Below are 56970 nucleotides of genomic sequence, written 5' to 3'. Positions count from 1 at the left end.
CCCTGGCGATGGTCCTGCCGGGCGGCAGTGACGGCGCGGCCTCCAAGGCCCCGCTGGCCCAGCAGCAGAGCGGGCAGGTCCAGGGCGAGCAGCCGGCCGAGAGCGGCAGCACCACGCTGAACGTCGCCCCGGTCGCCGCCGTCCAGCTGCTGACCCAGGCCGCCGACACCGCGGCCGGCAAGCCCGACCCGAAGCCCGGCAAGAACCAGTTCGCCTACATCGACAGCCTGGTGTCCTTCGCGGGTTCCAACGCGAACGGCGAGACGAAGATCGACGCGCCGCACCGCCGCCAGATCTGGCTGTCGGTGGACGGCAGCCAGTGGGGCGTCCTGAAGGAGGAGGGCAAGTTCGGCAAGGGCGAGGCCGCTGCGAAGGAAGGGGACAAGCGCCCCGCACCGCGCCCCGACGGCGGGCTGTGGCTCGACCCGACCAAGAAGCCGAGCATCGGCGCGCCGACCTACAACTACCTGGCCGGTCTGCCGACCGACCCGGACGCGCTGCTGAAGAAGATCTACGCCGAGACCAAGGGCCAGGGCCGCACCCCTGACCAGCAGGCGTTCGGGACCATCGGGGACCTGCTGCGCGAGCAGATCGCCCCGCCGGCCGTCAGCGCCGCCCTCTACCGCGCCGCCGCCAAGATCCCCGGCGTCACCGCGGTCGCGGACTCGGCGGACGCCTCGGGCCGCCACGGTGTCGCCGTGGCGCACGTGGACAGCGGCGTGCGGACCGAGTGGATCTTCGACCCGAAGAGCCACGAGTTCCTCGGCGAGCGCGAGGTCGTCGTCACCGACGGCGACTTCGGCAAGGCCGGCACGGTGATCGGCCACACGGCGGTGCTGAGCCGCTCGATCACCGACAAGCCGGGCGACGAGCCGAAGCAGAACAACGCCTGATCACGTCCTGAACGAAGCTGTGGGGCCCGGTGGAAGCGGGCCCCACAGCCGTTTCGGGGCCGCAGCAAGGATATAACTTGCAACGAATATAACTTGAGGCGCATAGTTGGCCCGTGGCATGGGAAGTCTCGTTACATGAAGAGGTCGTTGCCTGGTTCGTTCGGCTCGTGGAGGATGAGCCGGAGGTCGCGGACCAAGTCTCGGCGGCCATCGACAAGCTCGAAGCCGACGGACCCACGTTGGGCCGACCACTTGTCGACCGGATCAAGAAGTCGAGGCATCACAACATGAAGGAGCTCCGGCCTCGCGCCGGTGGTGCGGTCGAGATCCGCATCCTCTTCGCGTTCGATCCCGACCGTGAAGCAATCCTCTTGGTGGCGGGCGACAAGACGGGCGCCTGGAACCAGTGGTACGACGAGAACATCCCTGTCGCGGATGCCAGGTTCGACGAGCATCTCCGAGCGCTCAAGGAAGGCGAGAAGTAGATGGCCAGGTCCTGGAAAGAGGTCCGGCCCGAGGTTGTCACCGACGAAGCCCGGGTCGCGGCGCACCGCGCCAAACTCGATGCCGAAGTGCGGGCCTACCGTCTCGCGGAGATCCGCAAGGAGCAGGCGCTGACGCAGGTCGAGGTGGCCGAGATCATCGGCGTGACCCAGCCGAATGTGTCCCGGCTGGAGAAGGGCGACCTCGACGGCGCAGCTCTGGCGACGATTCGCGCCTACGTGGAGGCGCTCGGAGGCAGGCTCCGCCTGGTCGCCGATTTCGGCGACCGCCAGCTCGTCATTCAGTAATGCGGAGGTATGTGACGGTCCCGCCCGGCTTGCCGGTGCGAGCCCTGTCCGGACCTCGTGGCTCTTCGACCCGAAGAGCCACGAGCTCCTCGGCAAGGCCGGCACGGTGGTCGGCCACACGGCGGTGCTGAGCCGCTCGATCACCGACAAGCCGGGTGACGAGCCGAAGCAGACCAATGCCTGATCACGTCACGATGAAAGCCGTGGGGCCCGGTGGAAGCGGGCCCCACGGCCGTTTCGGGGCAGTGCTGTCGCGAAGTCCGGCTCCATCGCACCTGCCTGCCGTTCGCACTCTTGCCGAGGGCACATGGCCCGTCAAGGGGGTGCCGTGGCCCGGATCTCCTCCTCGGTGGAGGGCGGCGCGGGCGAGGGTGGCGCCAACGGCGGCGGTGACCGGGGCGCTCGGGACGACCGCGGTGCATGAGCGGCAGGGCCCGGGGCGGCGGACCGGGTCGTGGCAGTGGGGGCACTCGGAGTACGTGGCAGGCGCGGCCCCGGCGCGCGGCGGCGGGAGTTTGCGCCGGAGCCGGTCGCGGAGGAGTGCGACCGGCGAGTGCAGCTGGGTGGGCAGGCCGGGCAGCAGGGCGTGGGCCAGGTCGGTAGCCGTACTGCCGTGTTCGAGCCATTGGCGGACGAGAGGTGCGAGCGCCTGCGCCTCGGCGAGCCCGAGGCGCAGGCGCGGTTCGGGTCTGATGGCGCGGAAGAGTGCTGCTACGGCTGCCCGGGTCTGCTCGTCGGGCAACTCGGCCGGGAGGGTGGGTACTTCTTCCGGGTTCTTTACAGGAGGGGCGTCAGGGCGGCCGGTGCCCCGTACACCGGCGACCGGACGGGCGACACCCGGTGGCACGAGCTGGGGGAGGTCGAAGACGTGGGCCTCGGAGCGGATGGTCCCGTCGGGGCGCCGGACGCGGACGACCCAGTAGTACCCGGCGTCGGTGAGTTCCTTGAGCGCCCGGCGGACGGTGCCGCGCCCCTGGGGGCTGGTGTCCGCCATGTGTCTGCCGTCCTCGCGCCACCCGTCGGGGCGCGAGAGGAGATCGGCGAGGAGTCCGCGGGCGGTGAAGCTGAGCCGCCGGTCCTGCAACAGGCCGTTGGGAAGCACGGTGAATGAGCGCGTGTGGGCGCTACGATGAATCTGCATCTGGAGTTGTCGCTCCTGGTGCCGGACCCCGGGGTGTTGCTGCACCGCCGGGGTCTTCTATGTTCTGTTGATAATGCGGAACGTAGCACATTCGCCACGGAGCGTGTGAAGCGATCGAACTGCGAAGGGTGGGGTCGGGGGTGCTGCCCCCGGCCCCACCCCTGGGTATCGGGGTCATGTGGCGGCCCCGATCGGGTAGGGCCCGCACTCGCACCGGACGACCTTGCCCGGCCCCTCGGTGCGGGCGGAGTGCCCCCACTTGAGGGCGAGGGCTTCGACGAGGAGCAGGCCGCGGCCGCACCCGTCGGTCGCGGCCGGCTGCCGGGGGACGGGCGGGTACTCGCTCGCGTCGTGGACCTCGATGCGGAGGCGGGTGTCGTCGACGTCGAAGAAGACCCGGATCAGCCGCCCGGGCATCCCCGAGTGCAGCACGGCATTGCCGACCAGCTCCGAGGTGAGCAATTCGCCGACCTCCAGGAAGTCCTGGCCGCCCGGCACGGTGTCGAGCAGCTCGCGCAGCATCCGCCGCGCGAGCTGCGGCGATCTGCGGGAGCGGGGGAGCCAGGCGTTGCGCGCGGAATTCGGGTCGGTGGGCCTGTCGGTTCCGGGCATGGGGGAGCCGCCTCCGGTGGGTTGGGGGGTGTCCGGGCGAACTGGCAGCCCGGTGGAGGGTGATGGGCACAGGAATGCCCGAGTGGTCATCACTCAGCGTGGACAGGTGAGCCACTTTGGGTAGCATGCGCCCGGAGTCGGAATCTTCGCAACTGTTCTTCGAAGAACAATTTCCGATCTTGGTAAATAGGTACCCTGAGGCCATTCCACCTGTGGAGTCGGGGAGTTGATCACTTGTCCCAGTTACGCCCATCAGTTCGACGCCGTCGCGTGGCGAGCCTGCTCATTCGTCATCGGGAAGCGGCAGACCGAACGCCCGACGAGGCGGCGAAGCGGATCGACTGCCATCGTTCGAAGATCAGCCGTATGGAGAATGCCTGGCTGCCGATCTCCAGCAGCGAGTTGCGTGATCTGCTGACGTTCTACGGCGTGGACGACCCCGTGTATGTGGAGGAGGTCGTCGCGCTCAACCGGAAGGGCTCGGAGCGAGGTTGGGCGCAGCAGTTCGACATCTCCCCACCCTCGTATGTCGACTACATCGACTACGAGGAGAGCGCCAGCCACATCCGCTCGTTCCAACCGATGATGGTGGCGGGCCTGTTGCAGACGGCGGACTATGCGCGCGCGATCTACGAGGCTTCACCATTTGACATCCCGCCGCAGCGGATCGATGAGCTGGTGGCGGTGCGCCTGCAACGGCAGAGGTTTCTGGATCACGCTGAGTCGTCCAGGCTCAGCGTGATCCTGGGAGAGGCCGCACTTCGTGGACAAGTAGGCGGAGTGGGGGTCATGCGGTCACAGTTGGAGCACCTGCGGCAGGTGAGTGACCGCCCGAACATCGAGTTGCAGGTGCTTCCGTTCAGCGCGGGTGCTCATGCGGGAATCATGGGCTCGTTCGTGCTCTTCAGCTTCCCGACTTCGGCCTTCTCCGATGTCGTGTGTCTGGAGCATCGGGCAGGCATGCTCTATCTGGAGACGCAGGAGGAGACGTCTGCCTATACGCTCACGTTCGACTCGCTGCGGTCGAGTGCGTTGAGCGTCTCCGAGAGCCTCGACCTACTGGCCCGGGTCGGAGGAGAGTTGTAGCTCGGTATCAAGCGGAGGTGCTGAAGGTGTCTGTTCCCGATCTCAGTCGCGTGAACTGGAGGAAGAGCACGTTCAGTGGAGAGACCGGGGACTGCGTCGAGGTTGCCGATGGGGCTCCCGGGGTGCTGCCCGTGCGTGACTCCAAGGATCCGCTGGGGCCTTCTCTCGTCTTCACCTATGAGGCATGGGGAGCGTTTGTCACCGCTGTGCGTGCGGGGGAGTTCGGCGTCGGAGGCTGAACGTTCTTTCTCGGTCGGCCCGCGTCCTAGGACGCGGGCCGACTTTCCTTCGACTTCGTCCAGAGTCAGCGCGCCGCGGCGCGCTGGAGGGCGCTGGCGAGGAGGGCGAGGTCGGTGGGGCCGTTGCCCAACTCACGAACCGGGCGCCGCGCCGGTGGGGCGCCGAGCTGGAGCGGGTCTACGGCGACGACGGTGGGTCGCAGGGTGGCGGTGCGCGGGATGCGGCCGCTGATACGGGCGGTCTGGAACGCGGTGACGCCGCCGTCTGGCAGTCGCAGGTAGCCGCGGCCCGGAGTCGAATCCGGCAGGGCCGCGGCGTCGCCGAGGTGGATCAGCAGATCGGAGTCGGCCGGATCGTCCGTCCGCAGCGCGATCCGCAGCAGCGCGGCGTCGTCGACCTCGGTGCCGGTGGTCTCCTCCGGGCGCCCGGTGGTCACCGCGAGGTGGATGCCGAGCGGCCCGCCGCGGCGGGCGACGGCGGCCAGGGCCCGGGCGAGCGGCCGGCCGGCCGGGGAGGTCGGGGCGAGGAGGGCGTCGTAGTCGTCGACGACGACGACCAGCCGGGGCGGGCAGGGCCCGGCACCCCCCGCCGCCGGGGCGACCGGGGCCTCGGGGCTGCGCGGCTGGATGATGCGCGGGGTGCTCGCCGCCGACGGGGCGCCGACGGTTGCGGGGACCGGTACGGGCTCCCCGTCGAGGATGCGGGCCGCGTGCCAGGAGGCGAAGTCCAGGCCGTCGAACAGCCGCTCCCGCATCGAGAGCTCGTCCTCCAGCGCCTCGGCGGCGAGCAGTGCGCCGCGCGGGTCGTCGTCGGCGTTCACCAGGCCCGTGACGTGCGGGAGTTCGGTGCAGCCGGCGAGCCCGTCCTCGGTGGCCCGGCCCTCGACGACGGTGACGGCGAGGCGTTCGGGCCGCTCGGAGACGGCGAGCGAGGCGATCAGGGTGCGCAGCAGCTCGGTCTTGCCGGAGCCGCGCGCGCCGCCGATCAGCAGGTGCGGGCCGCCCGGGTCGGGGGAGGGGAGGGTGAGCTCGGGGTCGGCGAGGTCGAGCACGCACAGCTCGTCGCGGGTGGTGCCGAGCAGCGCGGTGGCGGCGCCGATGCCGCCGGCGTGGGCGTCCCAGCGGGCGGAGAGCTTGGCCGGGGTGACGGTGTCCAGCTGGAGCAGGTCGAGCAGGCGCAGCGCGTCCGGCAGCGGCCCCCGGTTGGCCGGGGTGGCCTCTCGCAGTGGCGCGAGGACCCGGGCGAGGCGCTCGGCCCAGGCGTCGGAGACGGCGTCCAGGGAGATCTCGTGCAGGGTCTCCCGGCCGCGGGCGACCGGGCCCGGGCGGTCGAGCGACAGCTGGGTGCCGACCTCGCCGGTGATCAGCGCGGTGGCGCCGAGGCCGCGCGGCAGCAGCTCGGGCTGCTCGGCGAGGCAGACGGGGAAGATGCCGACCGCCGGCCCCTGCCGCAGCAGCAGGTCGAGGGCCTGCCGGGCGGCCGGGGCGGCCGGGCGGCCGTCGACCACGACCACGGTGGCGGGGTGGCCGCCGAGGCCGACCGGGCCGCTGAGCCGGGTGGTGAGCTCGGTGAGCCGGGCGGCGGCCTGCTCGTCGTCGAGGCCGAGCAGCAGTCGGCAGTCCTGGCCCTCGACGGGCCGCAGGTGGGGCAGCCACAGGGCCCAGGCCCAGGTGTCGACGCGGTCCTGCGGGGTGCGCGCCGGGTCGGCGTCGACCACCACCAGGCTGAGCCCGGTCGGCGGGTGCAGGGCCGCGAGCTGGGCGACGACGGCGCGGGTCAGCGCGTCCAGCCGCTCGCGCGGGCCGCTGAGGCCGAGGCTGCCGGCGGTCTGCAGGTCGAGGGTGACCGGGACGGCGGGGAGCACGGTGCCGGGCGAGGTGCCGGGGCCGCCGGGCCGGTCGGCGGTGCCGAGCCGCAGGGTGAGCGCGTCGGGGTGGCCGGGGCCGCGCTCCCAGAGCCGGGGCCCGCGGCCGAGCGCGTTGAGCAGCAGGGTGGCGAGGTCGGGCCAGCGCTCGCGCTGGGCGGCGGCCTGCCGGGTGCGGACGGCGGCGTGGTGGCGCTCGGCGCTCTCCTCGGGCGGTTCGGCGGCGGAGCGGCCGAGCCGGAGCGAGAGCAGGCCCCGGCCGCGCCCGGTGGGCTGCTCGGGCGCGCTGGGCGGCTCGGTGACCGGCGGGGCGGGCCGGGCCGGGGCGGGGGCGGCGAGCTGGAGGTGGCCGTGGCCGTCGGGGAGCGCTGCGCGGGCGGGCGAACCGGAGCCGTCCCGGGTGTCGGGAACGGTCACCCGCAGGGTGGTCTCGCCGAGCCGCAGCAGGCCGGTGCCGTCGAGCGGGACGGCCTCCTCCGGTGCTCCCGGCGGGACGATCCGCCCGTCCACGGTGGTGCCGTTGGTGGAGCCGAGGTCGCGGACGGTGACCGTGCCGTCCTCGGCGAGGTGCAGGGCGAGGTGCAGCCGCGAGACGTCGGGGTCGTCGACCGGGACGTCGGCCTCGCCGGAGCGGCCGACCCGGATCTCCCGGCCGTGCAGCCGGTGCACGCCGCCGGCGTCGGGGCCGCCGACGACGCGGAGTTCGGCGGCGGCGGGGGTGTCGTCGGGGTCGTCGGCGGTCGGGTCCGGCTCGTTGAGGGAGAGGACGGCGCCGTCGAGCAGCGGGGGGTGGCCGAGCAGGGTGTGCTCGTCCACCCGGCGCGCCCCGGCGTAGAGGTGCACATGGGTGGCGGCCCGCGGCCCGCGCACGCCGACGGCGCCCGCGAGCGCCCCCGCGAGGGAGCCGAGCGCGGTGCCCACGGGTGCGGTGACCAGCACGTCCACGTAGGGGATGGCGGTGCCGGCGACTGCCGGGCCGCTGCGCGGTCGGAGGACGGTCAGCCGGATCTGCATCTCGCCCGCGGTCCCTTCTACTGGTGTGGCGCCGTTGTGCCGCTGCCCGGGGCCGCCGCGGGGGAGCGGGGGGTGGCCGCGACACCGGTTGGGCCACAAGAGTGGCGAGTGTCATCCTGCCATCCGTCACGGACAGTCCGCGCACGGTACCGGATTTGACGATCTTGCGATCATCGCCATGTTTGCGGGCGACGGAGAGTCAGGTCAACCGGTGCCCGGAAAGGCAGGCCCGGCGGCCCCGGTGGAACCGCCGGCGGGCCCTGCGGGTCTTCCCGTAGGGGATGTCCCCCAACCCGGGCGAACGCCCTGCCGGTCGCCCCAAAAACGTGAACGAGCCCCGTTAGAGTGGCCGGAAACACGGGCCCGGCAGGCTCACCGCACCGGCGGAGGAGCCGCCCGCGCGGGCGGCACGGCGAGGAGTGCGACAGGTGCGGCCAGTCGGGAGCAAGTATCTGCTGGAGGAGACCCTCGGACGAGGGGCCACCGGCACCGTCTGGCGCGGCCGGGTCCGCGCCGACGTCGAAGTCCCCGGTACCGCGCCCGGGCAGTTGGTGGCGATCAAGATCCTGCGCGAGGAGCTCGCCGCCGACCCCGATGTCGTGATGCGGTTCCTGCGCGAGCGCTCGCTGCTGCTGCGGCTCACCCACCCGAACATCGTCAAGGTCCGCGACCTGGTCGTCGAGGGCGAGCTGCTGGCCCTGGTGATGGACCTCGTCGACGGCCCCGACCTGTCCCGCTACCTGCGCCAGAACGGGCCGTTCAGCCCGATCGCGGGCGCCCTGCTGATGGCCCAGGTCGCCGACGCGCTGGCCGCCAGCCACGCCGACGGCATCGTCCACCGCGACCTCAAGCCGGCCAATGTGCTGCTCGCCACCGCCGTCGTCGAGGGCACCGAGCAGATGCACCCGATGCTGACCGACTTCGGCATCGCCCGGCTCGCCGACTCCCCGGGCATCACCCGCAGCCACGAGTTCGTCGGCACCCCCGCCTATGTCGCGCCGGAGTCCGCCGAGGGCCGTCCGCAGACCTCCGCGGTGGACGTCTACGGCGCCGGGATCATGCTGTACGAGCTGGTCACCGGACGCCAGCCGTTCCAGGGCGACAACCCGCTGGCGATCCTCCAGGCGCACCTCGCCCAGGAGCCGCAGCGGCCGTCCACCATGCCCGAGCCGCTCTGGACGGTGATCGAGCGCTGCCTGCGCAAGGACCCGGCGCAGCGGCCCGGCGCGGTCTCGCTCTCCAGGGCGCTGCGGGTGGTCGCGGCGGGGGTGGGCGTGCACGCCTCCCCGGCGGCGGTGGACGCGGCGCTGGCCGTGGGCGCGCTGCTCGTGCCCGACCCGCAGCCGACCGTCGTGCCGAGCAACGCGGACGCCGCGGGCCAGGGCCCGCTGGGCGGTCCGGGCGCGGCCGGTCCGCCGTTCGGCGCCGAGGACCGCACTCAGGTGCTCCCGGCCGGCCAGGCCGCCCCCGGTCAGCCCCAGGGGTACGACCCGGCGGCGGCCACCCGGGTGATGGGCACCCAGCCGCCCCCGTACGACCCCGCGGCCGCGACCCGGGTGATGCCGCCCGCCGCGGTGCCGCCGCCCCCGCCCGGTCCGCCGCAGGCCGACGCGCCGCACCCGTGGCAGTCCCAGCTGAGGGCCGCCCGGGACCGCAACCAGCAGACCGAGATCGGCTACTTCGAGCCCGAGGACTTCGAGGCCCCGCCGGTCGCCCCGCCGCCCTTCCAGGCCGGGCAGGGCCACCAGCAGCAGGGCCACCAGGGCTACCAGCAGCAGCCGGGACACCCCCAGCAGCCGGGGTACCGACCGCCGCAGGGCTACCAGCAGGGCTACCCGCAGCAGGGCCAGCAGCCCGGCCAGCAGCCCCAGGGCTACCCGCAGCAGGGCCAGCAGCCGGGCCGGCCGCCCCAGGGCGGCGGCCAGCACCAGGCCCCGCCCGGCTACGCACAGCGCCCGCCGGTCGCCCCGCCGCCGTACCGGAGCGGGCCGGGCGGGCAGCCGCCCGGCGGTGGACGCCCGCAGCCGCCCGCCGGCTACAACCAGCCTTCGCAGCAGGGCCAGGGCCAGCCGTACGGGCAGCAGCCGCCGGCCCCCGCGCCCCCGCAGCCGGCCCCGCGCCGGGCGGCCGCGGCCCCCGCCGCTCCGCAGCGCCGGGCCGAGCCGCCCGCGCCGCAGCACCGCGAGCCCCCGCAGCGCCGCGACGAGCCGCCGCGCGAGGCGCCCCGCGAGACGCCGCGCCACGAGCCGCGCCCGCGCAGCCGCAACCGGATGTACATCCCGGGTCTGGGCTGCCTCAAGGGCTGCCTGATGGTGCTGCTGGTGCTGGCGGTGGCCGCGGTGGCGCTCTGGAACTTCACCCCGCTCCCCGAGTACTGGGCCAACGTCCAGGACTGGTTCACCAGCGCGAAGGACTGGGTGACCGACGTCTTCGACTCGAAGAAATGACGGTGCCGCGGTGACGGCGGGGCGGCGCCGGGGTCCGGCACCGGCTCCGGTCGGCGGAATTGACGTTTTGTCGACAATCCCCGGGAATTCTTGCCGTTTCCCGCCCGCCGAGCGGCCCCGGGCGGCCCGCGGAGGGTGTCCGGGCGCGTAGGTTGGTCGCTGTTGTCCCGCCCCATCGAGTGCACCGGACCAGCCCGGGGCGCTCCCGCCGCCCACGGAGCAGCATTGGCACGCAAGATCGGCAGCCGCTACACCGTCCACCAGGTGATCGGCCGGGGCTCGGCCGGGACGGTCTGGCTCGGCGAGGGCCCGGACGGCCCGGTCGCGGTCAAGCTGCTCCGCGAGGACCTGGCCGCCGACCAGGTGCTGGTCGGGCGCTTCGTCCAGGAACGCGCCGCGCTGACCAGCCTCGACCACCCCCGGGTGGTCGGCGTGCGCGACATGGTGGTGGACGGCAGCGACCTCGCCCTGGTGATGGAGCTCGTCCAGGGCACCGACCTCCGCTCCCGGCTGGAGCGCGACGGTGCGGTGCCCCCGCAGGCCGCCGCCTCGATCATCGCGGACGTCGCCGACGGCCTGGCCGCCGCCCACGCGGCCGGAATCGTGCACCGCGACGTCAAGCCGGAGAACGTCCTGCTCGACCTGTCCGCCGCCCCGGGGCCCGGCGGCGCCCCGCGGGCCAAGCTGACCGACTTCGGGGTGGCCCGGCTGGTCGACGCCCCCCGCCGCACCCGGGCCACCAGGATCATCGGCACCCCCGACTACCTCGCCCCCGAGATCATCGAGGGCCTGGAGCCGCGCGCCGCCGTCGACATCTACGCCCTCGCCACCGTGCTCTACGAACTGCTGGCCGGCTTCACCCCCTTCGGCGGCGGCCACACCGGGGCGGTGCTGCGCCGGCACGTCACCGAGCAGGTGCCGCCGATCCCCGGTCTGCCCGACGGCCTGTGGCGGATCATCGCCGAGTGCCTGGCCAAGGCCCCGGCCTCGCGGCTGCGCGCCGCCGAGCTGGCGGCCCGGCTGCGCGAGCAGCTGCCCGCCCTGGCCGGACTGCCGGTGCTGGCCGTCCCGCAGCAGGGCCGGGTGCCGGCCGAGGAGCAGCTGACCCCGGGCGAGGCGGTCTACGCGGAGGTGGACGCCGCTCCCGGCACCCACAAGCGCCGCCGCGGCCCGGCCGTCCCGCTGGTGCCGGGCGCCGCCCCCGACTCCACCCGGGACACCCACACCAGCCTGCGCCGCCCCTCCGCGCACGAGCTGGCCTCCTACGCGGCCGAGTCGCGGGCCCAGCGGACCACCCCGGGCACGGCCCACCGCCGCGACCGCCAGGCGCTGCTGCGCCGCCGCCGGATGCTGGCCGTACTGCTGGCCACGATCCTGCTGCTGGCCGGGGCCGCGGCGGCCTGGACCGCCTTCGCCGCGACCGCCCCGGACACCGGTCCCGGCCCGCGCCCGGCCACCTCCGCCACGGCTCCGCGGGCTCCCTGACCGGGGCCGTCCGCGTGCCGGGCGGTCGGCCCCGGGGCGCGCTCCGGGCCTCGGAGGCCCCCGGGGTCGTCATGTGCACCCCGGGAACCATTACCCTGGGGGCGTGGCAGCCGTCGATCCTTCCGAAGAGCTCAAGAACCTCGACACGACCCTGGGGTCGATCGAGGCCGTCCTCGACCTGGACAAGATCCGGGCCGACATCGCGGTCCTGGAGGAGGAGGCAGCGGCCCCCAGCCTGTGGGACGACGTCGCGAACGCGCAGAAGGTGACCAGCAGGCTCTCCTTCCTCCAGGGCGAACTGCGCCGGGTCGAGGGCCTCCGCGGCCGCTTGGACGACCTGGGCGTCCTGTTCGAGCTGGCCGAGGCCGAGAACGACGCGGACACCCGCGCCGAGGCCGAGGTCGAGCTGACGGCCGTCGCCAAGGCGGTCGAGGAGCTGGAGGTCCGCACCCTCCTGTCGGGCGAGTACGACGCCCGCGAGGCGCTGATCAACATCCGCGCCGAGGCCGGTGGCGTGGACGCCGCCGACTTCGCCGAGCAGCTGATGCGCATGTACCTGCGCTGGGCCGAGCGGCACGGGTACCCGACCGAGGTCTACGACACCTCGTACGCGGAGGAGGCCGGCATCAAGTCCGCGACCTTCACCGTGAAGGCGCCCTACGCCTACGGCACCCTCTCGGTCGAGCAGGGCACCCACCGACTGGTCCGCATCTCGCCGTTCGACAACCAGGGCCGCCGGCAGACCTCGTTCGCCGGTGTCGAGGTGCTCCCGGTCGTCGAGCAGTCCGACCACGTCGACATCGACGAGTCGGAGCTGCGCATCGACGTCTACCGCGCCTCCGGCCCCGGCGGCCAGGGCGTCAACACCACCGACTCGGCGGTGCGCATCACGCACATCCCGACCGGTGTGGTCGTCTCCTGCCAGAACGAGCGCTCGCAGATCCAGAACAAGGCGTCCGCGATGAACGTCCTCCAGGCCAAGCTGCTGGAGCGGCGCCGTCAGGAGGAGCGCGCCGCGATGGACGCGCTCAAGGACAGCGGCAGCTCCTGGGGCAACCAGATGCGCTCCTACGTGCTGCACCCGTACCAGATGGTCAAGGACGTCCGGACCGCGTTCGAGGCCGGCAACCCGCAGGCGGTGCTGGACGGCGACATCGACGGCTTCATCGAGGCCGGCATCCGCTGGCGCAAGCAGCGCGAGACCGCCGCGCAGTAGTCGACAGCAGTGGACGTACGGGGAAGGCCCCGACCGGAGTTCCGGTCGGGGCCTTCCCCGTACGTCTGTGTACCGCCGGTACCTTCCTCAGGCCAGTGCCTGCCGCGCGAGCAGCACCACCGCGAGCAGCCCGGCCAGGACGGCCAGCAGCATCGCGGGGGAGAGCGCGGCGAACGGACCCTGCTGCTCCTGCAGCCTGGCCCGGGTGGCCCGGCAGGCAGGGCAGCGGCCGTCGCTGACGCGGCCGTTGCAGTTGGCGCACACCAGATGGTCGCAGGTCATGCGATCTCCTCCTCGCTGCTACTGCCAACGCACCGGAGCGGGCCTTGGTTCCTTGTTGTGCCCTGTGCGGCGGAGCGGTCGGGCCCGACCGCAACCTCCACTCTGCCAGGTTCCGGCCGTTCCGGCCCCCGGGCTGTGAGATGGCTCCCAATTTTCAGGGCATAACCGGGCATTCTCCCCCAGTTTTCTGCCGCTGTCACTCCCCGAACCTGCGGGCCGGGCGGGGCTTCGCGTATGGTCCCAAGCCGGGAGCGGCCGTTCCGTTCCCCTCGCCCGCCCCGGGCCGGGCATGCCGAGGGGCGGACCGACCGAGGATTGGCGCCGCCTAGGATGGCCTCCGTGATGCAGCCGTGATCAGATTCGACAACGTCTCCAAGACCTATCCCAAGCAGAACCGTCCCGCCCTGGACAACGTCTCGCTGGAGATCGAGAAGGGTGAGTTCGTCTTCCTGGTCGGCTCGTCCGGCTCGGGCAAGTCCACCTTCCTGCGGCTGTGCCTGCGCGAGGAGCGGCCCAGCACCGGCGAGGTGCACGTCCTGGGCAAGGACCTGGGCAAGCTGTCCAACTGGAAGGTGCCGCACATGCGCCGCCAGCTGGGCACCGTCTTCCAGGACTTCCGGCTGCTGCCGAACAAGACGGTCGCGCAGAACGTCGCGTTCGCCCTGGAGGTCATCGGGAAGCCGAAGAGCGCCATCGGCAAGGTGGTGCCCGAGGTGCTCGACCTGGTCGGCCTCGGCGGCAAGGAGGACCGGATGCCCGGCGAGCTGTCCGGTGGTGAGCAGCAGCGCGTCGCGATCGCCCGGGCGTTCGTCAACCGCCCGATGCTGCTGATCGCGGACGAGCCCACCGGAAACCTCGACCCGCAGAACTCGGTCGGCATCATGAAGCTGCTCGACCGCATCAACCGCACCGGCACCACGGTGCTGATGGCCACCCACGACCAGGCCATCGTCGACCAGATGCGCAAGCGCGTCATCGAGCTCGACAAGGGGCTGCTGGTCCGCGACCAGGCCCGCGGCGTCTACGGGTACCAGCACTGACCGTTCGGCGCTGAACCCGTGGGCCGTCCGCCCGCCTCCTCCGACCAGCAGTACCGACCCTGGAGTTGTTGAACGCATGCGCGCCCAGTTCGTCCTGTCGGAGATCGGTGTGGGTCTCCGCCGCAACCTGACGATGACCATCGCGGTCGTCGTCAGTGTCGCGCTCTCCCTCGCCCTCGCCGGTGCCTCCCTCCTGGTCCGCGACCAGGTCAACTCCATGAAGGGGTACTGGTACGACAAGGTCGAGGTGAGCATCTACTTCTGCACCAAGGCCGACGCCCGGAACTCGCCCCAGTGCGACAAGGGCGCGGCCACGGACCAGCAGATCGCCGACATCAAGACCCAGCTGGACAAGATGGACTCGGTGGTCCAGACCTCGACCTTCGAGAACTCCACCGAGGCGTACAAGCACTGGAAGGAGATGAACCCGGACAACCCGCTCATCTCCGTCCTCGGCCCGGACGCCATCCCGCAGTCCTGGCGGGTCAAGCTGAAGGACCCGACCAAGTACGACGTCATCCAGAGCGCCTTCGCCGGCAAGCCCGGCGTGAAGTCGGTCGAGGACCAGCGGAAGATCCTGGAGAACCTCTTCGGCCTGCTGAACGGCCTCCAGACGGCGGCCTTCGTGATCATGGTGCTGATGCTCTTCGTCGCCCTGCTGCTGATCGTCAACACCGTCCGGGTGTCGGCGTTCAGCAGGCGGCGCGAGACCGGCATCATGCGCCTGGTCGGCGCCTCCAACTTCTATGTGCAGATGCCGTTCATCGCGGAGGCCGCGTTCTCCGCGCTGCTCGGTGCGGTGATGGCCTCCGGCCTGCTGCTCGGCGGGCACTTCTTCGTCCAGAACTGGCTGGCCGAGCGGGTGCAGTTCATCCACTTCATCGGCCTCTCCTCGGTGCTCGCGGTGATACCGCTGCTGGTCGTGGTGGGTATGGGCATGGCCGGCATCGCGGCCTTCTTCACCCTCCGCAAGTACCTGAAGGTCTGACCGGACAGCGCTCCGGACGACCGGGCGGCCCCGGACGGCACTGCGCCGTCCGGGGCCGCCCGCGTTCCGTCGCCGTCGGATGAGGCCCGCCCGCTCGGATGCTGCGCCTAGACTCCGGTGCCATGCCCGTCTCTCCCCGTGCGACCCGTCAGGCGGCCACCCTCGGCCTGGTGTTCGGCGCGGTCCTGCTGGCCGGGGCCGCCACCGGCGCCTGGGGCGAGCCCGGCGCGGCGGCGCGCCCGCCGTCGGTGGACACCGCCCAGGCCGTCGCCGCGCCCGTCGGGGCCGGGCAGGACCCGGCCGGCGCGGACCTCTCCGAGCAGCAGGCCGAGCATCTGATCGGCGCCACCGGGGACCGCTGGGGCGCGTACTACAGCGCCCAGGAGTACGCCGAGTTCAGCCAGGGCCTGGACGGCCGCTACCTGGGCGTGGGCCTGTCGGTCGGCCGGGGCGAGGACGGCGTCACCACCGTCTCCCAGGTGCTGCCCGCCGGACCGGCGGCCGCCGCCGGGATCGCGGTCGGCGACCGGTTGCTGCGGATCGGCGAGGACGAGGCCGACCGGCTGCCGGTCACCGAGGTGGTCGCCCGGCTGCGCGGACGCGAGGGCGCCGAACGGCAGGCGGGCTCCGAAGTGGTGCTGGAGCTGCGGCGCGGCGAGGGCGAGGTCCGCGAGGTCCGGCTGCGCCGGGCGCTGCTGGACAGCCAGCAGGTGACCGTCGAGCACCTGGCCGGCGGTGTGGTGCGGATCGCCGTCCGGGCCTTCACCTCCGGCGTGGCCGAGCAGGTGCGCGCCGCCGTGCGCGGCGCGCGCGCCGGGGTGGTGCTCGATCTGCGCGGCAACTCCGGCGGACTGGTCGAGGAGGCCGTCGGCACCGCCGGGGTCTTCCTGGACGGCGGCCCGGTCGGCTCCTACCAGGACCGCGGCGGCACCCGCGAGCTCACCGCCCCGCCCGGCGGCGACCAGCGCACCCCGCTGGTCGTGCTGGTGGACGGCGGCACCATGAGCGCGGCCGAACTGCTCACCGGCGCCCTCCAGGACCGGGGCCGGGCCGTGGTGGCCGGCACCAGGACCTTCGGCAAGGGCACCGTGCAGCAGCCCAGCCGGCTCGCCGACGGCGCTGTGCTGGAACTCACCGTCGGCCGCTACTACACCCCGGCCGGCCGCTCCCCGGAGGGCGCCGGGCTGGCCCCGGACGTCCCGGCGGGCGCCGCGGAGGACGCGGACGCGCTCGCCCTGCGGGTGCTCGCCGGTCTCGGCAGCCGCACGTAAAGGGGCTGCTGGAAGACGGCCGGAGGTGCGAGAATGACGGCGCTATGGCAAAGGAAACCGGACACAAGCTGGTCGCGCAGAACAAGAAGGCGCGACACGAGTACACCATCCTCGACACCTACGAGTGCGGCCTCGTGCTCACCGGGACCGAGGTGAAGTCACTGCGCGAGGGGCGGGCGAACCTGGTAGACGGCTACGCCTACATCCAGAACCACGAGGCCTGGATCGACAACGTCTTCATCCCCGAGTACACCCAGGGGACGTGGACCAACCACGCGGCCCGGCGCAAGCGCAAGCTGCTGCTGCACCGGATGGAGATCCAGAAGATCGAGGCGAAGGTCCGCGACGCCGGCCACACCCTCGTCCCGCTCTCGCTGTACTTCAAGGACGGCCGGGTGAAGCTCGAACTGGCCCTCGCGGTCGGCAAGAAGCTGTACGACAAGCGGCAGACCCTGCGCGAGAAGCAGGACACCCGCGAGACGGCACGCGCCGTGGCGGCCGCCCGGCGACGCCAGAGTTAATCGGCTGGACCCCCGCTGGTCGCCTCGCGTAGGATGGCGTCAGCAACAAGGACGGTCACCGTCCGAGCTGTTTCTCAAAAAAACATGGGGATGATCGGTTTCGACAGGGGATGTTGAAACAGGGGAAGCGAGCCGAGGAACGCGGCAATGATCTCGTTAACCACGTGTCGCAAAAAAATAATCGCCAACTCTAAGCGCGATTCCCAGCAGTTCGCTCTCGCTGCCTAATTAAGCAACGATAGCGCTTGGGTGTCAGACCGGGGAGTTCCCGACCCGGACCCTGGCATAATCTAGGGAACTCAACCGTCCGCCCGGGCTGCGAGGGTGGATGGGAAATCAAACAGCAGCTGGGCCTGTTGGCGGCTTGTCCGTGTGACTGCCAGGGCCGAGAAAAACACAGCGGACTGCGCTCGGAGAAGCCCTGAATTAGCACCACTGGACCCGGGTTCGATTCCCGGCATCTCCACCACCCCATGTTCACAGTGAAGGCCGTCCTCCGCGTTGCGGAGGGCGGCCTTCACGTTTCCCCCGGCCTGGGCGTAGGATCGTTCGTCCGCTCGTATCCCGGAGCGGGATTCCGCCGCAACCACCGAGGCCATGCAGAGCAACACGGACACCACTGTCACCGACCACGAGACCCTGCGCGCGCGCGAGATCGCCGGTGAGCAAGGCCACCTCGACAACGTCTACCACCGTCTGGAGGAGAAGCTCGCCGAGGCCGAGTACATCCTCGAGGACGCCGCCAAGCGGGTGCACGTCGGTACTCCGGGCGCGCTCGCCGAGCGCGATGCCCAGGTGTACCGGGCCGGCGCGCACCTCCAGCGGCTCAACAACGAGTTCGAGGACTTCCTGTTCGGCCGGGTCGACCTCCAGCAGGCCGACGCCCCGGAGGAGCACGGGATCCCCTCGAACACCCCGCTCGACCCCGCCGATCCGGTCGTCGCCGAGACCCTGCACATCGGCCGGCTCGGCGTCCTGGACGCCGAGTTCGGCCCGCTGGTGATCGACTGGCGGGCACCGGCCGCCGCGCCGTTCTACCGGTCCACCCCGCTGGAGCCCGGCCGGGTCCTCCGGCGCCGGGTGATCCGCTCCAAGGGCCGCAAGGTGATCGGGGTGGAGGACGACCTGCTCCGCCCCGACCTCACCCCCACCCTGGACGGCGAGGAACTGCCGGTGGTCGGCGACGGCGCGCTGATGGCCTCGCTCGGACGCGCCCGCAGCCACACGATGCGCGACATCGTCTCCTCCATCCAGAAGGAGCAGGACGAGGTCATCCGCGCCCCCGCGGCCGGGGCCACCCTGGTCACCGGCGGCCCCGGCACCGGAAAGACCGCCGTCGCGCTGCACCGCGCCGCCTTCCTGCTCTACCAGGACCGCCGCCGGTACGCCGGGGGCATCCTGGTGGTCTCGCCGACCCCGCTGCTGGTCTCCTACACCGAGGGCGTGCTGCCCTCGCTCGGCGAGGAGGGCCAGGTCGCCATCCGCGCGGTCGGCTCGCTGGTCGACGGCATCGAGGCCGGGACCTACGACACCCCGCGGGCGGCCCGGATCAAGGGCTCGGCCCGGATGGTCCAGCTGCTGCGCCGGGCGGCCCGGGCCGCCCTGGAGCTGCGCGCCCCGCAGGAGCTCAAGGTGGTCGCCCGCGGCGAGGTGCTGCGGCTGGACGCGGGCCGGCTCAGGACCGTGCGCGGCAACGTCGTCGGCTCCGGCGGCACCCCGCTCAACCTGCTCCGCCCGCGCGCCCGCCGGCTGCTGCTGGACGCGCTCTGGCAGGAGGCCGTCCGCGACCTGCCCAGGCCGGCCGACCACTACGCCCGCGAGCGGCGGCAGGAGGAGAAGGAGTCCTTCGACGAGTACGTCTCGGACGAGGCGCCGTTCCTGGCCTTCCTGGACGCCTGGTGGCCCGCGGTCACCCCGCGCCGGGTGCTGGGCACCCTGAAGCAGTCCCGGCACACCAACCGGATCGCCCGGGGCGCGGTCACGCCGGAGGAGTCGAAGGTGCTGGCCGCCTCCTGGCGGCACCTGTCCGAGCACGGCGAGGGCGAGCTGTCGGCGCACGACGTGGCGCTGGTGGACGAGCTGCAGCTGCTGCTCGGCGAGCCGGCCAGGCCGAAGTACCGCGAGGTCGACGCGGCCGACCTGCTGACCGGCCTGGACGAGGTCACCACCTTCGCCGACCGCAACGCCCGGCAGCGGGAGCGGGTGCCGGTCGAGCGCACCGAGTACGCCCATGTGATCGTGGACGAGTCCCAGGACCTCACCCCGATGCAGTGGCGGATGATCGGCCGTCGGGCCCGGATGGCCACCTGGACCATCGTCGGCGACCCGGCGCAGTCCTCCTGGCCGTTCCCGCAGGAGGCCCAGGCCGCGCTGGACGAGGTGCTGTCCGGCAAGCCGCGCCGCCGCTACACGCTGACCGTGAACTACCGGAACCCGGCCGAGATCGCCGAGGTGGCGGCCAAGGTGCTGGCGCTGGCCGCGCCGGGCACCCCGTCGCCGAGCGCGGTGCGGCACGTGGGCGTCGAGCCGAGGTTCGCGGCCGTCACCGACCCCTCGCCGGAGGTCTTCGGCGCGGCCGCCCGGGCCGAGCTGGAACTGCTGCTGGGCAAGGTGGACGGCACGGTGGCCCTGGTGGTGCCGATGGACCGGCGGGCCGAGGCCGGCCGCTGGGCCGAGGGGCTGGGCGAGCGGGTGGTGACACTGGGCAGCCTGGAGGCCAAGGGCCTGGAGTACGACGCGACCGTGGTGGCCGACCCGACCGGGATCGCCGGCGAGTCGGAGGCGGGTCTGCGGGTGCTGTACGTGGCGCTCACCCGGGCGACCCAGCGGCTGACCGTGCTGTCCGGGCCGGACGACCTGCCCGACGCGGCCGGGACGCCCGCGCTGCTGCGCGGCTGAGGGCGCCGCCGTCCGCCCGCCCGGGCGTCTGACGGAGTGTGACGGCCGGCCCGCCCGGACCGGCCGTCACCGGGCCGCCGGACCCCTGCGCGGGGACGGCGGCGGAGCACCGTGACGGAGCACGAAGAAGGCCCCTCACCCGGTGGGTGAGGGGCCTTCAGAAGCTACGACACCGACCCGCCATGCTCGCCTCGCGGCAAGTGGTCCCTCGAAGGGACGAAGGTTGGGCCCGGGGGCTTGGATCGAGCCGGTGTCCCGTCCAATGTAACGCATCGGGCGCCGGAGGCAAGAAGTTGTCGGGTCCGCACACTCAATGAACGTTATTTCTGACTGTGCCCTGGTAGGTGCGACGATCGAGGTCTAGCATGCGCAGGCGAGGGAATTCAACAGTTTGTTGAACTCGCGGACGGACAGACGGAAGAAGGAACGTCGATGGCGACGGTGCCCAGTGTCTCCAACTCGATCACGGTACGGCTGGAGGTCCCGGCCACGGGCAACGCCGTCAGCGCGATCACCACGGCCGTGGAGTCCTCCGGCGGCTCGGTGACCGGCCTCGACGTCACGGCCTCCGGCCTGGAGGCGCTCCGGATCGACGTGACCGTGGCGGCCAGCTCGGTGGCGCACGGCGAGGAGATCGTCGAGAAGCTCCGGACGATCGACGGTGTCACGATCGGCAAGGTCTCGGACCGCACCTTCCTGATGCACCTCGGCGGCAAGATCGAGATGTCCTCGAAGCTGCCGATCCGCAACCGTGACGACCTCTCGATGATCTACACCCCGGGTGTCGCCCGGGTCTGCATGGCGATCGCCGAGAACCCCGAGGACGCCCGCCGCCTCACCATCAAGCGCAACAGCGTCGCCGTGGTCACCGACGGCTCCGCGGTGCTGGGCCTGGGGAACATCGGCCCGGCCGCCGCGCTGCCGGTCATGGAGGGCAAGGCGGCCCTGTTCAAGCGTTTCGCCGGCATTGACGCCTGGCCGATCTGCCTGGACACCCAGGACACCGACGAGATCGTTGCCATCGTCAAGGCGATCGCCCCGGGCTTCGCCGGCATCAACCTGGAGGACATCTCCGCGCCGCGCTGCTTCGAGATCGAGGCCCGGCTGCGCGAGGCCCTCGACATCCCGGTCTTCCACGACGACCAGCACGGCACCGCGATCGTGGTGCTGGCGGCGCTGATGAACGCGCTCAAGGTGGTCGGCAAGGAGATCTCCCGGATCCGCGTGGTGATGTCGGGCGCCGGCGCCGCCGGCACCGCGATCCTCAAGCTGCTGATGGCTGCGGGCGTCGAGCACGCCACCGTCGCGGACGTGCGGGGCGTGGTCCACCAGGGCCGCGACGACCTCAACGACAACCTGCGCTGGATCGCCGACCACACCAACCGCTCGGGCCGCACCGGGAGCCTCAAGGAGGCCGTGGCGGACGCCGACGTCTTCATCGGCGTCTCGGCCCCGAACCTGCTGGACGGCGAGGACCTGGCCACCATGGCCGGGGACGCGATCGTCTTCGCGCTGGCCAACCCGGACCCGGAGGTCGATCCGGCGGTGGCCCGGCAGACCGCCGCGGTGGTCGCCACCGGCCGCAGCGACTTCCCGAACCAGATCAACAACGTGCTGGTCTTCCCGGGCGTCTTTCGCGGCCTGCTGGACGCGCAGAGCCGTACCGTCAACACGGAGATGATGATCGCCGCCGCCCGGGCGCTGGCCGCCACCGTCGCGGACGACGAGCTCAACCCGAACTACATCATCCCCAGCGTGTTCCACAAGGACGTGGCCAAGACCGTGGCCGCCGCCGTCCGGGACGCCGCCCTGGCCGCCACCACGGAGGCGCCCGCGCCCTCGCGCCCGACCCCGGGCATCGTCGGCACGCTCGACACCGCGTCCTTCCCCGCTGTGCGGCTCTGACCTCGGAATCCGTCGACGGGCCCCTGCGCCGGGCCCGGCATCCGGCTTCCGCGGCGGTGCCCGCACGGTGACGTGGATCGATCAAATGACCGATTAGCGGTCGTACCCGCCCATTCCCGCCCCGAACCCTTGCGACACAAGGGCGAGGGGCGTGTTTGGGCTTGTCGGACCTAGGGCGTACGGTAGCCCTGCACGGGGCAGGCGTGTCCGACAAGTACGGAACGTCCCCCTGGTCTTCCGGCGCGTCGTCCCGACCGCCGCCCGCGCCCGGTCCGCCGGAGCCGACGGAGCGTCACACCTCCGGCGGGCGGGCGCTGTTCGGGTCGTGCCGCCGGGGCCCGATTGGCTTTCTCGGGGCCGGTCGGGGCAGGATTCGTATCCGGGCAGGCAGGCGGGCCTTCGAAGGCACGGCGCGCGGCACTGGGTGCGGACCCGGCTCGCGACCACGCATTGCCTGCATGAGCACAGTGTGCGGACCCGCGGCCCGTCCGGGTGCCTCCCGGTGGGAGTTCCGACGGGCCCCGGCACACCGCAAGCGAACAGACCACAGGAGTACACATGAACCGCAGTGAGCTGGTGGCCGCGCTGTCCGAGCGCGCCGAGGTGACCCGCAAGGACGCCGACGCCGTTCTGGCCGCCTTCGCCGAGATCGTCGGCGAGGTCGTCGCCAAGGGCGACGAGAAGGTCACCATCCCCGGTTTCCTGACCTTCGAGCGCACCCACCGCGCGGCCCGCACCGCCCGCAACCCGCAGACCGGCGAGCCGATCCAGATCCCCGAGGGCTACAGCGCCAAGGTGAGCGCCGGCTCCAAGCTGAAGGAAGCCGCCAAGGGCGTCTGAACAACCCCTTGAACGGCCGGAGGCCGGGTCCCCCTCGTGGGGACCCGGCCTCCCGCCGTTGTCCGGCGGCCCCGGAGGGCCGCCGGACGCACCGGTCAGGCGTCGATGAGCTCGGCGCTCGGCTCCCCGGCGGCCACCGGGGGCAGCTCGCTCGGCAGCTCGACGTGGGCGCCGAGGTCGCGGAGCTTGTCCATGAAGTTCTCGTAGCCCCGGTTGATCAGGTCGATGCCGTGCACGGTCGAGGTGCCCTCGGCTGCCAGCGCCGCGATCAGGTACGAGAAGCCTCCGCGCAGGTCCGGGATGACCAGCTCGGAGCCCATCAGCTTGGACGGGCCGGAGACCACCGCGGAGTGCTGGAAGTTCCGGGCGCCGAAGCGGCACGGGGTCGCGCCCAGGCACTCGCTGTAGAGCTGGATGTGCGCGCCCATCTGGTTCAGCGCGCCGGTGAAGCCCAGCCGCGACTCGTACACCGTCTCGTGGACGATGGACAGACCGGTCGCCTGGGTCAGCGCGACGACCAGCGGCTGCTGCCAGTCGGTCTGGAAGCCGGGGTGCACGTCGGTCTCCAGGGCGATCGCCTTGAGCTCGCCGCCCGAGTGCCAGAAGCGGATGCCCTCGTCGTCCACCTCGAAGGCGCCGCCGACCTTCCGGAAGGTGTTGAGGAAGGTCATCATCTCCAGCTGGCGGGCGCCGCGGACGTAGATGTCGCCCTTGGTGGCCAGCGCGGCGCAGGCCCAGGAGGCGGCCTCCAGCCGGTCCGGCAGCGCCCGGTGGTTATAGCCGCCCAGCTCGTCGACACCGGTGATGAGAATGGTGCGGTCGGTGCCCAGGGTGATGATCGCGCCCATCTTCTGCAGCACGCAGATCAGGTCGACGATCTCCGGCTCGATGGCCGCGTTGCGCAGCTCGGTGACGCCCTCGGCGAGGACGGCGGTGAGCAGCACCTGCTCGGTCGCGCCGACCGAGGGGTAGGGCAGCTCGATCCTGGTGCCGCGCAGCCGCTGCTGGGCGACCAGGTAGGTGCCCTGCGGGTGCTTCTCGATGGTGGCACCGAACTGGCGCAGCACCTCGAAGTGGAAGTCGACCGGACGGCCGCCGATGTCGCAGCCGCCCAGGCCCGGGATGAAGGCGTGGCCGAGGCGGTGCAGCAGCGGGCCGCAGAAGAGGATCGGGATGCGCGAGGAGCCGGCGTGCGCGTCGATGTCGGCGACGTTGGCGCTCTCCACGTGCGAGGGGTCGAGGATCAGCTCGCCGTCCTCGTCGCCGGTGCGCACGGTCACGCCGTGGAGCTGCAGCAGGCCGCGGACCACCTTGACGTCGCGGATGTCCGGGACGTTGCGCAGTCTGCTGGGGCCCTGGCCGAGCAGGGCCGCGACCATGGCCTTGGGGACCAGGTTCTTCGCACCGCGGACGCGGATCTCGCCTTCGAGCGGGTTTCCGCCGTGGACCAGCAGGACGTCGTCGGTCATCGTTCTCGCAATCCGGGGTGCCAGAGGAGTGGGGCGGGCTCGGCGACGAGCCAGTCGGTGGAGCGTTTCACGGGCGCGTCGGGCCCCCGGTGTGACCGAGTCGGCACCGTGGAGGGGCGTCCACCATCAGTAGATGGTAGTGGTCGTGCCGATGGTTCCTGTGAGCCTCTCCCGTGATGGTGCTCTCCCCGGGCCCGGGGAGCGCGCCGGTGCGTCCGTACGGGTGTTCGTGGCGGGCGGGCCCGGGTAGGGCCGGGTGGCCGCAAGGGTCGCCGTTTCGGGTGCCGCCGCCGGGGGTTCTGCGGGATCATGTGAGGCATGACGGCGGCCCATTCGCACGGAGGCCGGTCCCACACCGGCCGTCTGCTCGTCGCGACGCCCGTGCTCACCGACCCGAACTTCGCTCGGGCGGTGGTGCTCCTCCTCGACCACGACGCCGAGGGGGCGCTCGGTGTCGTGCTGAACCGGCCGACGCCGGTCGAGGTCAGCAGCGTGCTGAACGGCTGGGGGGTGCTGGTCGGCCTGCCCGCGGTGGTGTTCCAGGGCGGTCCGGTGGCGCTGGACTCGGCGCTCGGCCTGGCGGTGGCGCCGGGGGAGCCGGGCACCGGGGAGCCGCTCGGCTGGCGCCGGGTGCACGGCGCGATCGGCCTGGTGGACCTGGAGGCGCCGCCCGAGGTGCTGGCCGGGGAGCTCGGGGCGCTGCGGATCTTCGCCGGATACGCCGGGTGGGCGCCCGGGCAGCTGGAGTCGGAGATCTCCACCGGTGCCTGGTACCTGGTGGACTGCGAGCCCGGGGACATCTCCAGCCCGGAGCCGGAGCGGCTGTGGCGGGCGGTGCTGCGGCGCCAGCGCGGGCCGCTGGCGCTGCTGGCGACCTATCCGGACGATCCGACCCTGAACTGAATCCGGCCCGGAATCGAAGGGGCGCCGTCACGGCGGCGCCGCGACACTGGCCCGCTTCTCCGGGGCGCCCATAGACTTGGCACTCATGAGCACTCTTGAGCCCGAGCGCGGCCTCGGCACCGGCACCCTGGTCGAGCCCGTCCCGCAGGTGTCCCACGGGGACGGCGACCACGAGCGCTTCGCGCACTACGTCCAGAAGGACAAGATCATGGAGAGCGCGCTCTCCGGGTCCCCCGTGGTGGCGCTCTGCGGCAAGGTGTGGGTGCCCGGCCGCGACCCGAAGAAGTACCCGGTCTGTCCGATGTGCAAGGAGATCTACGACGGCATCGGCAAGCCGCAGGACGGGGACGGCGACAAGGGCAAGTAGCCCGCGTCCCCCGTTCCGCACACCACCGTTTTGCATGGTGCCGCGTTTCCCGAGTGGTCTATGCCACTGGTCGGGGTCGGGGCAGGATGGCGCAATGGACCTCATCCCTGCCCCCGTGAGTTCCGTCCGTCTCCCGGACCAGGACTTCCCGCTCGACCGGACGACCACCCTGACCGCGCCGCCCGAGCTGGCCGGGGCCGAACGGTGGCTGCGTTCCTCGCTGACCGCCGCCACCGGCCTGCCGCTCGCCCCGGGGCGGCCCGGCGAGGGCGTCGAACTGCTCCTCGACGCGGCGCTCGCCGGTGAGGCGTACCGGCTCTCGGTGCGCCCCGGCCACGCGGTGATCGCCGCCGGCGGTCCGGCCGGCGCGCTCTGGGGCGCCCAGACGCTGCGCCGGCTGCTCGGCCCGGACGCCTACCGGCGCGCGCCGCTGCGCCCGTCCGACTGGGTGCTGCCCGGCGTCGACCTCGCGGACGAGCCGAGGTTCGGCTGGCGCGGGGCGCTGCTGGACGTCGCCCGGCACTTCCTGCCCAAGTCCGACGTGCTGCGCTTCGTCGACCAGCTGTCCGCGCACAAGCTCAATGTGCTGCACCTGCACCTGACCGACGACCAGGGCTGGCGGGTGGAGATCAAGCGCTACCCCGGGCTCACCGAGCGGGCGTCCTGGCGCGAGCGCTCGATGGTCGGCTACCGGTCCGCCGACCGCCGCGACGACCGCCCGCACGGCGGCTTCTACACCCAGGACGACCTGCGCGAGATCGTCGCCTACGCGGCCGAGCGGGCCGTCACGGTGGTGCCCGAGATCGACCTGCCGGGCCACACCCAGGCCGCCGTGGCCGCCTACCCCGAGCTGGGCAACACCGATGTGGTGGACACCGGGGCGGTCGGGGTGTGGACCGACTGGGGGGTCACCGAGAACGTGCTCAACCCCTCCGAGGCCACCCTGCGGTTCTTCGAGGGCGTGCTGGAGGAGGTCCTGGAGATCTTCCCGTCCGAGTTCGTCCACCTCGGCGGCGACGAGTGCCCGAAGGAGCAGTGGAAGGCCAGCGCGGCCGCGCAGGCGCGGATCCGCGAGCTGGGCCTGAGCAACGAGGACGAGCTGCAGAGCCACATCATCCGGCACTTCGACCGCTGGCTGGCCGAGCGCGGCCGCCGGCTGATCGGCTGGGACGAGATCCTGGAGGGCGGCCTCGCCCCGGGTGCCGCGGTGTCCTCCTGGCGCGGCTACAGCGGCGGGATCGCCGCCGCGCAGGCCGGGCACGACGTGGTGATGTGCCCCGAGCAGCACGTCTACCTGGACCACCGGCAGGCGGCGGGGGAGCGGGAGCCGATCCCGGTCGGCTTCGTGCGCACCCTGGAGGACGTCTACCGGTTCGAGCCGGTGCCGGCCCAGCTCGACGAGGAGGCGGCGCGGCGGGTGATCGGCACCCAGGCGAACCTGTGGAGCGAGTTCATGGACAGCGCCCGGGACATCGACTACCGGGCCTTCCCCCGGCTCGCGGCCTTCGCCGAGGTCGCCTGGTCCGCGCTGCCCGCGGACCCGGCCGCCCGCGACTACGCCGGCTTCGAACAGCGGCTGGCCGGCCATCTGGAGGTGCTGGACGCGCTCGGCGTCGAGTACCGCCCGGCCGGCGGGCCGCACCCGTGGCAGACCAGGCCGGGAGTGGTGGGCCGGCCGATCGACGGACCCCCGCCGGCGGTCTGAACCCGACGGCCGCGGGAACTTCCGGGCGGTCGTCGGACGTCAAGAACAGATGAACATCCGTCCCGGTCCGAACCGGACCGGGGCGGATACCGCCCGGTATCGGTCCCAATCGGGCAGTACCGTTCGCCTGTCCCGAAATGATCATCGAGCATTGTGTGCCAGAGTTGCCCAACCCGGCCCGATCGCCCGTACCCTACGGGCCAGGCCGGGCTGCCGGAGCGGACACCCCGGTCCAGGGGCCGCGGGCGGCAGGCGATCGATGAGCAAGTGGAGCACGGTGGGACCCAGGTGAACCGGACGATCATGCTGCCGGCCTCCCTCGACGAGGCCGTCGAAGCGCTGGCCGCTCACCCGGCCGCGGTGCCGGTGGCCGGCGCCACCGACCTGATGGAGGCCGTCAGCGCCGGACGCCTCCGCCCCGCCGCGCTGGTCGGCCTCGGCCGGATCACCGAGCTCCGCGGCTGGCGCTACGAGGACGGCGGCACCGCCGTCCTCGGCGCCGGGCTGACCCACGCCCGGATGGACCGCCCGGACTTCGCCGCCCTGATCCCCGCGCTCGCCGACGCCGCCCGCACCGCCGGCCCCCCGCAGGTCCGCAACGTCGGCACCCTCGGCGGCAACATCGCCACCGCCGCCCCGGCCGGGGACACCCTGCCGGTGCTCGCGGCGCTGGAGGCCAGCGTCACCCTGGCCAGGGCCGGCGCCACCCGCGAGGTCCCGGTCAGCCACCTGCTGACCGGTCTCGACCCGCTGCGGCCCGGCGAACTGCTCACCTGGGTGCGGGTCCCGCTGCTGCACGCCCCGCAGGTGTTCCTCAAGGCCACCGGCCGCAGCGGCCCGGCCCGCGCCACCGCCTCCGTCGCCCTCGTCCTGGACCCGGCCCGTCGCGCCGTCCGCTGCGCCGTCGGCGCCGTCGCCCCGGTGCCGCTGCGGCCCCTGGAGGCCGAGGCCTGGGTGGCGGGCTGCATCGACTGGGACGGTTCGCGGGAGATCGACCCCGCCGCGACCGCGGCCTTCGGCGAGTACGTGGCCGCGGCCTGCGTCCCCGACGGATACGGCGCGGAGGGCGCCTGGGAGGCCGTCACCGAGGGGCCGAGCGCGGCCGCCGTCCGTCTGCGGCGTACCGTAGCCGTGCTGGCCCGCCGGGCACTGGGAAGGGCGCTCAAGTGACCACAGACCACCCCATCGAGGCCCTGGACGCGGGGCTGCTCGACCACGCGCCGCAGGTCAGCCGGGAGCTGCGGCCCACCACCTCGTACACCCTGCGGGTCAACGGCTTCGAACGGCCCGTCACGGACGCCTGGATCGGCGAGAGCCTGCTCTACGTGCTGCGCGAGCGGCTGGGTCTGGCCGGCGCCAAGGACGGCTGCGAGCAGGGCGAGTGCGGGGCCTGCTCGGTGCAGGTCGACGGCCAGCTGGTGGCCGGCTGCCTGGTGCCCGCCGCGCTCGCGCAGGACAGCGAGATCAACACCGTCGAGGGCCTCTCGGCCGGCGGCGGCGCCAGCGACGTCCAGCAGGCGCTGGCCGAGTCCGGCGCGGTGCAGTGCGGCTACTGCGTGCCCGGCCTGGCGATGGCCGTGCACGACCTGCTCCAGCGCAACCACCGGCCCACCGAGGTCGAGGCGCGCCAGGCGCTGTGCGGAAACCTCTGCCGGTGCACCGGCTACCGGGGCGCGCTCGCCGCCGTGCAGACCGTCGCCGAAGCGCGCGCGGCGGTGGCCGTGGCCGCGGAGGCGGCCGCCGAGGAGGCCGCGGCCACGCCCGCAGACCGGACCGACGCACCCGCCGCGACCGCCGCCCGGCCGGTGCCCGCCGCCGCCCCCGCGCACCCCGGACCGCCGACCGCCGACCTGCCGGTCTACACCGAGGACGCCTGGATCGAGCACGTCCCGCAGCCGCGCGCCGAGGAGGCCGGCGCCACGGCCGGCACCGGCGCCGGAGCCGGCCCGGGGTACGGCGCCCAGGACGGGCACGGCGCCCCCGACCGGCACAGCGCTCCCGACGGCCGAGGGGCCTACGACCAGGGCGGCTACGACAGCGGGGTGTACGACACCACCGTGCTGGCCCCGGTCCGGGACGTCCCGGCGCAGCAGGCCGACGGGTCCACCGGGTTCTACCCCGCCCAGGGCTACCCCGAGCAGCAGCCGTACCCGGGTGCGACCCCGGCGCACGGCACCTACCTGCCCGGCACCGGCTACCCCGACCAGGGCGGCTACCAGCAGCAGCCCGGCTACGACACCGCCTCGGCGTACGACGGCCCGGTCTACGAGACCCCCGCCACCCCCGTGCACGGCACGCCGTACGTCCCCGCACCCGCGCACGGCGCCCCGGCCGAGGGCACCGCCCCGGCCGGCGTCCCGTACGGCGCCACCCCCGCCCACGGCATCCGGCTCCCCGAGGACGACCACGCATCATGACGTCGCCTACCGACATCGGCGCAGCACTCCAGCAGGACGGCGACGCGGGCGGCGCGACGGAGCCGTTCGGTCTGGGCAGTTCCCCGCTGCGCAGCGACGCCCTGCCCAAGGCGCTCGGCATCTACCCGTACGCCGCCGACCTGTGGGCCGAGGGCCTGCTGTGGGGCGCGGTGCTGCGCTCGCCGCACCCGCACGCCCGGATCCTGGGCATCGACACCTCGGCCGCACTGGCCCTGCCCGGTGTGCACGCGGTGGTCACGGCCACCGACCTGCCGGCCGGTCCGGACGGCAGCCCGGACGGCGCGCCCTCCGGGCCGATCGTCGCCGACCGCCCGGTGCTGGCCGCCGGGGTGGTCCGCCACCACGGCGAGCCGGTGGCCGCGGTCGCCGCCGACCACCCCGACACCGCCCGGCTGGCGGTCGGTCTGATCGTGGTCGAGTACGAGCCGCTGGAGGCCGTCACCGACCCCGAGCAGGCCTTCACCGCCCCGCCGCTGCACCCGGACGGCAACCTCTTCCGCCACCTGCCACTGCGCACCGGCGACCCGGACGCGGCCGGCGAGATCATCGTCGAGGGCCTGTACCAGGTGGGCCGGCAGGACCCGGCCCCGCTCGGCGCCGAGGCCGGCCTGGCCGTGCCGCGCCCGGACGGCGGGGTCGAACTGCACCTCTCCTCCACCGACCCGCACGGCGACCGGGACCGCACCGCCGCCTGCCTGGGCCTGGAGCCGGACCGGGTCCGGCTGGTGGTCACCGGTGTTCCCGGCGCCACCTCCGACCGCGAGGACCTCTCCTTCCAGGTCACCCTGGCGCTGCTGGCGCTGCGCACCGGCCGCCCGGTGAAGATGACGCTCACCCGCGAGGAGTCCTTCCACACCCACACCTCGCGGCACCCGGCGCTGCTGCGCTACCGCCACCACGCGGACGCCGACGGCACGCTGGTGAAGGTCGAGGCGCAGATCCTGCTGGACGGCGGCGCCTACGCGGACGTCTCGGCCGAGGCGCTGGCCGCCGCCACCGCCTTCTCGGTCGGCCCGTACAACTGCCCCAACGTGTTCGTGGACGCCTGGGCGGTGCGCACCAACAACCCGCCGGCCGGCCGGATGCGCGGCGAGGGCGCGCTGCAGGCGTGCTTCGCCTACGAGTCGCAGCTGGACCAGCTGGCCGCCCGGCTCGGCGTGGACCCGGTGGAGGTCCGCCGGCGCAATGTGATGGCGACCGGGGACCCGCTGCCCACCGGGCAGGCCGTCACCTGCCCGGCACCGGTCGCCGCGCTGCTGGACGCGGTGGCCGCGGAGCCGCTGCCGGCGCTGCCGGTGGACGATCCGGACGCCGAATGGCTGCTGCCGGGCGGGCCCGGCGGCGCGGGTGACCCGGCCGCGGTGCGGCGCGGGATCGGCTACGCGCTGGGCATGGTGCACATGCTGGGCGCCGAGGGCGAGGACGAGGTCGCCACCGCGACGGTGCGGGTCAGCGGCGACCACGCCACGGTGATCTGCGCCGCGGTCGACGCCGGCCAGGGCTTCGCCACACTGGCCCGGCAGATCGTGCAGAGCGTGCTGGGCGTCAGCGAGGTGTACATCGCGCCCGCGGACAGCGACCAGGCGGTGGCCGGGCCGGCGGCCCGGGGCCGGCACACCTGGGTGTCCGGCGGTGCGGTCGAGCGGGCCGCGCTGATGGTCCGCCACCAGCTGCTCCAGCCGATCGCCGCCGACTTCGGGATGTCCGTGGAGCTGCTGCAGATCGCCGAGGGCAAGATCACCTCGTACGACGGGGTGCTCGGCATGCCGGTGGCCGAGGCGCTGGAGGGCAAGGAGCTCTGGGCGACCGCGCAGTGCCGCCCGCACCCGACCGAGCCGCTGGACGAGGCCGGGCAGGGCGACGCCTTCGTCTCCATCGCGTTCTGCGCGATGCGCGCGGTGGTGGACGTGGACATCGAGCTGGGCGCGGTCCGGGTGGTCGAGGTGACGGTGGCCCAGGACGTCGGCCGGGCGCTGAACCCGCGGCAGATCGAGGACCGGATCGAGGCGGGGGTCGCCCAGGGCGTCGGCCTGGCGCTGCTGGAGGAGCTCCGCGTCGAGGGCGGCGTGCTGGCCAACCCCTCGCTGACCGGCTACCGGCTGCCGACCGCGCTGGACACCCCGGAGATCCGGGTCGCCGCCCTGCTGGAGGAGCGTGACGTGGTGGCGCCGTTCGGGGCCAAGGCGGTCAGCGCGGTGCCGGCCGTGACCGCGCCGGCGGCGGTGGCCGCGGCGGTCCGCGCCGCCACCGGCCTGCCGGTGGGCCGGCTGCCGATCCGCCCGGAGGACGCCGTCACCGGCTGAGCGCCGGTGCCCCCGGGCAATTCCGCAGGGCCTGCGGAATTGCCCGGGACCCGCGCTTTTCTTTCGGAAAGCACGACGAATTGCCGGGCGGCGCCATTTCGGAGCCGACCGGCAATTCGTCTTCTGGAGGCCATGACGGGAATCGAACCCGTGTGCACCGCTTTGCAGGCGGTTCCCTAAACCACTCGGGCACACGGCCATGGGTGGAGCTGGTGGTGCGGCTGGAACTGCGGGTGCGCTCAGGCGCAGCGGCAGCAGCGACAGGCGCGACAACACCGGGGAGCGGTGGTGCAGGTGCGGGGCGCGAGGGCCGCCGTCCTCCTGTCCATGTCCGACTCCTTGTCGTCGTTCGCCGTGTTGATGAATTCATTCTGGCGGAATACCCGGCGGAGCGTCAATATCCCATTGTAAATTCTGTGTGGCGGGATTCCCGACCCGGTGTGCTACGGTCGGGAACAGGCGGTCCTCGCGGCCGCCCCGGACGAGCGCGTCGTACCCGGTCACGACAAGACGGCGCAGTGACAGCGGCAACCCGGCCGCTGCCGACTGCGGAGGTACGGCCGTCATGGCTTGGCTCGTTCTGATCATTTCCGGTGTCCTGGAGACGGTGTGGGCGGTTGCCCTGGAGTCTTCCAAGGGTTTCTCCCGCCTGGTCCCGACCGTGGTGTTCGGGGTGGCGCTGGCGCTCTCGATGGGCGGCCTGGCGTACGCGATGCGCTCGATCCCGATCGGCACCGGCTACGCGATCTGGGTCGGCATCGGCGCGGTGGGCACGGCGCTGTACGGCATGACCGTGCTCGGTGACGCGGTGACCCTGGCTCGGATCGGCTGCCTGCTCCTGATCGTCTCCGGCGTGGTGGGCCTGAAGGTGCTGCACTGACCCTGCCGTCCCCGCACCCGACCCTCCTGTCCTAGGACCGGGGGAGGAGTGGAACTACGACCACGGTCAGGGGCCATCGGGCCTGACGGGCCTTACGATCATACGTATGACCACAGCCTCCCCCGTGTCGGCCGACACCGCCTCCGTCCCGATATCGACCGACCCCGGCGGAGGGGTCATGGGCGACCGCTTCCGGGCGCTGACCCTGGGCATCGTCTCGGTGGTCCTGGTGATCGCCTTCGAGGCGACGGCCGTCAACACCGCGATGCCGGTCGCCGCCGGCGAGCTCGACGGCTTCGGGCTGTACGCCTTCGCCTTCTCCGGCTACTTCACCACCACCCTGTTCGCGCTGGTCGTCTCCGGCCAGTGGTGCGACCGGAGCGGGCCGCTGCGGCCCCTGTTCACCGGTATCGCGGTGTTCGGCGCCGGTCTGCTGGTGGCCGGGGCGGCGCCCGGGATGTGGATCTTCGTGGGCGGCCGGGCGCTCCAGGGCCTCGGCGGCGGCCTGGTGATCGTCGCCCTGTACGTGGTGGTCGGCCGGGCCTACCCCGAGCGGCTGCGGCCCTCGGTCTTCGCGGCCTTCTCCGCGGCCTGGGTGCTGCCCTCGATCGTCGGCCCGCTGGTCGCCGGGGCGGTCACCCAGCACATCGGCTGGCGCTGGGTCTTCCTCGCCGTGCCGGCGCTGATCCTGCTGCCGCTCGCGGTGATGGGCCCGGCGCTGCGCCGCTCGGAGAAGGAGCAGCCGCTGCTCGGGGGCGCCGCGTTCGACCGCCGTCGCACCGGCCTGGCCGCGATGGCCGCGGTCGGCGCGGGACTGCTGCAGTACGCGGGTCAGCGGCTCGACCTGCCCGGTCTGCTGCCGGCCGCCGCGGGGGCGGCGCTGCTGCTCCCGGCGGTGCTGGGACTGCTGCCGGCCGGGACGCTGCGGGCCGGGCGCGGGCTGCCGACGGTGATCCTGCTGCGCGGGGTCGCGGCCGGGGCGTTCTTCGCGGCCGAGGCGTTCATCCCGCTGATGATGAGGACCGAGCGCGGGCTCTCCCCGACGCTGGCCGGCCTCACCCTCACCAGCGGCGGCCTGTCCTGGGCGCTGGGCTCCTGGATCCAGGGCCGACCGGGGGCGGAGCGCTACCGGACGGTGATGATCCGCGGCGGCTTCGTGCTGACCGCGGTGGCCATCGCGGGCGCGGCGCTGGTGCTGGTCCCGGCGGTGCCGGCCTGGGTGGCGGCGGTGGCCTGGGGCGTCGGCGGGATCGGCATGGGCCTGGCGGTGGCGAGCATCAGCGTGCTGATGATGAAGCTGTCCACGCCGGAGGACGCCGGGGCCAACTCGGCCTCGCTCCAGGTGAGCGACGCGCTGGGCAATGTGCTGCTGATGGGTCTGGCGGGGGTGCTGTTCGGGGCGCTGGGCGGCGGCTCGGTGGCCGCCGTCCACGACGGCGCCGCGGGCGCCGGCTCGACCGGCGCCTTCGCGGTGATCTTCGGGGTCATGGCCGGGGTGGCGCTGCTCGGCGCCCTGGCCTCCGGCCGGGTCCGCAAGGCCGCCTGAGCGCCCCACTGCCTGCTGGTCCGGGGCCCGACCGAGGGTCTCCCGCCCCGAGCCGAAGGGGCGCGCCGGTGCCGAAAGGGAGGCGCGAGGGAGCGACGGAGGAGCGAGGGAGCAACGACCGTCGGCGCCGGACAGAAGCGCCCCGGAGGCGAGCGGGCGAAGATTCAGAAGGTCTCCCAGCCCCCGGCCGGTGCCTGGCCGGGGGCGAGGCCCTGCAGCTTGCGCAGCAGGGCCGGCTCCTGGGCGTCGAGCCAGTCGACCAGCTGGCGGAAGGAGACCATCCGCACCTCGGGGCGGTCGGCGATCGCCTTGATCACCTCTTCGACGGCGTTCATGTAGATGCCGCCGTTCCACTCCTCGAAGTGGTTGCCGATGACGAACGGGGCGCGGTTGGTGGTGTAGGCGCGCTCGAAGCCCATCAGGTAGGAGTCCCGGGCCTGGGTCTGGAAGCCGGGGTGGAGCGCCGGGTCGGCCTTGGTGTTGCTGCCGCACTGGTTGAACATGATGTTGTAGTCCATCGACAGCACCTGGAAGGTGTGCCCGGGGAAGGGGATGGACTGCAGCGGGAGGTCCCAGAGCGCGCCGCCCTGGATCTTCTGCGGCCACACCTGGGTCCCGTTGCCGCTGCTGTCGTAGCGCCAGCCGCGCCGGACGGCGGTGGGCAGCAGGTTGCGCTGGCCCTCCAGGCAGGGGGTGCGGCTGCCGATCAGCTCCTTGCGGTAGTCGAAGGGCAGCGCCGGAAGGTCGGTGAAGCCGGTGTTGGTCCGCCAGTTCGTGACGAAGCCCATCGCCTGCTCGATCTCGCTGTCCCAGTCCTCGGCGGACCACTGGCCGACGCCGTTGGCGCCGCAGAAGTGCCCGTTGAAGTGGGTGCCGATCTCGTGCCCCTCCAGCCAGGCGGCGTGCAGGTTCTCCAGGGTGTCGTGGATGTGCTGGTCGCTGAGGTAGCCGATGTCGGAGGCGCCGACCTTGTGCTGCGGCGGGCGGTAGAGGTCCTTCTTCCCCTCGGGCAGCAGGTAGGAGCCGCTGAGGAAGAAGGTCATGGACGCGTTGTGCTCCCGGGCGAGCCGGCGGAAGCGGGCGAACAGGCCGTTGTCGAGCTCGGCGGCGCCGTCCCAGGAGAAGACGACGAACTGGGGCGGGCGCTGGCCGGGCCGCAGCGGTTCGAGGGCGGGCTGGTTCGGCTGCGGGCCGGTGTCCGAGGTGGAGCCGTCGCCGATCAGGGTGACCGGGGGCTTGGCGGCCTCGGTCGGGGTGGTGGCGTGGTCCTCGGCCGGGGTGGCCGGGACCGGGGCCGGAGTGGTCGCCTGTCCGCCGTCGGTATCGGTCCGGCTCGCGCAGCCCGCGGCGAGGCTGGCGGCGCCGGCGGCACCCGCGGCCAGCAGGGTGCGGCGGGAGAGGGCGTCCATGGTCACTCCGTTCGTGGGGCGTGCGCGGGGCGGGGCACGGCAGGCGCGCGCGACCGTCCGCCGGACCGGGGCCCGGTGGGACAAGTGCGGTGATAAGCCTGTGAACGGGGTCAGCATGGCACGCGATCGGAAGCGGTCAACGCTTCACCACGAACGGTCGGAACTCATCGCTCGAAGGATGCAACCGAGATGACGTTCCTGAGTGTCAGATGAAGAGATCGTCGCTTCGTCGGACGACCGCCAGGTGACCGGAGCGTGGCGTCACGGTGACGTCTCACCCGCACGGACCATGTCGAGCCCCTCGGACCCTGCCGAACGGGGGGAGCGAGTACGACCATCGTATGGATGTGGCATAAGGTCCGATCCGGTTGCATAGTTCTCAGACATCTCCCAGAAACCGGCAACCGTTCGACGTCAGCAGAGGGGAGCGCCGGTGGGCGCCCAGCAGAGCAGGAGCCCGTGGCCGGGCACCCTGGCGGTCGGCGCCGCGCTCGTGCTGGGTGCGTGGCTGCTCACCGACGGCGGTCACGCCGTGCTCCCCCCGGCCCCGGGCAGCGGGCAGGCCCTCAGCGGCTTCGCCCCGGTCTCCGTGGTGCCGGCGCTCGGCCCCTCCCGGCCGACCAGGATCCGGATCCCGGCCGTACGGCTCGACGCCCCGGTCACCGCCCTCGGCCTCGACCGGGACGGCCACCTCCAGACCCCTCCCGAGGAGAACCGAAACCTCGCCGGCTGGTACCGGGACGGTGCCACCCCCGGCCAGCGCGGCACGGCGATCATCGCCGGCCACGTCGACAACCACAGCGGGCCCGCCGTCTTCTACGACCTGGGCGCGCTGCACCGCGGGGACCGGATCGAGATCCTCCGCGAGGACGGCCGAACCGCCGTCTACCAGCTCTACGCCATCGAAGTGCACGACCGAAAGGACTTCCCGGACGACCGGGTGTACCGCCAGGCCGCCGACGCCCAGCTGCGGGTGATCACCTGCGGCGGAGGCTACAGCGAGGAGCGGGGCTACGACGGCAACGTCGTCGCCTACGGCTTCCTGGCCGACACCAGGCGTTCGGGGACGAACGTATGACCACCGTTTCCCTCGCCCTGAGCTGGAACCCGATCGACTGGCCGCTGACCCGCGGCGCGATCCCGCGCGCTGTCCTGGTGGCCGGCTGGGGTTCACTGCTGTTCCTCGCCTGCTACGCCCGCACCCGCGGGTGGTGGCGCCTCCGGCTCCCCGCAGCCCTGGTCACGGCGGCGGGCCTCAGCCTGCTGCTCGACACCGCGGTCGACGACTGGTGGCACCCCTTCCCCGAAGGGACCCCCCGTTATGTCACCTGGTGGATCGCCGTCGCCCTGCTCGGCCTCGCCCTGGTCGGCTTCCGGATGCGCGGCACGACGCTGCGCCGCAAGCTGCTGGCGGTCGGCGCCGGGGCCCTGGTGCTGCTGATGGCCTCCTCCCAGGTGAACCGGGGCTTCGACCAGTTCCCGACCGGTCGGGTGATGCTCGCGGGCTGGCTCACGAAGACGCAGGACCTGACCACGGGCAAGGCCGCCGCCACCGTCGGCCGGCCTCCCGGCAAGGCCCTGGAGGACGTCTGGCAGCCACCGGCGGACCTTCCGAACAAGGGGACGGTCTCCTCCGTCACCTTCCCGGGGACCCGCTCCGGCTTCCAGTCCCGCGACGGGTACGTCTACCTGCCGCCGGCCTACCAGGCCAACCCCCGGCCGCTGCTCCCGGTGGTCGTGCTGCTGGGCGGACAGCCCGGCACCCCGGACGACTGGGTGCTCTACGGGCAGGTCGCCGAGGGGCTCGACGACTTCGCCGCCGAGCACCACGGACTGGCCCCGATCGTGGTGATGCCCGATCAGCTGGGATCGACCTGGAACAATACGCTCTGCCTGGACTCGAACATCGCCAACGTCCAGACCTTCCTGGCGGCGGACGTGCCCGACTGGGTGCACAACAACCTCCAGACGGCCGAGGGGCGGAAGTCCTGGGCGATCGCGGGCGCCTCGATGGGCGGCACCTGCGCGCTCCAGCTCGCCGTCAACGCCCCCGAGGTCTACGGCTCGTTCCTCGACATGTCGGGCCAGGACGAGCCGACCCTCGGCAGCCGCGAGGAGACCGTCAAGGCGGCCTTCGACGGCGACAACGCGAAGTTCGACGCCGTCGACCCGCTCCAGGTGCTGGCACGCAAGAAGTTTCCGGACACGGCGGCGGCCATCGTGGTCGGCCGGGACGACAGCGAGTTCCGGCCGCAGCAGGAGAAGGTGTTCCGCGCGGTCAAGGAGGCGGGGATGCAGGCCAAGTACGATCTGATGCCCGGCGGGCACGGCTGGGTCATCTTCCGGCCCGGCATCGTGGGCCAGCTGCCCTGGCTGGCCCGGCAGACCGGGATGATCCGGTGACCCTGCTGGGCGCCACCCCGGGAGTCGCCGCCGAGCAGGAGCACACCGGTGGTGGCGGGCAGTCGCGCCTGCTCATGCCCAGGTCCTTCCGGGCCGGGACCGCTCCCGCCGGCGACGCCGGCACCGACCCCGCGGGCGCCGACGCCGGCGGGCCGGGCCCCGGCGCGCCCGCGCCGAGGCCCCCGCAGCGGGTCGTCCGCGCGGCCGCGGGGCTCGCCGCCCGGCTGGCCGCCCGGCTCGGCGAGGCCCCGCTGACCCTGGTGCTGCTGGTCGGCCTGTGGGCCGTCGGCGCCGCCACCGGCAGCCTCACCCGGGGGCCGTCCGACGCCCTGCTGGAGCAGGTCGGCGTCGGCCGGCCGACCCTCCACGCGGGCCGCTGGTGGACGCCCCTCACCTCGCTGTTCTGGTGCTCCGGCATCGGCGCCTACGTCTTCACCAGCCTGCTGCTGCTCCTGGTCGGCCCGGCCGCCGAGCGCCGCCTCGGCCGGCTGCGCACCGTCGGGGTGCTGGTCGCCGGACAGCTGGCCGGCGTCATGGCCGGGACCGTCGCGGTCGCGGCCGGGGCGCGGCTCGGCGAGCAGTGGACCCTCTCGATCGTCGGCCAGACCGCGGTCGGCCCCGGCGTCGGCCTGTTCGCGCTGGCCGGCGTGCTCGGCTACCGGCTCACCGTGCTCTGGCGCCGGCGGCTGCACCTGCTGGTGCTGCTGATGCCGCTGGTGATGGCGCTGTACGTGGGGCACCTGCAGAGCGTCCAGCGGTTCAGCGGGGCGCTGGTCGGCCTCGCCGCCGGTGCGCTGCTGTTCCGCCGCCGCCCGCACCTGCGCTCGCACCGCTCCTCCCACACCGAGACCCGGGTGCTGGTCGCGCTCTGCCTGGTCGCCGCCGCGCTCGGCCCGATGATCGCCTCGCTGTACGACAACGCGGCCGGCCCGTTCAACACCTTCTCGGAGATCTACCTCTCGCACCGGCTCACCCCGGACGAGGTCGCCGACTTCTGCTCGGTCTCGGCCCACGACTGCGCCCGCGCGCACGCCGTGCAGCGGATCTTCGACACCCCGGCCCGGCTGATGGCCACGCTCTTCCCGGCCCTGCTGCTGGTGCTCGCCGAGGGCCTGCGCCGAGGACTGCGGTTCGCCTGGCGGATCACCATCGCCACCGAACTGCTCTGGACCGCGATGCTGGTCGTCCTGTTCGCGGAGACCAGCACCGGTTCGAGCGACGTCTTCCAGTACTTCGTCGAGGCGCTGCTGCTGCCGATGGTCACCGTCGGGCTGCTGCTGGCCACCCGCAAGCGCTTCACGCTGCGGCTGCCGCGTGCGGTGCTCGGCCGGCTGTTCGCGGTGGTCGGCGGGGCGCTGGCCGTCGCCTCCGCCGCCTACACCGGGCTGGGCGTCCTGGCCGCCGGGCAGTTCGAGCCGGGCGCGACCTTCCGCGGGCTGGTCCACGGGCTGCCGGCCCAGTTCCTGCCGCCCGCCTACAACGACCTGCTGCCGGACTACCCGATCGCGGTCGGGAGGTTCGCCCGCGCCCTGGAGACGTACTGCGGGCTCGGCTTCTGGGCGGTCGCGCTGGCCGCGCTGCTGCTGACCTTCCGCCGGCCGGTGGTCCAGGTCGCCGCCGAGGACGCCGCCCGGGCCCGGGCGCTGCTCACCGAGCACGGCGGCGGCACGCTGTCCTTCCTCACCACCTGGGACGGCAACCACTACTGGTTCGACGAGGAGGGCCGGGCCGCCGTCGCCTACCGGGTGCTGAACACCGTGGCGCTGACCACCGGTGACCCCTTCGGCGACCCGGCGGCCCGGGACCGCGCGGTGGCCGGCTTCGCCCGGTACTGCGACGCCCGGGGCTGGACGCCGTGCTTCTACAGCGTCACCCCGCAGACCCGGGCCGCGGCCGGGGAGCTCGGCTGGCGCTCGCTCCAGGTCGCCGAGGACACCGTCGTCGCCCTGCCCGACCTCGCCTTCACCGGTCGCAAGTGGCAGGACATCAGGACCGCGCTCAACAAGGCCGGCAAGCAGGGCATCACCGCCGAGTGGTGGTCGTACCACGAGGCGCCGCTGGCGCTGAAGGAGCAGATCCGGGCCATCTCCGAGGAGTGGGTCTCCGAGAAGGGCCTGCCCGAGATGGGCTTCACCCTCGGCGGCCTGGAGGAGCTGGACGACCCGGCGGTGCGGCTGCTGATCGCGATCGACGAGGATCGCAGCGTGCACGGCCTGACCAGCTGGATGCCGGTCTACGAGAACGGCGAGCCGGTCGGCTGGACGCTGGACTTCATGCGGCGCAGCTCGGACGGCTTCCGCGGCGTCACCGAGTTCCTGATCGCCTCGGCCGCGCTCGGCTTCAAGCAGGAGGGCGCGCGGTTCCTCTCGCTCTCCGGCGCGCCGCTGGCCCGCTCGGAGAAGGAGCCGCCCACCGGGCTGCAGAAGACCCTGGACTGGCTGGGCCGGGTGCTGGAGCCGGTGTACGGCTTCCGCTCCCTGCTCGCCTTCAAGGCGAAGTTCCAGCCGGAGTACCGGCCGATGTACATGGCGTACCCGGACCCGGCGGCGCTGCCCAGCATCACCCGGGCGATCGGCAAGGCGTACCTGCCGCACCTCACCCCGGCGCAGGGCGTGCGGCTGATGCGCAAGCTGTCCTCCTAGCCGGACGCTCGTGCCGCTCGGAACGCCGGCCGCCCGGGACCTCGGTCCCGGACGGCCGGCGTTCGCGTGCGCGCGGCCGGGCCGCTCAGCCGAGCAGCTGGGCGAGGGCGCGGTCGGCGTCCAGGTGCAGGTGCTCCTCGCCCTCGGGCACCAGCAGGCGGCTGCGCCAGAGGAAGTGCCGCAGGTCGGCGGCGTCGAACCGGACCAGCGCGGTGCCCTCGGGCGCGCGCAGCTCGACCAGGGCGCTCCGGCCGGGTCCGGGCCGCACATGCACGTCGCCGACGCCGGAGGGCAGCTCCAGGCCGCCCGCGAGCAGCCGGCGGGCGAAGACCCAGACGATGTCGCTCGCCTCCGGTCCGGCCGGCCCTGCGGGCTCGTCCAGCGAGAACTCGCCGGGGAAGGCCATCCGGACCGCGAGCGGGTCGTCCGTCCGGTAGGTCAGGGTGACCCGCAGCCGGGCGGACCGGTGCGCGGACAGGATCAGTCGGGCCTGGACGGTCTCTTCGGCGGTGGCGTGCACGGCGCTTCCCTTCGCTGGTGAGGCCGCGGGGGGCGGTGGAGGGTGGAGCGGCCTCACCCCGAAGAGAGGCGGTGGGAGGGGTTCCGCTTACGCGGGTTTCCCGGAATTCCGCTGTGATCCACCTCACGTCGATTTCCGGCCGCACCCGCCCCCGGCAGGGCGGACGCCCGCCCGGCCCGGCCCCGCCGTGGCCGCCCGAACGACGCCGGGACCGGTACGCTGGGTGGGTTGTCCGAACGCCGTCCGACCGTGGATCGAGGCCGCGAAACCGCCTCTGACCTGCGATGATCCCCCCTCGGAGACCGTGAGTACTGCCGCCGCCCCGATGCCGCTCTTCTCCGACGCGAACGTGTCGCACGCGCCCGTCCGGGCCGTCGGCCATGCCGCGCCGACCTCCTCGCACCAGCTGTCCCCGGCCTTTCCCGGCCGTGCCCCCTGGGGCACCGCGGGCAAGCTCCGGGCGTGGCAGCAGGGGGCGCTGGACAAGTACGTCGAGAAGCAGCCGCGCGACTTCCTCGCCGTCGCGACCCCGGGCGCCGGTAAGACCACCTTCGCGCTGACCCTGGCCTCGTACCTGCTCCACAACCACCTCGTGCAGCAGATCACCGTGGTCGCGCCGACCGAGCACCTGAAGAAGCAGTGGGCCGAGGCCGCCGCCCGGATAGGCATCAAGCTGGACCCGGGCTACTCCTCCGGGCCGCTCTCCCGGGAGTACCACGGCATCGTGGTCACCTACGCGGGCGTCGGCGTGAACCCGATGCTGCACCGCAACCGCACCGAGGCCCGCAAGACGCTGGTCGTCATGGACGAGATCCACCACGCCGGTGACTCGAAGTCCTGGGGCGAGGCCTGCTTCGAGGCCTTCGAGCCGGCCGCCCGGCGCCTCGCGCTGACCGGTACGCCGTTCCGCTCGGACACCAACCCGATCCCGTTCGTCCAGTACGAGGCCGGCGGCGACGGCATCCGCAAGTCGGTCGCCGACTACACCTACGGCTACGGGCACGCGCTCGCCGACCACGTCGTCCGTCCGGTGATCTTCCTGTCCTACAGCGGCAACATGCGCTGGCGCACCAAGTCCGGCGACGAGCTGGAGGCCCGGCTCGGCGAGCCGATGACCAAGGACCTCATCGCCCAGGCCTGGCGCACCGCGCTCTCCCCGCAGGGCGAGTGGATCCCCTCCGTGCTGCAGGCGGCCGACCGCCGGCTCACCGAGGTCCGCAAGGCCATCCCGGACGCCGGCGGCCTGGTGATCGCCACCGACCAGAACGTGGCCCGCGCCTACGCCAAGATGCTGCGCGAGATCAGTGGCGAGAAGGTCACCCTGGTGCTCTCCGACGAGACCGAGGCCTCGCAGCGGATCTCCGACTACGCGGCCGGGACCTCGCGGTGGATGGTCGCGGTCCGCATGGTGTCCGAGGGCGTCGACGTGCCCCGGCTGTGCGTCGGCGTCTACGCCACCTCGATCTCCACCCCGCTGTTCTTCGCCCAGGCCGTCGGCCGCTTCGTGCGCGCCCGCAAGCGCGGCGAGACCGCCTCCGTCTTCCTGCCGACCGTCCCGATGCTGCTGGGCTTCGCCAACGAGATGGAGCTCCAGCGCGACCACGTGCTGGACCGGCCGAAGAAGGAGGGCGAGGGCCTCTTCGACGAGGAGGACCGGCTGCTCGCCGAGGCCGAGCGGGCCAACGACGGCCCGGACGGCGCGGGCGGCGACGAGTTCTCCTACGAGGCGCTGGGCTCCGAGGCGGTCTTCGACCGGGTGCTCTACAACGCCATGGAGTTCGGGATGCAGGCGCACCCGGGCAGCGAGGAGGAGGAGGAGTACCTCGGCATCCCGGGCCTGCTGGAGCCGGACCAGGTGCAGATGCTGCTGCAGAAGCGCCAGCACCGGCAGATCCAGCGGAGCAAGGGCAAGCCGGCCGAGGAGGCCGACCTGCTGGAGCTGCCGGCCGAGCAGCGGCCGGTGGTGACCCACCAGGAGCTGCGGGAGCTGCGCAAGGAGTTGAACGCGCTGGTGGCCGCCTGGCACCACCGCACCAGCCAGCCGCACGGCACGGTCCACAACGAGCTGCGCCGGCAGTGCGGCGGTCCGCTGACCGCGCAGGCCACCGCCAATCAGCTGAAGGCGCGGATCGCCAAGATCCGGGAGTGGGCGAAGTAACGATCCGTCGGACCGGTCGGACCGGTCGGATTCGCCGGGATTCGTCGAAGGGGCGGCAGGGGCGGCGTTCCGAGCGGGGCTTCGGGGGCGCTCCGGGTCGTTCCCGGGCGCTCCGGGGCCGTTCTGCGGCCGTTCGTCCGGCTCCTCCGGTCCCGGGTGCCTGTCCGGACTTCGGACTGTGCTCGAACTTGCGCCCGGTCGGGCCGGGTGGAATGCGGTAGTTCGTCCGCTTCTGTCCGGCCGGCCAGAATTGATCTTGACCGAATTTTGGACAAACACTTCCGCCGCCGCAATTCCTTCACTACCTTTCCCCCACGCTCTCCCGCCGGGCAACCCCCGCGGGGCGAACATCGCAGGGCCCCAGGACGTCAAGGACGACACACCGCGGCCCTGGCGCGGCCACCCCCCTGCGCGCGACCACCGAGTCCCGGACCGGCCAGCCGATCCGCGACCGCCGCGGAAAGGAATTGCGCGTCGTGACTGCAGAGACCTCCCAGACCCTGGACCGGGGAGTCCGGGTCCTCAAACTCCTCGCCGACTCGGAGCGCGGGCTCACCGTGACCGAACTGGCGGCCCGCCTCGCCGTCAACCGGACCGTCGTCTACCGGCTGCTGGCCACCCTGGAGCAGCACGGGCTGGTCCGCCGGGACATCGGCGGCCGGGCCCGGGTGGGCCTGGGCGTGCTCCGGCTCGCCCACCGGGTCCACCCGCTGCTGCGCGAGGCGGCACTGCCCGCGCTGCGCAGCCTCGCCGAGGACCTCGGGGCCACCGCCCATCTGACCCTGGTGGACGGCAACGAGGCGCTCGCGGTGGCCGTCGTCGAACCCAGCTGGACCGACTTCCACGTCGCCTACCGGACCGGGCTGCGCCACCCGCTCGGGGAGAGCGCGGCGGGCCGGGCGATCCTGGAGGCCCGGACCTTCCCCAGCCAGCGCCGGCCGGAGCAGGGCTTCGTCATCACCCGGGCGGAGGAGCAGTCCGGCGCGTCCGGCGCCGCCGCGGCGCTGCTCGGACTGAGCGGTATCGAGGGCAGCGTCGGCGTGGTGATGCTGAACGGACTGGTCCCGGAGCGGGTCGGGCCCCGGGTGGTGGAGGCGGCCACCGAGGTCGCCGACGCGCTGCGCTGACCGCGCCGGTCCGCCGGGTGGGCCGTTCGGGTGGCCGTGTGCGTGCCCGCCGGACGGCCCCGGTGTGTTTGGATGCCTCTGTGTCCGACACCAAGCTGCCCAAGGCCCTGACCTCCCCCCGGACCCGGGCCCTCACGCTCTGCGGCGCGACGGTCGCCGCGCTGTTCGGGGTGGCCGCCTTCGTCCCGCTGCCCTACACGCTGACCTTCCCCGGCGTGACCGCGGACACCCTCGGCAGCTACCAGGGCCGCCCGGTGCTGACCGTCACCGGCGCGCCGGTCCGGGCCACCCAGGGGCAGCTGCGGATGGTGACCATCTCGGCGACCAACCCGGGGGAGCGGACCACGCTGTGGCGCTCGCTCCAGGCGTGGTTCGACGAGGACGAGGCCGTCCGGCCCAGCGAGACCGTCTACCCGCAGGGCGACCCGGCCAAGGCGAACGAGGTCACCGCCCAGCAGATGGCCGAGTCCCAGGACGCCGCCACCACGGCCGCGCTCGGCTACCTCCAGCTGTCGCCCGCGCAGGTGAAGGTCAAGATCGACCTCGGCGACATCGGCGGCCCCAGCGCCGGGCAGATGCTCGCGCTCGGCATCGTCGACAAGCTCCGCGGGGACGGCAGCGGCGGCGACCTCACCGGCGGGCTGACCGTCGCCGGCACCGGGACCATCGACGACCAGGGCGTGATCGGCCCGGTCGGCGGCGTGCCGCTCAAGACCCAGGCGGCGGCGCGGGACGGCGCGACCGTCTTCCTGGTGCCCAAGGACGAGTGCACGGACGCCAAGGTCAACCTCCCGGAGGGGCTGCGGCTGGTGCCGGTCGGCACGCTCGGGGAGTCCGTCTCGGCGCTGGAGGCGCTGCGGACGGGCGGGGCCGTTCCGGGGTGCTGAGCCGCTGCGGTGCCGAGCCGTCGGGGTGCTGAGCCGTCGAGCGGCTGATCCGTCGGGCGGTCGAGCGGCCGGGGCGGCGGGCTACTCGGCGGCGGCCTGGTCGACCAGCGGCAGGATCCGGTAGGGCACCGGGTTCTCCAGCGCGATCGCGGTGGAGGAGCGGACGATCCCGTCGAAGCCCACCACCCGGTCGATCACCCGCTGCAGATCGGCGTTCGACCGGGCCACGATCCGCACCATCATGTCGCCGTGCCCGGTGATGGTGTGCAGCTCCAGCACCTCCGGCACCGCCGCCAGGTGCGCCCGCACGTCCGCGCCCTGGCCCTGGGAGATCTCCAGGGTCGCGAAGGCCGTCACCGGGTAGCCGAGCGCCGCCGGGTCCACCTCGGGGCCGAAACCGCCGATCACCCCGCGCGCCTGGAGCCGGTCCAGCCGGGCCTGGACCGTGCCCCGGGCCACCTGGAGCCGCCGCGAGCACTCCAGGACGCCGATCCGGGGCTCCTCGGCGAGCAGCCGGATCAGCCGGCCGTCCAGGGTGTCGATGGCGTCGTTGGTGCTCCCCGGGGCCGCCCCGGCCGCGACTGCGGCGCCGGGTCCGGCCGCGGCCCCGGCAGTGGTCGGGTCGGTGCCGGAATGCCCTTGCCCGGTGGGCGAGTTGGGCGATCCGGGCGCGCCCGTCGGGCTGGCGGCGTGGGCGGGGGGCATCGCGGGCTCCGTCCTCGGGTGGGCATTGTGTACAGCGGTGCGGCAGATTCTCCCGCCCCGGAGCACAGCTTGACCAGGAGGAAACGGAACAGTTGCGCGGATGTCGCCCCGGCGCCACCCTCCAGCCACAACCCCGCGTGCCGGCCCCCACCGGTCCGCGAGCGGAACCGTGGTCCCGTACCCCCACCGGGAGGGCTGACATGACCGACACCGCCGCCGAACCCGCGTTGCTCACCGCCGAACCCGCGTTGCTCACCGCCGAACCCGCGCTGCTCACCGCCGAACCCGCGCTGCTCACCGCCGGCCTCGGCGACGCCGGGCCGGACGAGCCCGGCCTCCTCCCGATGGGCCGCGCCGACGCGGTGGTCTTCGTGGTCGGCGACGCCGAGCGGGCGGCCCACCGGTACGCGGTCGCGCTCGGCCTGCGCTGTACCGCGTACGCCGGGCCCGAGACCGGCGAACCCGAGATCGTCTCCTATGTGATGCAGGCGCCCGGCACCCGCTTCGTACTGACCTCGCTGGTCCAGGTGATCGGCCCGCGCGGCCGGGAGCTGGCCGACCGGCTGGCCCGGCACGGCGACGGTGTGATCGACCTCGCGGTGGCCGTGCCGGACGTCTGCTACGCCTACGACTACGCCGTCGACCGGGGCGCGGCCTCGCTCGCCGAGCCGTACGAGGTGCGGGACGCGTACGGCACGGTGGTGCTCGCCGCGATCGGGGTGCCCGGAGGGACCAGGCACACCCTGGTCGACCGGTCCCGCTACCGGGGGCCCTACCTGCCGGGCTACGTGCCCTTCGAGCGGTGGTGACGGAGCGCCGGGGGCGCGGGCCGGACCCGCTCAGCGGGTGACGGTGTCGACCACCGGCGGGTGCCCGTTCCAGTAGACGAACACCGAGTTGGCCTGGTTGTCCTTGGTGAAGTCCACCCGGATCCACTGCGGGCCGTCCCAGACCTGCATCTGCCAGCCGGGGTCCGGGGCGGCCGTGACCAGCGAGGCCCGGTCGGACCGGAGGTCCAGGGCGACCTTGCCGCCCGGGACGGGATAACTGCGGACGGAGGACGTCGTGCTCGTGGCCGGCGCCGGGCGGTGCGACACGGCGGCGGCGGTCGACGGGGCCGCGGGCGGCGCGGCGGCGGCCGGGGGACCGGCCTTGGACGGGGCGGCCGACGCCGGGGCGGTGGACGGCGGCGCGGCCGGATCGGGCCGGCCGGCCGACTGCGCGGGTTCCGCCGACGGTGTCGGCGTGGGTCTCGCACCACCGGCCGACGCCGGTGAGGGCAGCGGCAGCGCGGTCGGCTGTTCGAACGCGGCCCCGGTCAGCACCGTGTGCACGCCGAACCAGGACAGCGCCACCGCCGCCCCGGTGGCCGCCGCCCAGGCGCCGAGCTGTACCAGTCCGTTCCGCATAGTGCGCACATCCTGCCCCATCACCGCTCCCGGCAGGTGGGCACCCCCGCACTTCCACAGGGGACTTGCACAAACCCGCGACGTTCCGGGCGAACCCTTCCCGAAGGTTCACGAAGCGCTGCCCGGGGCGACCCCGAGGTACAGACCATTCGGGGCCGATGCCGTACCGTGCAGCCCCATGGCAACAGTGCTCGTGGTCGAGGACGACCCCTTCGTGCGATCCGCCCTCATCCGCCACCTGTCCGACACCGGCCACGCGGTCCGCAGCGTGGGCACGGCACTCGAGGCGCTGCGCGAGGTCGCCCAGGTCGGCTGCGACCTGGTGATCCTGGACCTCGGACTGCCGGATCTGGACGGCAGCGAGGCGCTCAAGATGATCCGCGGCCTGACCAACGTCCCGGTCATCATCTCCACCGCCCGCGACGACGAGGCCGAGATCGTCCGGCTGCTCAACGACGGCGCCGACGACTACCTGGTGAAACCGTTCTCCGGGGAGCACCTCAGCGCCCGGATGGCCGCCGTGCTGCGCCGGCTCGGCGGCGGGGCGGCCCCGGTCAGCCAGGTGCTCAGGGTCGGCGGGCTGGCGATCGACCTCCAGCGCCGGGAGGCCGCGCTGGACGGGCGGTCACTGGACCTGACCCGGCGTGAGTTCGACCTGCTGGCCTTCCTCGCCGCCCGTCCGGGCGTGGTGGTGCCCCGCAAGGAGATCCTGGCCGAGGTGTGGCGGCAGACCTACGGCGGCGACCAGACGATCGACGTGCACCTGTCCTGGCTGCGCCGCAAGCTCGGGGAGACGGCGTCCAGCCCGCGCTATCTGCACACCGTGCGCGGGGTCGGGGTCCGGCTGGAGGCGTCCGGGCATCCCGCCGGGCCCGGGCCCGTCCCGGTGGAGCGCCTGACATGATGCGGTTGCGGCACTCGCTGCGCTGGGCCCTGATCAAGGCCGCCGTGGCCGGTACCACGATGGTCGCGCTGGCCTTCCTCATCCCGCTCGGCCTGATGGTCCAGCAGACCGCCCGGGACCGGGCGTTCACGGCCGCGGAGCGGCAGGCGGCGGCGCTCGGCCCGGCCCTGGCCATCACCACCGACCAGGACGCCATCGCCCGGGCGGTGGCGTCGACGGACGCCGGTGCGCAGGGGCGGATGGCGGTGCACCTGCCGGCGGCCGGGGCGGCCGGGGCGGGGACGCAGTCGGGAGCGGGCGGCGGCGCGGGCGGGGTGGCCTCGGCGCCCGGTGGGGCCGCTCCGGCGGGGAAGGTCTCGGACGGGTCGGGGGCGGCCGCCGTCGCGGGGCCGGCCGCCGGTGCGACCATCGGCGAAGTCCGGGCGCTGGCTGCCGATGTGGCCAGCGCCGGGGGCCAGGGACGCTCGTTCACCGTCGAGGTCCCGGGCGGCTACGCGCTGCTCCAGCCGGTCGCGGTGGACACCGCCCGGACCGCCGTGGTCGAGGTGTTCGTGGCCGACGGCGACCTCACCCGGGGCGTCGCCACCGCCTGGCAGGTGCTCTCCGGCGTCGCGCTCGGCCTGGTCGCCGTCTCGGTGCTGGTCGCCGACCGGATGGGCGCCCGGATCGTCGGCTCGGCCCGCCGGCTCGCCGCCGCGGCCCGCTCGCTCGGCGCGGGCGACCTCGCCGTCCGGGTGCCCGTCGACGGCAAGCAGGCCGCCGGCAGCCCCGAGGAGCTGCGGGAAGCCGGTCACGCGTTCAACGCCATGGCCGACCGGGTGGTCCAGCTGCTGGCCGCCGAGCGGGAGTTGGCCGCCGACCTGTCGCACCGGCTGCGCACCCCGCTGACCGTGCTGCGGCTCAACGCCGCCTCGCTGGGCGAGGGCGACGCGGCCGACGCCACCCGGCACGCGGTGGCGCAGCTGGAGCGCGAGGTCGACCAGATCATCCGCTCGGCCCGCCGGGCACCCGAGGACGCGCCCGCCGTCACGGTCGGCTGCGACGCGGCCGAGGTGATCCGTGAGCGGGTCGGCTTCTGGTCGGCGCTCGCCGAGGACGAGGGCCGCCGCTGGCAGCTGGCCGGGGCGGACCGGGAGACACCGGTGCCGGTCCAGCGCGGGGACCTGGCCGCCGCCGTGGACGCGCTGCTCGGCAATGTCTTCCGGCACACGGGGGTCGGCACCGCCTTCTCGGTGGACGTGCTGGCCACCGGGAGTTCGGTGATCGTGCTGGTCGGCGACGCGGGCCCGGGCTTCACCGATCCGGAGGCCGCCCTGAAGCGGGGCGAGGGCCACGGCGGCGAGGGCTCGACCGGGCTCGGGCTGGACATCGTCCGCAAGCTCGCCGAGGCCACCGGCGGGGACCTCGCGCTCGGCCGGTCGGCGGTGCTGGGCGGGGCCGAGATCCGGCTGCGGCTGCGGTCCAGGCCGGACGGCACCGTCCCGGCCCGGGCCGGTCGGCGTCGCGGCCGGGGATCGCTGTTCGCGCGCTGAGTCGGGGCCGGCGGAGCGCTTGAAGAAAGGTTTCGGCGCCGGTCCGGGGCGGGTTCGGGGCGGGGCGTGGGTCGGGAGCAGGCCGGAGTGTGGGCCAGGAGCGGTGCGGAGTGCGGGGCGGAGGACCTCTTTCTTAAGCGCGCCGTAAGGGAGTTCTACCCCTGGCTCAGCAGACGGATTCCGGCCATTCGGCCCCGCTAGCGTCGTTCGTGTCGGCCGCGCCGGTCACCCCCCGACCGCGCATCTGCCAGCCCCGGAGGTACGCCCCATGACGACCCAGCAGCCCCACCGCCGCCCCGGCGGCCGCCGTCGGCGCAGCCGCAGGGGCACGGTGCTCGGCGCCTCGGCGGTCGCCGCCGCCCTGGTCGCCGGCGGTGTCGTCGTCCTCGCCTCCTCGGCCAGCGCCGCCCCGCTCGGCGCCGTCTACACCCGCACCAGCGGCTGGGACTCCGGCTACACCGGCCAGTACCTGGTCACCAACCCGGCGGACCGGGCGATCGAGGACTGGACGCTCACCTTCGACCTGCCCGCCGGCGCGAAGATCGACTCGCTCTGGAACGCCACCTTCACCGCCGAGGGCGGGCACATCACCGTCCGGCCCCAGGAGTGGAGCAAGCGGCTGGAGCCCGGGCGGAGCGTCGTGGTCGGCTATGTCGCCCAGGGCACCGGCGCGGCCCAGGCCGAGCCGGGCAACTGCCTGATCAACAAGACCTCCTGCAAGGCCGGGGACGGTACCGTGCCCACCCCGTCCGGCCGCCCGACCGGTACCGCGACGGCCTCGGCGTCCGCCTCGCCGTCCGCGTCCGTCCCGGCGACCGCGACGGCCTCCGCCTCGGCTTCGGCCACCGCCACCGGGACGGCCACCGTCCGGCCCACCACCGGGGCACCGAGCCCGACCGGCAGCGCGACCGTCCGGCCGACCACCCCGGTCACGCCGACCCCGACGGCCGGCACGAGCACCACCGCCGCGCCCACCACCCCGCTACCCACCACTCCGGCGCCCACCGCCACCGCGACCGGCACCCCCGCCCCGGCGGGCGGCGGCCGCTTCGCGCCGTACGTCGACACCTCGCTCTACCCGCCGTACGACCTGGTCGCCACCGCCAAGGCCACCGGGGTCAAGGACTTCACGCTGGCCTTCGTCGTCTCCGGCGGCGGCTGCACCCCGAAGTGGGGCGGCGTCACCGAACTCGCCGACGACGCGGTGGCGGCCCGGATCGGCGCCCTGCGGGCGATCGGCGGCGACGTCCGGGTCTCCTTCGGCGGCGCCAACGGCAGCGAGCTCGCCCTCGCCTGCTCCTCGGTCGCCGACCTGACCGCCGTCTACCAGCGGACCGTCGACGCCTTCGGCCTCACCCGCCTCGACTTCGACGTCGAGGGCGGCGCGATCGCCAACACCTCGGCCAACACCCGGCGCGCCCAGGCAATCGCCCAGCTGCAGAAGAACGCCGCCGCCAAGGGCAGGGCCCTGGACGTCTCCTTCACCCTGCCCGCGCTCCCCTCCGGACTGACCCAGGAGGGCGTCAACCTGGTCGCCGACGCCAAGAACAACGGTGTGACGATCGGGGCGGTCAACATCATGGCGATGGACTACGGCGACGGGGTCGCTCCCGACCCGCAGGGCCGGATGGGCGCCTACGCCATCGCCGCGGCCACCGCCACCCAGGCGCAGGTGAAGAGCGTGCTCGGCCTGGACGACGCGGCCGCCTGGCGCCGGGTCGCGGTCACCCCGATGATCGGCGTCAACGACGTGGCCAGCGAGGTCTTCACCGTCGCCGACGCCAAGCAGCTCGCCGAGTTCGCCAGGAGCAAGCACCTGGCCTGGCTGGCGATGTGGTCCGGCACCCGGGACAAGGCCTGCGAGGGCGGCGCCAAGGCGTACGCGGACGCGAGCTGCAGCTCGATCGTCCAGCAGCCGCTGGACTTCACCCGGGCCCTGGGCGCCTACACCGGCTGACCGGCCCGCCGGGCCCGCCGACCTCGCGCGGCACCCTGCGGATCCGTCCGCCGCACCGACTCCGGCCGTCCGTGCCCCGACCGCAACGGGGCACGGCCGGCCGGCTCCAATTCCCCTGTTGTCACTCTCTGTTACGGCGATGGATCGGCCCGTCCGCCGGGCATCCGGTATCGTCGCTGGTTGGCCGATCGGCGGACGGAGCGAGAAGTGACAGCGGTGCAAGACGAGCGCGGCGCGGTGGACACCCCACCCGACCTGACGCCCGCCCCCCTGTCGGACCGGCTGCGCACGGCCCTCGGAGCGCCCGTCCGGGCCCTGCGCGAGGCCCCGCGCCGCCCGCTGACGACCGTCTCCCTGCTCGCGCTGGTCTCCCTGCTCGGTTACGCGGTGGTGCGGCACTTCGCCCACACCTCGATGGTCGACATGATCGTCTACCGGGCCGAGGGCGCCGCCGTCGTCAACGGCGGGGACCTCTACGGCCTGCGCGTCACCCAGTGGAACCTGCCCGCCACCTACCCGCCGTTCGCCGCGATGCTGTTCGTGCCGACGACCTGGTTCCCGGTGCCGTTCCTGCGGGTCGCGATCACGCTCTGCAACCTCGGACTGCTCGCGCTGTTCGCCCACCTGTCGTTCAAGCTGGTCGGCTGGCCGCGCCGGGACCTCCGCGCGATCGGCGTGATCCTGGTCACCGGCGCCGGTGTCTGGCTGGAGCCCGTCTACACCACGCTGCGCTACGGCCAGATCAACCTCGCCCTGGCCTGCCTCATCCTCTGGGACCTCACCCGGCCCGACGGCAAGCGCAGCAAGGGCGTCGCGATCGGCATCGCCGCCGGCATCAAGCTCACCCCCGGCCTGTTCGCGGTCTACCTGCTGCTCACCGGCCGGGTCCGGGCCGCGTTCGTGGCCGGCGCCACCTTCCTCGGCACCTTCCTGCTCGGCGCGCTCGTCCTGCCCGACGCCACCTGGGGCTTCTGGACCAAGTACCTCTACGACTCCTCGCGGGTCGGCAAGACCGAGATCGTCGACAACCAGGCGCTCAGCGGCGCCGTCGCCCGGCTGCTGCACACCCCGGCACCGGGCCTCACCGGCACCCTGGCGGCCGTCGCCGTCGCGGCGGCCGGCCTCGGCGTCGCCGCCTGGGCCGCCCGCAGCTCGCGGTGGCTGGCGCGCTCCGAGGCGTGGGGCGTCTGCTGCGCCGCCGTGACGGCCGTCCTGATCTCGCCGATCAGCTGGACCCACCACTGGGTCTGGTGCGTGCCCCTGCTGGTGCTGCTTGCCTCCGAGGCGGCGGTCGAACGGGCCCGCCCGGCCGCCGTCCGCAAGCTGCGCTGGCGGCTCGCCTTCGGGGCCACGCTGATCGCCTTCCTGTCGTTCGCGATGTGGCTCGCCAAGCCGAAGGGCGCGCTGGTGCTGGAGCTCTCGCCGCTCCACCAGATCCCGACCTCGGTCTACCCGCTCGTCGGGATCTGCTTCCTGCTGGCCGCCGCGCTACGCGTCCGGGCCCGGCGCCCGGCGGCCGGGGCGGCGCAGACCGCGCTGCCCGGTCAGCGCGACGCCGGTTCGTCGGAGTCCGCGCGCGAGCGTCAGCAGGCCCCCGCGGCCCGCTGACTCGGCCCGGTCGCCGGGGAGGGGCGGACGGCTGCCGGTGAGGGCCGGGCGGGCGTCGGTGGGGTCCCGCCGGTCCCGTCGGTCAGGCCGGTCCCGTCGGTCCGGCCGGTCCGCTCGGCGGACCGGGACGCGACGCCTCACGCGAGAAGCTCGGCCAGCGAGCCGTCCATGTCCAGCGCGGCCAGCTCGCTGCCCGGCGGCACCAGCCGGTGCGCCCGCTCCAGCCAGGCGGCCACCACCGGCAGCGGCGCCTCCAGCAGCGCGTCCCCGGCCGGGGAGCTCAGCGCCATGCAGAGCACGCTGCGCCGCCCCGAGCGTGTGGGCCAGATCCGCACATCGCCCTGGCCGCAGGGCCGGAAGGTGCCCTCCACCAGCAGCTCGCGGGCGAACACCCAGGTGACCGGCGAGCCGGTGTCCAGGTGGAACGTGATGTGCACGGCGTACGGGTCGTGGCTGCCGTAGGACAGCCGGGCGGGGACGGGGACGCTGTGCTCGGGGGAGAGCACCAGGTTGAGCTCCAGCTCGTGCTCGACCACGCTCGTCGGGCGCTCCATGATCGGGTTCCTCTCTGCCTGCGGTTCGTGCCCGCTGTCGGGCCCTTGCACCTGGGAGAGCGCGGCCCGGGAGCGCTCTTACACGGGTTTCCGGAATTTCTTCGGTCCGGGACGCGCCGACGGGTGCGTGGGTGGATGCCGGGGTGGGCGCCGGGGTGGACCGGTGTGGGACTCCTGGGGGACTCCGTGGCAGGTCCGTGGCCGGGGGTACCCGGAGTGGTGAAGGGTGAAGGGCGGGCGCACGGTAGGGCATGTGCGCCGTATTCCTTACCGTGGGCGGCCCCGGGCTGTCCCCCGAATGGGCAACTTCGCACCGCGCCCCCGCCGAGGCACTACGCTTTGTGACTGCCCGGCGACTGTCCGCCTTTTCGGCGGTACCCCCCTCGCGCGCGCCGACGGCGGAGCCATCCGGGTCGCCCGTGCCACCGTCGCGCACACCCCGCTCGCCGGGCGAGCCGCATCGGCCCTGCCAGGAAAGAGACCCCCATGACGGACCGGCCCCACGCCGGCGGCAGCACGGAGACGGCGGCCGGCCCCGCGCCGGGCTACTACCCCGACCCGTCCGTTCCCGGTTTCGTCCGCTACTGGGGCGGCTCGGCCTGGGTGCCCGGCACCAGCAGGGCCGCTCCGGCCGAGGGAGAGGTGTTGCAGCCGCCCCGGTACGCGACCCGCCGCCCCGCGGCGCCGGGCGCCGGCGCGGGGGCCCGGTACGTGCCGCCGCCGGTGGTCGCCGAGCCGGTGCCCGTGTCGACGCCGGTGCCCGTGTCCGTGCCGGTGCCGGAACCGGCGTCCGGCGGGGACACCGGGCCGGTGTACCTGGACCGGACGGCGGGCGGGGCGTCGTTCACCTTCACGGCCCCGGACAACGGCCCGGTGTTCCGCCGCGGCGGGGAGCCGGTGGTGGTCGACGGGACCGCCGGACCGGCGCCCGACCCCGTGCTGGAGGCACCGGCCCGAGTGGCACCGGAGCCGGCCGGCTGGCAGGCGGACCCCCGGGCGCAGCGCGGTCTGATGGAGACGGGGAGCGCGCCGCGGTGGGTCTCCTGGGGGGTGCTCCCCGGGGCGGAGGAGCCGTCCGGCGCGGTGTCCGCCGAGGCGCCCGCCGCGGTCGAGCTGTCCGTGCCGCCCGCTGTGCCGCTCGTCGCGTCGCCCTCCGTACCGCTCGCCGTACCGCTCGCCGCGTCGGCGTCGCCCGGCGCCCCCGACCCGGACGAGCCGCGTTCCGTCCCGGGGCCGAGGGTCTCCGCCCCGGCGGCGTCCGCCGTCGTGGAGCTCCCGGCGCGGCCGGAGCCGGAGGTGGCGCCGGTGGAGGTGGCGGTGGCTGACGCGGTGGAGGCGGTCGAGCCGCCCCCGGCCGCCGCCGTTCCCGCCCGCCGCCAGGCTGGCGCTGCCGGCGGCGTTGCTGCCACGGTGCCTGCCCGGGCGTCGTCCCCCGCCCCCCGCCGCCGCACCTCGGCGGCGCCGGTGCTCCGCCCCGCCGGCCTCGGCCGCCGGCTCCTCGCCAGGCTGGTCGACACCGCCGTCCTGGCCGTGGTCGCCGTCGCCGCCGGAGTCCCGCTCGGCCGCTCCGTCGAGTCCCACCTCCAGCGCAAGCTCGACCAGGCCCGGATGGCCAGCAGCCTCACCCACCGTCAGACGGACGTCTGGCTGGTGGACGGCACGGTGCTCGGCAAGGTCGCCGTCCTGCTCGGCATCCTGCTCTTCGTCGGCCTGCTCTACGAGGCCCTGCCGACCGCCCGCACCGGCCAGACCTTCGGCAAGCGGCTCGCCCGGATCCGGGTGGTCGCCACGGCCCGGGCGGGCTCGGCCGCCGCCCCGGACCGTCCCGGGCTCGGCCGTTCCCTGGTCCGCTGGCTGGTCGGGCAGGTGTCGGCGCTGCTGGTGGTCGGCCTGCTCTGGCCACTGTTCGACCGCCCGGCCCGGCGCGGCTGGAACGACCGGGCGGCCCGCACCCGGGTCGTCCGGCTCTGAGCCCCGCCCCGTACCGGGCCTGTTCCGCCCCCGTCCCTGCCGCCGTCCCGCCCGTGTCCCGCCCCGCCGTCCCGTCCCGCAGGCCGCCCGTCCCCCGCTCCGGTGGCCTCGGTCGACAAAACGGACTGAATATCCCAAATCCATAGAATGCGTGATGTTCTACTCGGGGAATGAGTACCTACGACCCCTCAGGCCCCGAGCCGGAGGGGGGCGGCAAGCCCTCCTTCGGCAAGCAGCCCCCGCAGCAGGGCGGCGGCACGCCGGAAGGTGCGCCGTCGGACCCGGACGGCACCCCGCCACCCCCCGGTGGCCCCGGAGCCGGCGGCCCCGGCGCGTACGGCGGCACCTACGGTGGAGCCCCCGGCGGCCAGGGCCCCTACGGCCAGTCGCCCTACGACCAGCCGCCGCCCGGCCAGGGCCCCGCCGGATACGGCACGCCCGGCGGCGGCCCCGTCCCCGGGATGCCCCCGCTCGGCACCTGGCCCAACCGCATCCTCGCCCGGCTGATCGACTACCTGCTGGTCCAGGCCGTCGCCGTGATCCTGGTCCTGCCCTTCGCCAGCCTCACCGACCGCTCCGGTTCGGCCGGCTCGTTCTGGCTCGCCTGCGGGCTCTGGCTCGTCTACGAGGGAGTGATGCTCGGCCGGGACGGCCAGACCCTCGGCAAGAAGGCCATGAAGGTCCGGGTCGCCATGCTGGTCGACGGCAACACCCCGACCCAGTCGGCCGCCTGGACCAGGTCGGCGGTCTTCATCCTGCCCGCCGTGATCTGCTGCGCCGTCCTCTGGTGGCTGATCGACGGCCTGTTCGGCGTGTTCGACAAGCCGTACCGGCAGTGCATCCACGACAAGGCCGCGAAGACCGTGGTGGTCTCCACGACCTGAACCGGTCTCCTATTCGTGCCCGCCGACCGGCGTGCGGTGGTCCGCGCGCCGGTCGGCCGCGTGCGGGGCGGGCGCTGCGAGCACCGTCACCAGAGTGCCCAGCGCGAGCGCGAACAGCACCACCGCGGCGACCCCCAGCACACCCGAGACACCGG

At 73.6% G+C, this 56970-nt stretch carries 47 protein-coding genes, 1 tRNA gene, 1 other RNA gene and 1 riboswitch (2 of these 50 only partly in view); of the genes, 37 read left to right on the top strand and 12 right to left on the bottom strand.

The features are described from left to right. The 3 genes from OG715_RS17290 to OG715_RS17280 all read left to right on the top strand — a co-directional run. A protein-coding gene (locus OG715_RS17290) for a CU044_5270 family protein (RefSeq protein ID WP_266269689.1) crosses the window boundary here: on the top strand, positions 1 to 893 show its 3' portion. Its footprint begins 187 nt before the window's first position; the window shows 893 of its 1080 coding nt (coding positions 188-1080); the start codon falls outside the window, past its left edge; the stop codon is at positions 891 to 893. Positions 894 to 1006: 113 nt separating this feature from the next. After that, on the top strand, positions 1007 to 1378 hold the full coding sequence (locus OG715_RS17285) for a type II toxin-antitoxin system RelE/ParE family toxin (RefSeq protein ID WP_266269688.1): 372 nt from the start codon (positions 1007 to 1009) through the stop codon (positions 1376 to 1378). Next, positions 1379 to 1684, top strand: a complete 306-nt coding sequence (locus OG715_RS17280; RefSeq protein ID WP_043474747.1) for an XRE family transcriptional regulator — start codon at positions 1379 to 1381, stop codon at positions 1682 to 1684. It begins immediately after the preceding gene. Between the two features lie 184 nt (positions 1685 to 1868). Here OG715_RS17280 and OG715_RS17275 read toward each other — a convergent pair whose 3' ends face one another. Both OG715_RS17275 and OG715_RS17270 read right to left on the bottom strand, forming a co-directional pair. After that, on the bottom strand, positions 1869 to 2825 hold the full coding sequence (locus OG715_RS17275; protein ID WP_266269687.1) for a helix-turn-helix domain-containing protein: 957 nt from the start codon (positions 2823 to 2825) through the stop codon (positions 1869 to 1871). Positions 2826 to 2999: 174 nt separating this feature from the next. Continuing rightward, positions 3000 to 3437, bottom strand: coding sequence for an ATP-binding protein (locus OG715_RS17270; RefSeq protein WP_266269686.1), 438 nt, complete (start codon positions 3435 to 3437; stop codon positions 3000 to 3002). Positions 3438 to 3707: 270 nt separating this feature from the next. Here OG715_RS17270 and OG715_RS17265 point away from each other — a divergent pair, with 270 nt between their 5' ends. Together OG715_RS17265 and OG715_RS17260 are read left to right on the top strand one after the other, a co-directional pair. Further along, positions 3708 to 4523, top strand: coding sequence for a helix-turn-helix domain-containing protein (locus tag OG715_RS17265; protein WP_266269685.1), 816 nt, complete (start codon positions 3708 to 3710; stop codon positions 4521 to 4523). Between the two features lie 17 nt (positions 4524 to 4540). Continuing rightward, positions 4541 to 4762 carry a DUF397 domain-containing protein gene (locus OG715_RS17260; protein WP_266269684.1) on the top strand — a complete coding sequence of 74 codons (222 nt, stop codon included), beginning with the start codon at positions 4541 to 4543 and terminating at the stop codon, positions 4760 to 4762. Between the two features lie 65 nt (positions 4763 to 4827). Here OG715_RS17260 and OG715_RS17255 read toward each other — a convergent pair whose 3' ends face one another. Beyond that, complete coding sequence (locus OG715_RS17255) at positions 4828 to 7641, bottom strand: FtsK/SpoIIIE domain-containing protein (RefSeq protein WP_266269682.1); 2814 nt, start codon at positions 7639 to 7641, stop codon at positions 4828 to 4830. Positions 7642 to 8069: 428 nt separating this feature from the next. Here OG715_RS17255 and OG715_RS17250 point away from each other — a divergent pair, with 428 nt between their 5' ends. The 3 genes from OG715_RS17250 to prfB all read left to right on the top strand — a co-directional run bounded on the left by OG715_RS17250 (position 8070) and on the right by prfB (position 12789). Then, a complete protein-coding gene (locus OG715_RS17250) occupies positions 8070 to 10088 on the top strand; it encodes a serine/threonine-protein kinase (RefSeq protein WP_266269681.1) in 2019 nt (672 codons plus the stop codon). Between the two features lie 225 nt (positions 10089 to 10313). Then, positions 10314 to 11573: a serine/threonine-protein kinase gene (locus tag OG715_RS17245; protein WP_266269680.1), complete on the top strand. Its 1260-nt coding sequence runs from the start codon at positions 10314 to 10316 to the stop codon at positions 11571 to 11573. A 103-nt stretch (positions 11574 to 11676) separates the two neighbouring features. Then, entirely contained in the window at positions 11677 to 12789 is a 1113-nt protein-coding gene (gene prfB / locus OG715_RS17240; RefSeq protein WP_266269679.1) for a peptide chain release factor 2, read from the top strand. 87 nt (positions 12790 to 12876) lie between these two features. Here prfB and OG715_RS17235 read toward each other — a convergent pair whose 3' ends face one another. Further along, positions 12877 to 13071, bottom strand: a complete 195-nt coding sequence (locus tag OG715_RS17235; protein ID WP_030394281.1) for a hypothetical protein — start codon at positions 13069 to 13071, stop codon at positions 12877 to 12879. Positions 13072 to 13421: 350 nt separating this feature from the next. On the opposite strand from OG715_RS17235, the gene ftsE reads away from it, so the two are divergent. From ftsE to OG715_RS17195, 8 genes are all read left to right on the top strand, one after another. Beyond that, positions 13422 to 14111, top strand: a complete 690-nt coding sequence (ftsE, locus tag OG715_RS17230) for a cell division ATP-binding protein FtsE (RefSeq protein ID WP_030394280.1) — start codon at positions 13422 to 13424, stop codon at positions 14109 to 14111. Positions 14112 to 14187: 76 nt separating this feature from the next. Next, a complete protein-coding gene (gene ftsX / locus OG715_RS17225) occupies positions 14188 to 15099 on the top strand; it encodes a permease-like cell division protein FtsX (RefSeq protein WP_030394279.1) in 912 nt (303 codons plus the stop codon). Positions 15100 to 15221: 122 nt separating this feature from the next. After that, a complete protein-coding gene (locus tag OG715_RS17220; protein WP_266269677.1) occupies positions 15222 to 16370 on the top strand; it encodes a S41 family peptidase in 1149 nt (382 codons plus the stop codon). Positions 16371 to 16414: 44 nt separating this feature from the next. Then, positions 16415 to 16891: an SsrA-binding protein SmpB gene (gene smpB, locus OG715_RS17215; RefSeq protein WP_266269675.1), complete on the top strand. Its 477-nt coding sequence runs from the start codon at positions 16415 to 16417 to the stop codon at positions 16889 to 16891. An 86-nt stretch (positions 16892 to 16977) separates the two neighbouring features. Beyond that, positions 16978 to 17360: a transfer-messenger RNA gene (gene ssrA / locus OG715_RS17210) on the top strand. A 128-nt stretch (positions 17361 to 17488) separates the two neighbouring features. Then, on the top strand, positions 17489 to 19789 hold the full coding sequence (locus OG715_RS17205) for a HelD family protein (protein ID WP_266269674.1): 2301 nt from the start codon (positions 17489 to 17491) through the stop codon (positions 19787 to 19789). 432 nt (positions 19790 to 20221) lie between these two features. Continuing rightward, positions 20222 to 21694, top strand: a complete 1473-nt coding sequence (locus OG715_RS17200; protein WP_266269673.1) for an NAD-dependent malic enzyme — start codon at positions 20222 to 20224, stop codon at positions 21692 to 21694. 558 nt (positions 21695 to 22252) lie between these two features. Then, a complete protein-coding gene (locus tag OG715_RS17195; RefSeq protein ID WP_045938702.1) occupies positions 22253 to 22534 on the top strand; it encodes an HU family DNA-binding protein in 282 nt (93 codons plus the stop codon). Between the two features lie 95 nt (positions 22535 to 22629). On the opposite strand, the gene murA is transcribed toward OG715_RS17195, so the two are convergent. Continuing rightward, positions 22630 to 24003: a UDP-N-acetylglucosamine 1-carboxyvinyltransferase gene (murA, locus tag OG715_RS17190; RefSeq protein ID WP_266269672.1), complete on the bottom strand. Its 1374-nt coding sequence runs from the start codon at positions 24001 to 24003 to the stop codon at positions 22630 to 22632. Between the two features lie 318 nt (positions 24004 to 24321). Between murA and OG715_RS17185 the strand changes: the two genes are divergently transcribed. The 6 genes from OG715_RS17185 (at position 24322) to OG715_RS17160 (ending at position 31719) form a co-directional block, all read left to right on the top strand. After that, positions 24322 to 24906, top strand: a complete 585-nt coding sequence (locus tag OG715_RS17185; RefSeq protein WP_266269671.1) for a YqgE/AlgH family protein — start codon at positions 24322 to 24324, stop codon at positions 24904 to 24906. Between the two features lie 85 nt (positions 24907 to 24991). Beyond that, complete coding sequence (locus OG715_RS17180; protein ID WP_030394272.1) at positions 24992 to 25273, top strand: DUF3039 domain-containing protein; 282 nt, start codon at positions 24992 to 24994, stop codon at positions 25271 to 25273. A 94-nt stretch (positions 25274 to 25367) separates the two neighbouring features. Then, positions 25368 to 26978 carry a beta-N-acetylhexosaminidase gene (locus OG715_RS17175; protein ID WP_266269670.1) on the top strand — a complete coding sequence of 537 codons (1611 nt, stop codon included), beginning with the start codon at positions 25368 to 25370 and terminating at the stop codon, positions 26976 to 26978. 303 nt (positions 26979 to 27281) lie between these two features. Beyond that, positions 27282 to 28148, top strand: coding sequence for an FAD binding domain-containing protein (locus tag OG715_RS17170; RefSeq protein ID WP_266271710.1), 867 nt, complete (start codon positions 27282 to 27284; stop codon positions 28146 to 28148). Then, positions 28145 to 29395, top strand: a complete 1251-nt coding sequence (locus OG715_RS42415) for a (2Fe-2S)-binding protein (RefSeq protein WP_407660987.1) — start codon at positions 28145 to 28147, stop codon at positions 29393 to 29395. The genes OG715_RS17170 and OG715_RS42415 overlap by 4 nt, the downstream gene beginning before the upstream one ends. Then, positions 29392 to 31719, top strand: a complete 2328-nt coding sequence (locus tag OG715_RS17160; protein WP_266269669.1) for a xanthine dehydrogenase family protein molybdopterin-binding subunit — start codon at positions 29392 to 29394, stop codon at positions 31717 to 31719. Before OG715_RS42415 ends, OG715_RS17160 begins: the two co-directional genes overlap by 4 nt. 124 nt (positions 31720 to 31843) lie before the next feature. Here the strand turns inward: OG715_RS17160 and OG715_RS17155 are convergent. Then, positions 31844 to 31918, bottom strand: a tRNA-Cys gene (locus tag OG715_RS17155). A 256-nt stretch (positions 31919 to 32174) separates the two neighbouring features. Next, positions 32175 to 32239, top strand: a riboswitch (guanidine-III (ykkC-III) riboswitch). A 45-nt stretch (positions 32240 to 32284) separates the two neighbouring features. Between OG715_RS17155 and OG715_RS17150 the strand changes: the two genes are divergently transcribed. Beyond that, on the top strand, positions 32285 to 32599 hold the full coding sequence (locus OG715_RS17150) for a DMT family transporter (protein WP_266269667.1): 315 nt from the start codon (positions 32285 to 32287) through the stop codon (positions 32597 to 32599). 106 nt (positions 32600 to 32705) lie between these two features. Further along, a complete protein-coding gene (locus tag OG715_RS17145) occupies positions 32706 to 34145 on the top strand; it encodes an MFS transporter (RefSeq protein ID WP_266269666.1) in 1440 nt (479 codons plus the stop codon). Positions 34146 to 34309: 164 nt separating this feature from the next. Here the strand turns inward: OG715_RS17145 and OG715_RS17140 are convergent, their stop codons facing one another. Further along, entirely contained in the window at positions 34310 to 35554 is a 1245-nt protein-coding gene (locus OG715_RS17140; RefSeq protein WP_266269664.1) for a polysaccharide deacetylase family protein, read from the bottom strand. A gap of 433 nt (positions 35555 to 35987) precedes the next feature. Here OG715_RS17140 and OG715_RS17135 point away from each other — a divergent pair, with 433 nt between their 5' ends. Genes OG715_RS17135 through OG715_RS17125 form a run of 3 tightly spaced genes read left to right on the top strand, consistent with a single transcriptional unit; the run spans position 35988 to position 40599 of the window. Then, entirely contained in the window at positions 35988 to 36632 is a 645-nt protein-coding gene (locus OG715_RS17135) for a class F sortase (protein ID WP_266269663.1), read from the top strand. Next, a complete protein-coding gene (locus OG715_RS17130) occupies positions 36629 to 37957 on the top strand; it encodes an alpha/beta hydrolase-fold protein (protein WP_266269662.1) in 1329 nt (442 codons plus the stop codon). The genes OG715_RS17135 and OG715_RS17130 overlap by 4 nt, the downstream gene beginning before the upstream one ends. Next, entirely contained in the window at positions 37954 to 40599 is a 2646-nt protein-coding gene (locus OG715_RS17125; RefSeq protein WP_266269661.1) for a rhomboid family intramembrane serine protease, read from the top strand. Before OG715_RS17130 ends, OG715_RS17125 begins: the two co-directional genes overlap by 4 nt. Before the next feature lie 85 nt (positions 40600 to 40684). On the opposite strand, the gene OG715_RS17120 is transcribed toward OG715_RS17125, so the two are convergent. Further along, entirely contained in the window at positions 40685 to 41119 is a 435-nt protein-coding gene (locus OG715_RS17120; RefSeq protein ID WP_266269660.1) for an SsgA family sporulation/cell division regulator, read from the bottom strand. Positions 41120 to 41444: 325 nt separating this feature from the next. On the opposite strand from OG715_RS17120, the gene OG715_RS17115 reads away from it, so the two are divergent. The 3 genes from OG715_RS17115 to OG715_RS17105 all read left to right on the top strand — a co-directional run bounded on the left by OG715_RS17115 (position 41445) and on the right by OG715_RS17105 (position 45291). Further along, on the top strand, positions 41445 to 43277 hold the full coding sequence (locus tag OG715_RS17115) for a DEAD/DEAH box helicase (RefSeq protein ID WP_266271709.1): 1833 nt from the start codon (positions 41445 to 41447) through the stop codon (positions 43275 to 43277). 476 nt (positions 43278 to 43753) lie between these two features. Beyond that, on the top strand, positions 43754 to 44404 hold the full coding sequence (locus tag OG715_RS17110; RefSeq protein WP_030308168.1) for an IclR family transcriptional regulator: 651 nt from the start codon (positions 43754 to 43756) through the stop codon (positions 44402 to 44404). 80 nt (positions 44405 to 44484) lie between these two features. Next, complete coding sequence (locus OG715_RS17105) at positions 44485 to 45291, top strand: S16 family serine protease (protein ID WP_266269659.1); 807 nt, start codon at positions 44485 to 44487, stop codon at positions 45289 to 45291. A gap of 81 nt (positions 45292 to 45372) precedes the next feature. Here the strand turns inward: OG715_RS17105 and OG715_RS17100 are convergent, their stop codons facing one another. Beyond that, positions 45373 to 45834 (bottom strand): Lrp/AsnC family transcriptional regulator, encoded by a 462-nt coding sequence (locus OG715_RS17100; protein ID WP_266271707.1) that lies wholly within the window; start codon positions 45832 to 45834, stop codon positions 45373 to 45375. A gap of 362 nt (positions 45835 to 46196) precedes the next feature. On the opposite strand from OG715_RS17100, the gene OG715_RS17095 reads away from it, so the two are divergent. Further along, on the top strand, positions 46197 to 46805 hold the full coding sequence (locus OG715_RS17095) for a VOC family protein (protein ID WP_266269658.1): 609 nt from the start codon (positions 46197 to 46199) through the stop codon (positions 46803 to 46805). A gap of 30 nt (positions 46806 to 46835) precedes the next feature. On the opposite strand, the gene OG715_RS17090 is transcribed toward OG715_RS17095, so the two are convergent. Continuing rightward, positions 46836 to 47405 carry a hypothetical protein gene (locus OG715_RS17090; protein ID WP_266269656.1) on the bottom strand — a complete coding sequence of 190 codons (570 nt, stop codon included), beginning with the start codon at positions 47403 to 47405 and terminating at the stop codon, positions 46836 to 46838. 178 nt (positions 47406 to 47583) lie between these two features. Between OG715_RS17090 and OG715_RS17085 the strand changes: the two genes are divergently transcribed. From OG715_RS17085 to OG715_RS17070, 4 genes are all read left to right on the top strand, one after another. Continuing rightward, positions 47584 to 48309, top strand: coding sequence for a response regulator transcription factor (locus tag OG715_RS17085; protein WP_266269655.1), 726 nt, complete (start codon positions 47584 to 47586; stop codon positions 48307 to 48309). Beyond that, a complete protein-coding gene (locus OG715_RS17080; protein WP_266269654.1) occupies positions 48306 to 49841 on the top strand; it encodes a sensor histidine kinase in 1536 nt (511 codons plus the stop codon). Before OG715_RS17085 ends, OG715_RS17080 begins: the two co-directional genes overlap by 4 nt. 268 nt (positions 49842 to 50109) lie before the next feature. Then, positions 50110 to 51798 (top strand): glycoside hydrolase family 18 protein, encoded by a 1689-nt coding sequence (locus tag OG715_RS17075; RefSeq protein ID WP_266269653.1) that lies wholly within the window; start codon positions 50110 to 50112, stop codon positions 51796 to 51798. 207 nt (positions 51799 to 52005) lie between these two features. Then, complete coding sequence (locus OG715_RS17070; RefSeq protein ID WP_266269652.1) at positions 52006 to 53406, top strand: glycosyltransferase 87 family protein; 1401 nt, start codon at positions 52006 to 52008, stop codon at positions 53404 to 53406. Between the two features lie 137 nt (positions 53407 to 53543). On the opposite strand, the gene OG715_RS17065 is transcribed toward OG715_RS17070, so the two are convergent. Further along, positions 53544 to 53960: an SsgA family sporulation/cell division regulator gene (locus OG715_RS17065; RefSeq protein ID WP_266269651.1), complete on the bottom strand. Its 417-nt coding sequence runs from the start codon at positions 53958 to 53960 to the stop codon at positions 53544 to 53546. Between the two features lie 486 nt (positions 53961 to 54446). Here OG715_RS17065 and OG715_RS17060 point away from each other — a divergent pair, with 486 nt between their 5' ends. After that, a complete protein-coding gene (locus OG715_RS17060) occupies positions 54447 to 55931 on the top strand; it encodes an RDD family protein (protein ID WP_266269650.1) in 1485 nt (494 codons plus the stop codon). A 170-nt stretch (positions 55932 to 56101) separates the two neighbouring features. Then, positions 56102 to 56815: an RDD family protein gene (locus tag OG715_RS17055; RefSeq protein ID WP_266269649.1), complete on the top strand. Its 714-nt coding sequence runs from the start codon at positions 56102 to 56104 to the stop codon at positions 56813 to 56815. A gap of 9 nt (positions 56816 to 56824) precedes the next feature. Here OG715_RS17055 and OG715_RS17050 read toward each other — a convergent pair whose 3' ends face one another. Further along, positions 56825 to 56970: the 3' portion of a hypothetical protein gene (locus OG715_RS17050; RefSeq protein WP_266269648.1), read on the bottom strand. Its footprint extends 82 nt past the window's final position; only the last 146 of its 228 coding nucleotides appear in the window; the start codon falls outside the window, past its right edge; the stop codon is at positions 56825 to 56827.

This window comes from Kitasatospora purpeofusca (assembly GCF_036010405.1).
Taxonomy (GTDB): Bacteria; Actinomycetota; Actinomycetes; order Streptomycetales; family Streptomycetaceae; genus Kitasatospora; species Kitasatospora purpeofusca.
Note: the sequence above shows the minus strand (reverse complement) of the source record. Positions and strands in the feature narration are given on the sequence as shown.

Excerpts from the sequence above, each read along its gene's own strand:
- OG715_RS17280 (WP_043474747.1), top strand. The coding sequence starts at position 1,379 with ATGGCCAGGTCCTGGAAAGAGGTCCGGCCCGAGGTTGTCACCGACGAA.
- OG715_RS17275 (WP_266269687.1), bottom strand. The coding sequence starts at position 2,825 with ATGCAGATTCATCGTAGCGCCCACACGCGCTCATTCACCGTGCTTCCC.
- OG715_RS17270 (WP_266269686.1), bottom strand. The coding sequence starts at position 3,437 with ATGCCCGGAACCGACAGGCCCACCGACCCGAATTCCGCGCGCAACGCC.
- OG715_RS17255 (WP_266269682.1), bottom strand. The coding sequence starts at position 7,641 with ATGCAGATCCGGCTGACCGTCCTCCGACCGCGCAGCGGCCCGGCAGTC.
- OG715_RS17235 (WP_030394281.1), bottom strand. The coding sequence starts at position 13,071 with ATGACCTGCGACCATCTGGTGTGCGCCAACTGCAACGGCCGCGTCAGC.
- ftsX (WP_030394279.1), top strand. The coding sequence starts at position 14,188 with ATGCGCGCCCAGTTCGTCCTGTCGGAGATCGGTGTGGGTCTCCGCCGC.
- OG715_RS17220 (WP_266269677.1), top strand. The coding sequence starts at position 15,222 with ATGCCCGTCTCTCCCCGTGCGACCCGTCAGGCGGCCACCCTCGGCCTG.
- smpB (WP_266269675.1), top strand. The coding sequence starts at position 16,415 with ATGGCAAAGGAAACCGGACACAAGCTGGTCGCGCAGAACAAGAAGGCG.
- OG715_RS17205 (WP_266269674.1), top strand. The coding sequence starts at position 17,489 with ATGCAGAGCAACACGGACACCACTGTCACCGACCACGAGACCCTGCGC.
- OG715_RS17200 (WP_266269673.1), top strand. The coding sequence starts at position 20,222 with ATGGCGACGGTGCCCAGTGTCTCCAACTCGATCACGGTACGGCTGGAG.
- OG715_RS17195 (WP_045938702.1), top strand. The coding sequence starts at position 22,253 with ATGAACCGCAGTGAGCTGGTGGCCGCGCTGTCCGAGCGCGCCGAGGTG.
- murA (WP_266269672.1), bottom strand. The coding sequence starts at position 24,003 with ATGACCGACGACGTCCTGCTGGTCCACGGCGGAAACCCGCTCGAAGGC.
- OG715_RS17185 (WP_266269671.1), top strand. The coding sequence starts at position 24,322 with ATGACGGCGGCCCATTCGCACGGAGGCCGGTCCCACACCGGCCGTCTG.
- OG715_RS17180 (WP_030394272.1), top strand. The coding sequence starts at position 24,992 with ATGAGCACTCTTGAGCCCGAGCGCGGCCTCGGCACCGGCACCCTGGTC.
- OG715_RS17175 (WP_266269670.1), top strand. The coding sequence starts at position 25,368 with ATGGACCTCATCCCTGCCCCCGTGAGTTCCGTCCGTCTCCCGGACCAG.
- OG715_RS17170 (WP_266271710.1), top strand. The coding sequence starts at position 27,282 with ATGCTGCCGGCCTCCCTCGACGAGGCCGTCGAAGCGCTGGCCGCTCAC.
- OG715_RS17160 (WP_266269669.1), top strand. The coding sequence starts at position 29,392 with ATGACGTCGCCTACCGACATCGGCGCAGCACTCCAGCAGGACGGCGAC.
- OG715_RS17150 (WP_266269667.1), top strand. The coding sequence starts at position 32,285 with ATGGCTTGGCTCGTTCTGATCATTTCCGGTGTCCTGGAGACGGTGTGG.
- OG715_RS17145 (WP_266269666.1), top strand. The coding sequence starts at position 32,706 with ATGACCACAGCCTCCCCCGTGTCGGCCGACACCGCCTCCGTCCCGATA.
- OG715_RS17140 (WP_266269664.1), bottom strand. The coding sequence starts at position 35,554 with ATGGACGCCCTCTCCCGCCGCACCCTGCTGGCCGCGGGTGCCGCCGGC.
- OG715_RS17130 (WP_266269662.1), top strand. The coding sequence starts at position 36,629 with ATGACCACCGTTTCCCTCGCCCTGAGCTGGAACCCGATCGACTGGCCG.
- OG715_RS17115 (WP_266271709.1), top strand. The coding sequence starts at position 41,445 with ATGCCGCTCTTCTCCGACGCGAACGTGTCGCACGCGCCCGTCCGGGCC.
- OG715_RS17095 (WP_266269658.1), top strand. The coding sequence starts at position 46,197 with ATGACCGACACCGCCGCCGAACCCGCGTTGCTCACCGCCGAACCCGCG.
- OG715_RS17090 (WP_266269656.1), bottom strand. The coding sequence starts at position 47,405 with ATGCGGAACGGACTGGTACAGCTCGGCGCCTGGGCGGCGGCCACCGGG.
- OG715_RS17085 (WP_266269655.1), top strand. The coding sequence starts at position 47,584 with ATGGCAACAGTGCTCGTGGTCGAGGACGACCCCTTCGTGCGATCCGCC.
- OG715_RS17080 (WP_266269654.1), top strand. The coding sequence starts at position 48,306 with ATGATGCGGTTGCGGCACTCGCTGCGCTGGGCCCTGATCAAGGCCGCC.
- OG715_RS17075 (WP_266269653.1), top strand. The coding sequence starts at position 50,110 with ATGACGACCCAGCAGCCCCACCGCCGCCCCGGCGGCCGCCGTCGGCGC.
- OG715_RS17065 (WP_266269651.1), bottom strand. The coding sequence starts at position 53,960 with ATGGAGCGCCCGACGAGCGTGGTCGAGCACGAGCTGGAGCTCAACCTG.
- OG715_RS17060 (WP_266269650.1), top strand. The coding sequence starts at position 54,447 with ATGACGGACCGGCCCCACGCCGGCGGCAGCACGGAGACGGCGGCCGGC.
- OG715_RS17055 (WP_266269649.1), top strand. The coding sequence starts at position 56,102 with ATGAGTACCTACGACCCCTCAGGCCCCGAGCCGGAGGGGGGCGGCAAG.